Source organism: Micromonospora sp. NPDC003816 (assembly GCF_042874705.1).
GTDB lineage: Bacteria > Actinomycetota > Actinomycetes > Mycobacteriales > Micromonosporaceae > Micromonospora.
Genome location: NZ_JBIANP010000010.1, coordinates 111,924 through 166,112, shown reverse-complemented (window position 1 = coordinate 166,112; position 54,189 = coordinate 111,924). Strand labels below are relative to the sequence as shown.

The following is a 54,189-nucleotide window of genomic DNA, read 5'->3' as shown; positions in this document are numbered from 1 at the left end:
GGCCGGGGGGCTGGCGGGGCGCCCCGCCGCGGGCGGGGCCCCCCCCGGCGCACGGCGCCCCGCCCCCCCGCCGCCCCCCGGGCGGCGGGGGGCCCCGGGCCCCCGGGCCCCCCCCGTCGACCGGTCAGCGCGGCGGGTCCCGGGCGGCTAGAGTCCGACCTCGTGCATCCTCCCGAGGTGAGCGTCGCGAGCCCGGCGGACCGGACGCCGGTGGTCGACGCCCTGGTGGCCGCGTTCCGCACGGATCCCGTGGTGCGCTTCTTCTTCCCCGACGACGAGACCTACCCTCGGTCGGCCGCCGTCCTCTTCGGACACCTCTTCGACAAGCAGGTCGTCAAGGGCACCGTCTGGACGGTCGAGCAGGGTGCCGCGACCGCCATCTGGGAGCCGCCGGTGGCCGGCACGGCCGTCCTCGACGACGGCCGCCGCCCGGCCCTGCCCGACGACGTGCTGCGCCGGGTGCACGCCTACGACCAGGCGCTGCGTGCCGTCCTGCCCCACCATCCGCACTGGTACCTGGGCATCTTCGGCACCCACCCGGCCCATGCTGGCCGCCGGTTGGGGCGTGCCGCGATGAGTGCCGGGCTGCGGCGGGCCGCCGATGCGGGGCTCCCCGCCGTGCTGGAGACCGGCAACCCGGTCAACGTGGAGATCTACCGGCGTGCCGGCTGGGAGTTGGTCGACACGCTGACCGACCCGATCCCGGTCTGGGTGATGCGACGGTAACCCGGGCCCACCCGCTTCACCCGGGCCCACCCGCTTCACCCGGGCCCACCCGGGCCCTCAGCAGGCCCATGCTCCCGCCTCCATCGCAAGATCACGCTCGATCCGGGATCGAGTGGTCATCGTCGCGTTCGGATACCACTCGATCCGGGATCGAGCGTGATCTTCGGTAGGCGGGCGCTTCTCCGGCTGCCGGTGGGAGATCTGTGCCGGTGACCAGCTCGGTGTCATCCGAGCTGTCAGACCTTGGGTGGCGTTGTGTCGAAGGTGCTGCCTGGACGGTGATCGAAGTGCCGCCGTAAGCCCCTGCCGGACGAGTCGGATGGAGGGCGCTGTGCCGATTCATGTGACGGTAGCGTGCCTTCTCCACCCACTATCCGATATGGAGGACGGATTGGTTTCCAGACTGGTCCGGATGGCACTCGTCGTCACCTTGGCACTGGCCGGGGGTGCCGTGGCCGTGGTGTCACCCGCGCAGGCTGCCCCAACGAAGTTCAAGAACTGCACCGCCCTGAACAAGAAGTACCGGCATGGCGTCGGCAAGAAGGGCGCGCGGGACAAGGTTCGCGGCAGGACGAAGCCGGTCACGAACTTCAAGGTTTCGACGGCGATCTACAAGGCGAACACGAAACTCGACCGTGACAAGGACGGCGTCGCCTGCGAGAAGCGATAGCGCCAGGCCGCCGACCGGCACACTCCAGACTCACCACCGGTGATGCCGGTCTGCGACCTCGCCGATCATGGAGTTAGGGCCTTGACTTAAGCCGCTAATCGTGGCATTTCGCCTACCACAACTCCATGATCGGCGGGGACGGGCGGGGCCAGCGGGGACGGGCGGGGGCCGGCGGGGACGGGCGGGGCCAGCGGGGACGGGCGGGGGCCGGCGGGGACGGAGTCAGGCGTCGGGCGGTGCCGTCGTGGCGCGGTGGGCGGCGGCGAGGCGCTTCGGCGCGCGGGCGAACCACGCCTCCGTGATGATCTCGGTCAGTTCGGCCCCGTCGATCCGGTCCAGCCGCACCAGCACCGCCGGGTAGCCGTCGAGGTGCGGCGTCGTCAGGTAGACGGCCGGGTCGTCCGCGAGCAGTGCCTCCTTGACGCCGAGGTCGGCGACCCGGACGCCGAGGATCGGGCCGGTCGGCGCGGACGGTCCGAGCGCGTCGAGGTCGGCTCGGCGCAGCGGGCGCTCCCACACGAACGACTTGTCCCGTACGGTCCAGGCGGGCAGACCGTCGTAGGAGGGACGCTCACCGGTCTCCGGCAGGCTCAACGCGATCCGACGCACGTCATCCCAACTCGCCACCGCCCGACCATACGCCCCGGCCGGGATCGACGGTGGGCACGCGCCGGTCGCGCCCGGCGTGTCGGAGGCCATTGCCCGGGTTCTTCCCGGCAGCGACACACCGCGTTCGTCGGAAAGCGAACGGTGACCTTCGCCGTATCGTGCTCCTGCGTGGACGGTCATAATGGGCGGCATGGTTGCCTGGGAGTACGCCCTGCTGGTCCGCCGTTACCAGGGACAGGGCCGCAATTTCCATGTGTCGTTCGTCTGGTACGGCCCGGACGGATCGCGTAAGGACGTCACCGCGTACGGCGACACCGCCGTGGCGCACCTCAACCGGTACGGCCGGGAAGGCTGGGAACTGGTCACCGCCGCCGAGGACGTCAACAACGTCCAGGGCAGCACCGAGGTGCACCGATACCACCTCAAGCGTCCACTGAACTGAGCCCACTCCACCGTCGGTCGACCACCGCCCGGGAACGCGTTGACGGCGCGTCCCGGGCGTCGTCACGCTTGTCGACAGATGTCGATGCATGCGCGTCGGCCGGTCTGTTGCAGGGGGTAACCATGCGCAAACGCAGGATCCTGGCGCCGCTGGCGGCGCTCGCCACGGTGGGCGCGGCTCTGGTGGTCGGTGCGGCACCGGCTCAGGCTGATCCGCCCGGCGGCACGCTGCGCGGGGTGTACTACAGCTACGACTTCTGCCGCTCGTACGGCTTCACCGGCGCCGCCGAGGGACGATGGGACTGGTGGTACTGCGAGCAGAGCTACGCCCCGCAGAGCGCCCAGTGGTTCCTCTGGACGTTCGACTACTCCTGATCGTCCCGGTGCGCGTCGGGCCGGTGCACCGGCCCGACGCGCCTGCGTCGTCAGCCCAGGTCGACGTTCGGGTACAGCGGGAATCCGGCCAGCAACTCGCCGGCCTGCCGGCTGACCTTGTCCGCCAGCGCCGGGTCCAGCACGTACTTGGCCTTGGAGGCGGTGCCGTCCGGGTTCGCCCCGGCGCTGGTCTGGCTGAGCACCGTGTGGATCAGCTCGGCGGTGCCGTCCATCTCGGCCGTGCCCAGCCCGCGCGTGGTCAACGCGGGCGTGCCGATCCGGATGCCGGAGGTGTACCAGGCGCCGTTGGCGTCCTGCGGCACCGCGTTGCGGTTGGTCACGATGCCCGAGTCCAGCAGCGCCTGCTCGGCCTGCCGGCCGGTCAGCCCGTAGCCGGTGACGTCGATGAGCACCAGGTGGTTGTCGGTGCCGCCGGTGACCAGCGTGGCGCCCCGACGCAGCAGCCCGTCGGCCAGCGCCTGGGCGTTGTCGACGATCCGCTGGGCGTAGTCGGCGAAGTCGGGGCGGCGCGCCTCGGCCAGCGCGACCGCCTTGGCCGCCATCACGTGCGGCAGCGGCCCGCCGAGCACCATCGGGCAGCCCCGGTCCACCTGGTCGGCCAGCTCCGGGCCGCAGAGCACCATGCCGCCGCGCGGGCCGCGCAGTGACTTGTGCGTGGTGGTGGTGACGATGTGCGCGTGCGGCACCGGGTCGAAGTCGCCGGTGAAGACCTTGCCGGCGACCAGACCGGCGAAGTGGGCCATGTCCACCATGAAGGTGGCGCCGACCGAGTCGGCGATCTCCCGCATGATCCGGAAGTTCACCTTGCGCGGGTACGCCGAGTAGCCGGCGACCAGCACCAGCGGCCGGAACTCGCGGGCCGCCTCGGCGACCCGGTCGTAGTCGACCAGCCCGGTGGCCGGGTCGGTGCCGTAGCTGCGCTGGTCGAACATCTTGCCGGAGATGTTCGGCCGGAAGCCGTGGGTGAGGTGGCCGCCGGCGTCCAGCGACATGCCGAGCATCCGCTGGTCGCCCAGCTCCCGGCGGAGCGCGAACCAGTCCTGCTCGGTGAGGTCGTTGACGTGCCGGGCCTGCGCCCGCTTGAGCGCGGGGGACTCCACCCGGTCGGCCAGGATCGCCCAGAACGCCACCAGGTTGGCGTCGATGCCCGAGTGCGGCTGCACGTACGCGTGCGACGCGCCGAACAGCTCCCGGGCGTGCTCGGCGGCGAGCGCCTCGACCGTGTCGACGTTCTGGCAGCCGGCGTAGAACCGGCGCCCCACCGTGCCCTCGGCGTACTTGTCGCTGAACCAGTTGCCCATCGCCAGCAGGGTGGCCGGCGAGGCGTAGTTCTCGCTGGCGATCAGCTTGAGCGACTCGCGCTGGTCGACCAGTTCCGCCCCGATGGCGTCGGCCACCCGGGGCTCGACGGCGCGGATGACCTCCAGCGCGCTGCGGAAAGCGGCGGATTCGGCGTTCGGCGGCATGCGACCTCCTGGTGACGTGCGGAAGGCCCAGGCGCTCGGCGTGCGTCCTCATGACGGGGCCGCTTCCCGATGGTGCTCCATCTCGACGCGCCAGTCACGGCCCCCGCCGATCCTAGCGGGTGGGCTCTCCGGCCCCGCGCACACCGGGTCGGACCCGCCCCGACCGGCCCCGCGAGGTCGCCACCGCGCCGGCCGTACGCGTCGTACGCTCGGCAGATGGCGACCTCGGCCGAGGAGATCCAGGTGGGGCGGCGGACGGTGCGCGTCTCCAGCCCGGACAAGCCGTACTTCCCGGAGCGCGGGCTGACCAAGCTCGACGTGGTGCGCTACTTCCTTGCCGTCGGCGACGGCATCCTGCGCGCGCTCAAGGACCGGCCGACCATGCTCGAACGCTGGCCGCGCGGCGTGTTCGAGGGGGCGACGATCGCCACCCGGCAGGACAACCGGGGCGACGCCTTCTATCAGAAGCGCGTGCCGGCGGGCGCGCCCGACTGGGTGGGCACCGCCCACATCACGTTCCCCAGCGGGCGCAGCGCCGACGAGGTCGCGCCGGGGGAACTGGCGGTGGTGATCTGGGCGGTCAACCTGGGCACGCTGCGGTTCCACCCGTGGCCGGTGAACCGGGCCGACGTCGAGCGGCCGGACCAGCTCCGGATCGACCTGGACCCGCTGCCCGGGGTGGGGTTCGACCAGGTCGTCCCGGTGGCGCACGAGGTGCGTGGCTTCCTCGACGAGCTGGGCCTGGCCGGGTTTCCGAAGACCACCGGCGGGCGCGGCCTGCACGTGTACGTCCCGATCGAGCCCCGGTGGAGCTTCGGCGACTGCCGTCGGGCGGTGCTGGCGCTCGGCGGCGAGATGCGGCGGCGCCGGCCGGACCTGGTCACCACCACCTGGTGGCGTGACCAGCGGGACCGACCGGTCTTCGTCGACTACAACCAGATGGCCCGGGACCACACGATGACCTCGGCGTACTCGATCCGGCCGACGCCTGCGGCGCTGGTCTCCGCCCCGCTGGACTGGGCCGAGCTGGACGACGTACGGCCGGAGGACTTCGACGTGACCACCATGCCCGCCCGGTTCGCGGAGCGGGGCGACCCGCACGCCGGTCTGGACGGGCCACGGTTCTCGCTGGACCCGCTGCTGGAGCTGGCCGACCGGGAGGGGCTGGCCGCGCCGCCGGAACGCTGAGCGGCGGTCAGGCCCACGGGCTGCGGACGCCGTCGTACTCCTCGAAGACCAGCCAGCTCCGGGTGGACAGCACCCCGGAGATGCGCTGGACCCGGTCCAGCACCACGTCCCGCAGGGTGGCGTTGTCCGGTGCCCGGACCAGGGCGAGTACGTCGTGTTCGCCGCTGAGCAGCGCCACGTGCTCGACGTAGCGCACCCGGGCCAGCTCCGCCGACACCTCCCGCCAGGTGTTCTGCTGGATGGTCAGGGCGATGTACGCCGAGGTGCCCAACCCGGCCGGCTCCGGCGCGACCCGGGCGGCGAACCCGGTGACCACCCCGTCGCGCAGCAGTCGCTCCATGCGCGCGTACGCGTTGGTGCGGGACACGTGCACCCGCTCGGCGAGCGTCCGGACGGAGATCCGCCCGTCCCGGGTCAGTTCGTCCAGGATCCGTCGGTCCACCTCGTCCAACCCTGGTGCCGTTCGTCCCGTGCCACCCCGCAGGGGCACTGTGTCAGCGGTCTCCTGGCTCACCCGAGCCTCCCATCAGTGCCATACATCCCGCCTTCACCGGCCATCTTGAGTCAATCATCCGACCAAAGGAGCATAGGTCCACCACACGTCCAGGAGGTTCCGCCGTGACGACCACCCCTCAGGCGGCCCGCAGGGCAACCCCGCGGAAGCGCCGGTCGGCCACCCCGACCGCGCCCGACCCGGCCGCCGCCCTGCTTCCCCAGGCCGATCCGGTCCGGCTGCTCAATCCGGACGGCACCCTGCTGCCGTCCCGGGCCGACTATCCCGAGCCACCCGTGGCGACACTGCGCGAGATGTACCGCCGGATGGTCGTCGGCCGCCGGTTCGACGCGCAGGCCACCGCACTGACCAAGCAGGGCCGCCTCGCGGTCTACCCGTCCTCGCGAGGGCAGGAGGCGTGCCAGGTCGGCGGGGTCCTCGCGCTGCGCGAGGACGACTGGGTCTTCCCGACCTACCGCGAGTCGATGGCGCTGACCGCGCGGGGCATCGACCCGGTCGAGGTCCTCACCCTGCTGCGCGGCGACTGGCACTGCGGGTACGACCCGGCCGTGCGCCGCACCGCGCCGCAGTGCACCCCGCTCGCCACCCAGTGCGTGCACGCCGCCGGCCTGGCCTACGGCGAGACCTACCAGGGGCGGGACACGGTGGCACTGGTCTACGTCGGTGACGGCGCGACCAGCGAGGGCGACTTCCACGAGGGGGTCAACTTCGCCGCCGTGTTCAAGGCCCCGGTGGTCTACTTCGTGCAGAACAACCGGTACGCGATCAGCGTGCCGCTGTCCCGCCAGACCGCCGCCCCGTCACTGGCCTACAAGGGCGTCGGGTACGGCGTGCCGAGCGAGCAGGTCGACGGCAACGACCCGGTGGCCGTGCTCGCCGTGCTGGAGAAGGCGGTGGCGCACGCCCGCGCCGGCAAGGGGCCGTTCCTGGTCGAGGCGCACACCTACCGGATGGAGCCGCACACCAACGCCGACGACGCGACGCGCTACCGCGACGCCGACGAGGTGGAGGCGTGGCGGGACCGCGACCCGGTGGCCCGGCTGGAGGCGTACCTGCGCTCCCGTGAGGCCCTCGACGACGACGCCGTCGCCGCCGTCGCGCAGGAGGCCGAGGAGTACGCGGCGGGGCTGCGCGAGCGGATGAACGCCGAACCCACCGTCGACCCGCTCACCCTCTTCGACCACGTCTACGCGCAGCCCACCCCGCAGCTCGTCGAACAGCGCGACCAGGTCCGCGCCGAGCTCGCCGCGCAGGAGGAGGACGCCTGATGGCCACCATGACCATGGCGAAGGCGCTCAACGCGGCGCTCGCCGACGCGCTGCTGGAGGACGATCGGGTCGTCGTCTTCGGCGAGGACGTCGGGCAACTCGGTGGCGTCTTCCGGATCACCGACGGACTACAGGCCCGCTTCGGCGACAAGCGCTGCTTCGACACCCCGCTGGCCGAGGCCGGCATCGTCGGCTTCGCGGTCGGACTGGCGATGTCCGGGCTGCGTCCGGTGGTGGAGATGCAGTTCGACGCGTTCGCGTACCCGGCGTTCGAGCAGATCGCCTCGCACGTGGCGAAGCTGCGCAACCGCACCCGGGGCGCGCTGAGCGTGCCGATGGTGATCCGTGTGCCGTACGCGGGTGGCATCGGCGGCGTGGAGCACCACTGCGACTCGTCCGAGGCGTACTACGCGCACACCCCGGGCCTGAAGGTGGTCACCCCGGCGACCGTCGACGACGCGTACTCGCTGCTGCGGGAGGCGATCGACGACCCCGACCCGGTGGTGTTCATGGAGCCGAAGAAGCTCTACTTCACCAGCGCCGAGGCGGACCTGCCGACGCGGACCGCTCCGTTCGGCCGGGCGGTGGTCCGTCGGCCCGGCCGGGACGCCACCCTGGTCGCGTACGGGCCGGCGGTGCCGGTCGCGCTGGAGGCAGCCGAGGCCGCCCGCGAGGAGGGCTGGGACCTGGAGGTCGTCGACGTACGCACCATCGTGCCGTTCGACGACGCCACGATCGCCGACTCGGTCCGGCGTACCGGCCGCTGCGTGGTGGTGCAGGAGGCACAGGGTTTCGCCGGAGTCGGCGCGGAGATCGCCGCCCGGGTGCAGGAACGCTGCTTCCACGCGCTGCACGCGCCGGTGCTGCGGGTCTCCGGGCTGGACATCCCGTACCCGGCGCCGATGCTGGAGCACACCCACCTGCCCTCGGTCGACCGGGTGCTGGACGCGGTGGCCCGCCTCCAGTGGGACGACCAGCCGGACTCCCGCTGGCTCGCCGAGGTGCCGGCATGAGCGAGCGGAGCGAGCGAGTCATCGGGTGCGGTGCGGTGGAGTCTCATGGCGGCACGCAGCGGAGCGGAGTGCCGGCATGAGCGAGCAAGTCTTCTTCCTTCCTGACCTCGGTGAGGGGCTCGCCGAGGCGGAGATCGTGCAGTGGCGGGTCGCGGTGGGTGACGTGGTCACCGTGGACCAGAGCGTGGTCGAGGTGGAGACCGCCAAGGCGGTCGTGGACGTGCCCTGCCCGTACGCCGGCCGGGTGGTGGCCCTGCACGGCGCGGAGGGCGAGGTGCGTCCGGTCGGCCAGCCGTTGATCACGGTGGCCGCGCCGGTCACCGACGGTGCCGCCGGCGCGACCGAGCCCGCCGGGCACGCGGTCTACCGCGAGGAGGAGCGGGCCGGCTCGGGCAACGTGCTGATCGGGTACGGCACCGGGCACGGTGCCACCCGCCGCCGTCGGCGTCCCCGCCTCGCCCCGACCGCGCCGGTCACCGCCCCGAGCCTTGCTCCGGCCGCGCCGACCCCGTCGGCGGTCGGCGCGGATCCGTCCGCGACGCCGGCACTGGTCATCTCGCCGATCGTGCGGCGGCTGGCCCGTGCGCACGGCGTCGACCTGGCCACCCTGCGGGGCACCGGACCCGGCGGAGTGGTCCGCCGCGCCGACGTGGAGGCGGCGGCCGACGCGTACGCGACGGACCGTTCGGTCACGGGTACGCCCGCGCCGGGCCTTACGACGCGGGGCCTTCCGCCCGCGACCGGCCCCGCGACGCCGGACCTGCCGGCCGGGACCCCGGCGCATGTCGGACTCGCTCCGGCCGACCAACGGGACCAGGTGATCCCGTTGACCGGCATCCGCCGGGTGATCGCCGACAAGCTCTCCCGCAGCCGGCGGGAGATCCCGGAGGTGACCATCTGGGTCGACGTGGACGCCACCGGGCTGCTGGGTACCCGGGCCGCGATCAACGCCGCCCGACCGGACCAGCCGGTGAGCATCCTGGCGCTGCTGGCCCGGATCTGCCTGTCCGGGCTACGCCGGTACCCGCAGCTCAACGCCCGGGTGGACACCGAGGGGCAGCGGATCGTCCAGTCCGCCGCCGTGCATCTGGGCATCGCCGCCCAGACCGATCGTGGCCTGCTGGTGCCGGTGCTGCGCGACGCCGACCGGCTCACCACCGCCGAGCTGGCCGCCGAGCTGGCCGCGACCACCACCGCGGCGCGGGCGGGTGAGCTGCCACCGGCCCGGCTCACCGGGGGCACGTTCACGCTCAACAACTACGGGGTGTTCGGTGTCGACGGTTCCACCCCGATCATCAACCACCCGGAGGCGGCGCTGCTCGGAGTGGGCCGCATCGTGGACAAGCCCTGGGTGGTGGAGGGAGAGCTGGCGGTGCGCAAGGTGACGCAGCTCAGCCTCACCTTCGACCACCGGGTCTGCGACGGGGGAGTCGCCGGTGGCTTCCTGCGGCACGTCGCCGACTGCGTCGAGCAACCGGCCCTGCTGATCGCCGCCGTCTGAGCCCCGTCCGCCCCCGCCCCGCCCGGCCTGCGCCCCCGGCCCGCGCCGCCCGCCCCTCAGGCGTCGATCATGGAGTTGTGTACAGTGCATAACGGCATATAGAGGTCGAATATCCGGCCACAACTCCATGATCGGCGCGGACGGGAACCAGACGTCCATGATCGGCGTGGGCGTGGACAACTTCACCTCCTGCTGGCCGTAAGGTCGCCATGCGGTCGATGCCTGTCCTGTCCGACCGTCCAGGTGTCTCGCAGCTCGCAGCTCTCTGGCCGACCACCGACCACACGCACGAAGAGTCGCGCCCGAGCACGCGCGGCGCCCCCAAGGCCGCTTCCCAAGATCGCCCCTTTGATCAAGGAGTTTTGGTCTGGGTGGGCGGCGGATTCGGACCAAAACTCCTTGATCAACCATGTTCCGGCGTGGGCGTGGGCGTGGGCGTGGGCGTGGGCGTGGGTAGGTCGGGGCGGGGGCTCGGCGGCTGAAGGGACGCCGGGTCCACGGGTGGCCGTAGGCCCGAGACCGGGCGAAGCGTCGTGGACCGGCGGGTGCGCGGACAATGGACGCAGGTCGCCGACTAACGGTCGGGATATCACGGTCGGGCATTTCCCGGCCTGGTCCGGCGTAATAGCGCAAAAATGTCCACCCGGTATTGGCGCGCGGTTTCGCAGAATTGCTGAGTCGATGGTGGGTAGACGGCGAGAATGTGGCGGAGGGCGAGAAATAAACGGGGGGACGCATCATGAACCTGAGGGGGCGATTGGCGCTGTTGACGGTGGCCGTCGCAGCGGCGCCGCTGGCGCTGGGCGCGTGCACGGGTGATCGGAGGACCGCCGGACCCGGTGAGGGTCGGCAGGCGGCTCCGGAACTCGCCGTGACGCCCGCCGAGGGCGCGCGGGACGTGCCGATCAGCGGGGAGATCGGCACCGTGGTCAAGCACGGGCGGGTCACCGATGTGCGGATCACCGACGACAAGGGCGGAAAGGTCGAGGCCGAGCCGCGCGAGGACGGCACCGGGTGGGTGCCGGCCGAGGTGTTGCAGCCCAAGCGGACCTACACCGCCGAGGTCACGGTGACCGGCGAGAAGGGGCAGACGGTCACTCGGAAGACGACCTTCACGACGCAACCGAAATCGTCCAAACCGGCGATCACCAGTACGCTCTATTTCGCCGGTAATCGGACGTACGGCACGGCCATGCCGGTAACCGTCGCGTTCGACCCGCCCATTCCGAAAGAAGCCAGGGCGGATGTGCAACGTCGTTTGTTCGTGAAGACCGATCCGCCGCAGCCGGGCACCTGGTCCTGGGTGTCCGACGGTAGTCAGGTCTATTATCGGGCGCCCGATTTCTGGCGACCCGGCACGTCCATCAACGTTCGTGCCGCGCTGGAGGGTCTGCCGATCGGCAAGGAGAACGTCGGCGACGCCGACCGGCGGGCCACGTCGAAGATCGGCCGGCAGACGGCGTTGGAGATCGACAACGCGACCAAGCAGATGTCGGTGATCCGGGACGGGAAGCTGCTGCGCAAGCTCCCGGTCAGCCTCGGCAAGCCGAGCACCCCGACCTCCAGCGGCAAAATGGTGATCATGGAGAAGCACGACTTCACCACGTTCGACACCACGGGCTCGGCCGACCCGTACGTCGTCGACGTCGAGGACGCGCAGCGGCTGACCTGGGGCGGCGAGTTCATCCACGGTGCGCCCTGGTCGGAAGGGGATCAGGGGTACACCAACGTGTCGCACGGGTGCACCAACCTCTCCGCGGCCAACGCCGACTGGCTGATGGGCGTCACCCAGGTCGGTGACCTGGTCACCGTCAAGGGCACCGAGGTCGAACTCGGCGAGGGCAACGGCTGGACGGCGTGGAACGTCGACTGGGACCGGTTCGCCGAGGGCAGTGCGCTGCCCGTACCCGCCGGGCTGAAGCCGGCACCGACCGCGTCGGCGGACCCGGGCGCGGTGGCCGGCGGTGGCTCGCCGGAGCCGCAGCCCTCGGCGAGCGGCGGGTGACACACCGACGTCGGGCGCCGGGTCGTCACCGGCCCGGTGTTCCCGTCGTGGGCGGGCGGAGGGTGGTGCCCGGGATCGTCCCTAGGGTGGATGCACCGGGCCTGCGGGTCATGCCCTGGGCTTACCCGGAACCGCCTTTACGCAGGGTGTGAGTGTCGGTGGTGGGGGATAGGTTCTTCTCATGCCAGAGCGCGAGGAGCGGTTCCACGTGGAGACCACGGTCTTCGACGACGCGGTGTGCGTCCGCGTGGTCGGTGCCGTCGACATCGCCACCGTCGCGGCGTTCCGCGCGGCCCTCTGGGCTGCACCGGCCCGGCCGGAGCTGCGGGTGGATCTCTCCGAGGTGCGGGTGCTCTCCGCCGCCGGGGTGCGCACGCTGATCGCGGCCCGGCTCTGGGTGCGCGCCCAGGGCGGCCAACTGGTGCTGACGGACCCGCCGCCGGTGGTGGAGCGGGTGCTGCGTGCCACCGGCCTGCGCCGGGTCATCCCGGTCGTCGGTTCGTGCTCCGAGCGGGTGCTGGCCGGCGTGTGACGCCGCGACGGCGGGTTCGCCCGCCGGGGCGTGCGGTGGTCGGCGTCCGACGCCGACCGCGCGTCCGGCGCCGGGTACGGGGGCCGGCGCCGGACGCGGCGCTCAGCGGACGCCGAGCAGGTCGACCACGAAGACCAGGGTCTCGTTGGGCTTGATGACGCCACCGGCGCCCTGGCTGCCGTAGCCCAGGTGCGGCGGGATGGTCAGCTTGCGCCGCCCACCGACCCGCATCCCGACCACGCCCTGGTCCCAGCCGGCGATGACCCGGCCACCGCCGAGCGGGAACTCGAAGGCGTCCCCCCGGTTCCAGGAGGCGTCGAACTCGGCGCCGGTGGAGTGCGAGACCCCGACGTAGTGGACGCGGGCACGCTGGCCGGGCTGGGCCTCGGGGCCGTCGCCCACGGTGATGTCCTCGATCACGAGGTCGGCGGGCGGGGCACCCTCGATCGGACCGATCTCGGGCTTGCTCGCTGCCTGGTTCATGCGGATTCTCCTGTGACGTCGGTTCTGGTCAGCACAATCCTGCCGGATGCTACGCCAGCGGTGCCCGTCGCACGCGCCACGACGGCCCGGGAGCACCCGGGCCGTCGTGGCGGCGGGCGGCACCCGCAGGGGTGACGCCCGCCGTGTGGGGAGGGAGGTGACAGGTCAGCGGAGCCAGGCGAAGCGCTGGACGATCGGCAGCCGGGCCCAGGTGCGGCCGAGGCCCCAGGTGTCACCGGCGTTGGTCACCGCGAGCAGCGCCAGCACCCCGGCGTAGACCAGGTGGTCGTCCATGAAGGGGTTGTTCGCGGGCAGCAGGGCCGCAGTCCACATCATCACCAGTAGCAGGCCACCGGCGACGGCGGCGACGCGCACCCCGATGCCGAGGATCAGGGCGGTGCCGATCGCGGCCAGACCGATCATGAACAGCCAGTCGGCCCAGACCGCCCCGGCCATGCTCTGGTAGAAGCCCTCGAACGGACCGGTGACGCCGAAGCTGAGGAAGCCCTTGGTGGGGCTGCCGCCGTTGATCCAGGCGTTCTCGCCCTCGGTGGCGAACCCCAGGCCGAACAGCTTGTCCACGAACGCCCAGAGGAAGATCCAGCCGAGTGCCAGCCGCAGCCCGGCGAGCAGGTGGCGGGTGACCCGCCTCCGGTCGACCTGCTCCCGAACGGTCTCGGCGCCCGGGGTCCTGGCGGCGGTGTTCCGCTCGGTCATCGCGGTCATGATGTCCACGTCCCTTCTCTGCTTCGCACCGCTGTCCCGGTGACACCTCCATTGGACGCCGGTGGGACCGGGTGCGGTCAGGGCCGACCGGGCCCGGACCGGACGGGACCTTCGACCCCTTCCGGCCCGGGCCGTCGGACCGGGTCCGCCAGTTGAGCGGCCAGCACCGACGGGGCCTCGGCCAGCGACGGGCCGTACCAGGTCAGGTGCCGACCGGAGAGCAGAGCACACGGTACGTCCGGAAATGCCTCCGGCCCGTCGTCGGCGGTGAACCGGTACGGCTCGTCCGGCAGCACCACCAGGTCGGGTCCGGTGGCGCGCAGTTCGTCCAGGGACGGTCGCGGATACCGTTCCGGCTGTCCGGCGTAGAGGTTGGTCACGCCCAGCCGGCGGAGCACGTCACCGGCGAAGGTGTCGGCGCCGAGCACCACCCAGGGGCGCCGCCAGACCGGCACCACCGCACGGTGCCGCACCGACGGAGCCGGAAGGTCGGCCCAGGCCCGCCGCGCCGCCGTCAACCACTCGGGTTCCCCCGACGCGCCCAGGTCACGCAGCAGGTCGGCGAGCTCGGTCAGGGCGGCGTCCACGGTGCGTGGGTAGGTGACCCGGACCGGCACCCCGGCGGCGGACAGCGCCTCGGCGTCCTCGCGCCGGTTCTCCTCGACGTTGAGCAGCACCAGGTCCGGCCGCAACGCGCGCACCCGGTCCAGGTCGGGGTACTTGCTGCCGCCCACCCGGGGCACGTCCAGATCGGCCGGAGCGGTGCACCAGTCGGTGGCTCCGACCAGCAGACCCGGCAGGGTCACCGCCACCGCCTCGGTCAGCGAGGGCACCAGGGACACCACCCGCATCCGTCCACCTCCTCGGCTCGGGCGCGGTCGGTCACCGTCGTGGCGGTCATCGCGGGCCCACCGGGGGAGCCGCCCGGCATGATCGTCATCCTAGACTCGGTCGGTCGGCGGCAGGATTGGGTGGATACGACGATGACCGGTGGCGACGCGTGGCTGTCGACGGTTCCGGCCGGTGGGCGTACGCCTGTGCTGGCCCGCGCGGGACAACGGGTGCACGCCGCCCCGCGTCTGGGTGACGTGATCCGGCGCCGGCCGCCGGGACTCACCGGCAGCCAGTGGAACACCGCCGCGCGGGTGGTGCTCGACCACGTGGTCTGCGCGGACGACACCGGCCTGCCGCAGTTCGCCGTCGAGTTCCGGGAGCCCGCGCCGGACGCCGCCGCCCGGCGGGTGGACCGGATCGTCGAGGCGGTCACCGCCAGCGTCGGCCTGCCGCTGCTGCGGATCGGCTCGGTCACCCTGCGCGCCGCCGACCACGGTCCGGGCATCGTCGGCTACGTGATCGACGCCCGCCGGTACGCCGACGGCGCCGCCGGGTCGGACGTACCCGCCGTCGGGTTCCGCGACATCGTCGGCCGGCTGCCGGACGGGCGCACCGGCGCGGTCAACGACCTCGGCGCGCTCGCCCGGGCCGAGGCGGTCGAGGCGTACGTGTCGCGGCGACTGGCGGATCCGATCCTGCGCGGGTTGCACGTGCGCTGGGCCGACGGCCCGGTCGAGGGGTGGAGCTGGGTCGAGGTGCGGCCCGGCGCGTTCCTGGTGGAGCGAGTCATTCTGCGGACGCACCGATTCTCCTGTGGTGTCGATCCCGCACGACTGGCCGAGGATCTGTCCGCGCTCGCTGTCGGTGAGCGTCTGCGCACCCTGGAGAACGAAAGTCCCGCCGTGGTGGATCGCACCGATCTGCTCGACGACATCCGGCGACTCGGGCAGCGCCGCGACGAACTCGTGGACGGTTTCGCCTACGACCATCTGCACCAGGTCTGACCTGCCCAGGAGCCGTACGGCCCGGGTCGTCGAAAAAAAGTCCACCTTCTTTTGAACTCCCGCCACGGCGGGGCCGTACCTCACCGGGAATGGACAGGATCTCCCAACCCGCGCCGGGGGCGCGGGAGGCGGTGCGGAAAGGGCATCGTCGTCTGTCGACGTACCACCGGTGCGTTCGAACGGCCTCCGTCGAACGCGCCACCACGATTCCGTTCGGTCCGTCGAGTCACGCGTCAGGTACCGGATCGAGAAGGAGAGCAATTCGATGCGCAGGTCCACCCGGTCACGCAGACCCTCAGGTAACACGCGGACCAAACGACTTCTGGCCGTTGGTGCCACGCTCGCCGTCTTCGGTGGCGTCGTTGCCGTTACCCAGATCTCGTCGGCCGGTGACCGACGGCCGAACAAGCAGCAGACCCGCCCGATCTCGGCCGAGTGTGTGGAGCCCAGCCCGGGTGCGACCGCGCCGACCGCCCGTGGCGCCACCACCACCCGTACCTTCCAGAACGGCCGGTGGGTGACCAACCACTGGGGTGACGGGCAGCAGTCCGTGGAGGAGTGCCAGGAGACCCGCAGCGGCAACGGTGGCGCGACCCCCGCCGGTTCCTTCGCCGTGGCCTGTCCCGACGTGGTGAGCCGCCTGCCGCAGGTGCCCGACCGGGCCCGCGCCGAGGTGGACCGCAACCTGGCCCTGCTCCAGACCCAGATCACCGAGGCCGACCAGCGCCTGGCCGCCGAGGGCAACAAGGGCCAGGCGTTCATCCGCAACGCGATCCTCGACCCGCTGGCCAGCAAGCGGCGGGCCACGCTCGACCGGATCACCATCTCCATCGACCGCTTCGGCCCCCGGCCGCGTGGCCTCGCCGGTCTGGCCGCCTGCCAGGTGCAGCCGGTGAACAACAACAACGGTGGGAACAACGGCGGCAACAACCCCAACAACGGTGGGAACAACGGCGGGGGCAACAACAACGGCGGCAACAACGGCGGAGGCAACAACGGCCTCGACGTGCTGGCCAACAACTGCAACAACAGCCAGCTCCAGCCGCACGACGGCTTCCAGAACGGCAACCGCTGCATCAGCACCGCCTTCGGTGAGGTCGGCTCCGCCGCGAACAACCCGTCGCTGCTGATCACCGAGTTCCCGCAGCAGATCAACCGCAACGAGGGCTTCGCCCTGCGGGTCAGCACCCGCAACCTGGTCCGGGACCGCTTCCTCCCGGCCGGTCAGGGTGGCTACTACCTGGAGAGCTCGCTGCTCAACGGTGAGGGCCTGACCCGTGGCCACTTCCACACCGCCTGCCGGATGCTGAACAACACGAACGAGGCGCCGGCGGCGGATCCGGTACCGGCCTTCTTCGTGGCCACCGAGGACGGCGGCGGCGGTAGCCAGCCGGACAGCGTGGTCATCCAGATCCCGGGCCTGCCCGAGTCCGGTACCGCACAGTGCGCGGTCTGGGCCGGCGACGGCTCGCACCGTATCCCGATGTCGGAGCGGGCCAACCAGACCCCCGCCTTCGACGCGGTGCGGATCCAGGTCAACTGACCCGGAACAACACGCGGGCCGTCCGGAACCAGGTTCCGGACGGCCCGCGTCGTTGTGGGGCGACGCCGCTGTTCAGCGGTTCTTGTACGCCTCGACGACCTCGACCGGGATACGACCCCGCTCGGAAATCTTGTAGCCGTTGCCGACCGCCCATTCCCGGATCGCGCGGTTCTGCTCGCGGTTCATTCCGGGTGCCGCCGCGGTGACGCGACGCGGTCCGCGACCGGTGTCGGCGCTGCCGCGTCCGAGCCGTCGGCCCGCATTGATAAACGGATCCAGCGCCTTACGCAGGACTCCCGCGTTCTCGTCGGAGACGTCGATGGTGTAGCTCACGCCATCCAGGCTGAACTCGACCGTGCGATCGGCCTTTCCGCCGTCGAGGTCGTCAGTCAGCACCGTGATTACTTTTCTCGCCATCGTCGATTACTCCCTGTGTCTGGCGGGGTGTGGTCAAAGTTTGACTCATCGCCCCGCAATTGCGCAACAAAAGCCCCTGTCCGCCGCGTCTCGCGTTTTGCGCCGCGCGTAAATCCCGATTACCCGGTGTTCCCGTCGTCGGTACGGATGTGTCGGTGCCGCACCCGATCGCGGCCGGTTCGTGTGCTGGGTCACACCGTGGAACAACGCCGACCCGCGTCGACTTGAGTCAGACACGCTCAACTCAATGCGATAGCAGGTGTTCGATGGCAACTCTTCCGGTACTTCCACTGACCGACGCGGTACTGCTGCCCGGCATGGTCATCCCGGTGACCCTCGACCCGACCACCCAGGCCGCGGTCGACGCGGCCCGCGCCACCGGCGACCGCAGGCTGCTCGCCGTGCCCCGCCTCGACGGCGAGTACGGCTCCGTCGGCGCGATCGCCACCATCGAGAAGGTGGGTCGGCTGCCCAGCGGTGAGCCTGCCGCCGTCGTCCGCGGCCTCGCCCGCGCCCGCATCGGCTCCGGGGTGCCCGGACCCGGCGCGGCGCTCTGGGTCGAGGCGACCGAGATCGACGAACCCACCCCCGCCGGCAAGGCACGGGAACTGGCCCGCGAGTACCGCGCCCTGGTGACCTCCGTGCTCCAGCAGCGCGGCGCATGGCAGGTCATCGACGCGGTGGAGCGGATGACCGACCTCTCCGAACTGGCCGACTCGGCCGGCTACGCGCCCTGGCTCACCCTGGCGCAGAAGACCGAACTGCTCGCCGCGCCGGACGTCACCGCCCGGCTGGAACTGCTCGTCGGCTGGGTCAAGGAACACCTCGCCGAGCAGGAGGTCACCGAGCAGATCAACTCCGACGTCCGCGAGGGGCTGGAGAAGTCGCAGCGGGAGTTCCTGCTGCGCCAGCAGCTCGCCGCGATCCGCAAGGAACTCGGCGAGGACGCCCCGGACGGCTCCGCCGACTACCGGTCCCGTGTCGAGGCCGCCGACCTGCCCGAGAAGGTACGCGAGGCGGCACTGCGCGAGGTCGGCAAGCTGGAGCGGGCCAGTGACGCCTCCCCGGAGGCGGGCTGGATCCGTACCTGGCTCGACACGGTGCTGGAGATGCCGTGGAGCACGCGTACCGAGGACAACACCGACCTGGCCGCGGCGCGGGCCGTGCTCGACGCCGACCACGCCGGCCTGGCCGACGTCAAGGACCGCATCCTGGAGTACCTGGCGGTGCGCAACCGCCGGGCCGACCGCAACCTCGGTGTGGTCGGCGGGCGCGGCTCCGGCGCGGTGCTCGCCCTGACGGGCCCGCCCGGCGTCGGCAAGACCAGCCTCGGCGAGTCCGTCGCCCGGGCGCTCGGGCGCAGATTCGTCCGGGTCTCCCTCGGCGGCGTACGCGACGAGGCCGAGATCCGGGGCCACCGGCGCACCTACGTCGGCGCGCTGCCCGGCCGGATCGTGCGGGCCCTGCGCGAGGCCGGCTCGATGAACCCGGTGGTGCTGCTCGACGAGGTCGACAAACTCTCCGTCGGGTACGCCGGTGACCCGGCCGCCGCCCTGCTGGAGGTGCTCGACCCGGCCCAGAACCACACCTTCCGGGACCACTACCTGGAAGTCGACCTCGACCTGTCCGACGTGCTCTTCCTCGCCACGGCCAACGTGGTGGAGGCCATCCCCGGCCCGCTGCTGGACCGGATGGAACTGGTCACCCTGGACGGCTACACCGAGGACGAGAAGGTGGCCATCGCCCGGGACCATTTGCTGCCCCGGCAGCGGGAACGGGCCGGGCTGACCGCCGACGAGGTCGACCTCGACGCCCCGGCACTGGCCCGCATCGCGGGGGAGTACACCCGGGAGGCCGGCGTACGGCAACTGGAGCGGGCCCTGGCGAAGGTCATGCGGAAGGTCGCGGTGGCCCTCACCGACGAACCGACGCCGGTCCGCGTCGGCGCCGACGACCTGACCCGCTACCTCGGCCGGCCCAAGCACACGCCGGAGTCGGCGGAGCGGACGGCGGTGCCCGGCGTGGCCACCGGCCTGGCGGTCACCGGTGCCGGCGGCGACGTGCTGTTCATCGAGGCCACCAGCATGGAGGGTGAGCCGGGCCTGACCCTGACCGGCCAACTCGGCGACGTGATGAAGGAGTCGGCGCACATCGCCCTCTCCTACCTGCGCGCCAACGGCCGCCGGCTCGGCCTGGACCCGAACGCCCTCGCCGGACGGCGGATCCACCTGCACGTCCCGGCGGGTGCGGTGCCCAAGGACGGCCCCAGCGCCGGCATCACCATGGTCACCGCGCTGGCGTCGCTGGCCAGCGGCCGGCCGGTACGCCCCGAGTTCGGGATGACCGGCGAGGTGACACTCTCCGGCCGGGTGCTGCCCATCGGCGGGGTGAAGCAGAAGCTGCTGGCCGCGCACCGGGCCGGTCTGACCGAGGTGATCATTCCGGCCCGGAACGAGCCGGACCTCGACGACCTGCCCACCGAGGTCCGCGAGGCGCTGACCGTACACCCGCTCGCCGATGTCGCCGACGTGCTCGCCCTGGCGCTGCGCCCGGCCGAGATCGACCCGGCCTCGCTGGGCGGCCAGAGCCTCACCGCCGCCTGACGGATGCAAGGAAGGGCACCTTATTAACGCCTGAGGTAGAGCAGGGGTCCCCTGTTAACCCGAGGCACCATCGACTGGCGTCATCCCGTGCGGGGTGGCGCCAGTCGCTGCATGTCGGGGCATGCCGTGGTGAGAAGGGCTCCCTGCTATACCGCAGGCGTTAACAGGGGGCCCTTCCTTACACGTCAGCGGCTGTCGTCGCGGTCTCGGCGTACGGTGGCCTTACGGCCCTTGATGGTGCTGCCGCGCAGCCCGGCGATCACCTCGTCGGCCACCCCGTTGGGCACCTCGACAAGCGAGAACCGGTCGGCGATCTCGATCGAGCCGATGTCCCGACCACGGATGCCGGTCTCTCCGGTGATCGCGCCGACCAGGTCCTGCGGCCGGACTCCGGCGCGCCGGCCCAGCCCGATGAAGACCTGGGTGGTGCCGCCGGTGCGGGGCCGTGCCGGTCGGCGGTCGCCCCGGTTGTCCTGGCCGGGCCGGGCGTCCCGGGTGGGACGGACCGCCACCTGCGGGATCTCCTCCTCGGCCTCGTCGGAGCCGGGCAGCGTCGCCTCGTGGGACAGCTTCACCGCGGCGAGCGCCACCTCCATCAGGTCGAACTCGTCGCTGAGCGTCTCCACGATGACCCGGAACGGCTCCAGGTCGTCCTCCAGCAGGCTCTCCCGCAGCGCCGCCTGGGTCAGCTCCAGCCGGCGGGTACGCAGGTCGGCGACGGTCGGGATCTTGTCGATCGTGATCCGTTGGCCGGTGACCCGCTCGATGGTCTTGAGCATCCGGTGTTCCCGGGGCTCGGCCAGGGTGATCGCCACGCCCTCCCGGCCGGCGCGACCGACCCGGCCGATGCGGTGCACGTACGACTCGGGAGCCGACGGCACGTCGTAGTTGACCACGTGGCTGAGCTGTTCGACGTCGAGTCCCCGCGCGGCGACGTCGGTGGCGACCAGCAGGTCGGCGGTGCCGGAGCGCAGCCGACCCATCACCCGGTCCCGCTGCTCCTGGCTCATCCCGCCGTGCAGGGCCTCGGCCCGGTAGCCGCGTCCGTTCATCGTCTCGGTGAGCCGGTCGACCTCCTCCCGGCTGCGGCAGAAGACGATCGCCGCGGTGGGCGACTCGACGTCCAGCACCCGGCCCAGCGCCGCAGGCTTGTGCGCCCGCGCCACCAGGTACGCGCTCTGGCGTACCCGGGGTGCCGCGCCGGCCACCGGCTGCTCGCGGGCGATGAGGATGCGGACCGGGTCGGTGAGGTGCGCCTGGGCCATGCCCTCGATGCGCGACGGCATCGTCGCCGAGAAGAGGACCGTCTGGCGTTGCGCGGGCGCGTGCTCCAGGATCGCCTCGATGTCCTCGGCGAAGCCCATGTCCAGCATCTCGTCGGCCTCGTCGAGGACGACGGTGATCAGGTTGCCGAGCCGTAGCGTGCCCCGGGCGATGTGGTCCAGCGCCCGTCCGGGGGTGGCCACGACCACGTCCACGCCGAGGTCCAGCGCCCGCAGTTGGCGGCCGATCGGCTGCCCGCCGTAGATCGGCAGCACTCGGGCCCCGAGGTCCTTGCCGTACCGGTGGAACGCCTCGGACACCTGCACCGCGAGTTCCCGGGTGGGCACCAGCACCAACGCCAGGGGATCACCGCCGGGCCGGTCGTCCGGCATTCGTTGCAACAGTGGCAGCGCGAACGCGGCCGTCTTGCCCGTACCCGTGGCTGCCTGCCCGAGCAGGTCACGGCCGGTCAGCAGGGTGGGGATCGCCTCCCGCTGGATCGGCGTCGGCTCCTCGTAGCCGAGCGCGGCGAGCGCGGCGAGCAGTTCGGGTCGCAGGCCGAGATCGGTGAAGGCGGGCGGATCCATGGTCGCGTCGGGCGGTACGGGCGTGGAACTCATGGGTCAAGTTTTTCATCACGCCCTCCCGGCCGCTGCGGCGACCACCGGTAACACGCGGCCACGGCCCGCCGCCGGGTGGCGGCGGGCCGTGGCGCAGCCGGTCGGTCAGGTGGTGACCAGCGCCAGGATGATGGTGATCCCGAGGACAGCGTCGATCACGCCGCACCACTGGGCGTAGGCGCGGGGCACCACCTTGCCGGTGCGGTGATGGATCACGTCCCAGCCCGCGTGGGCCAACCATCCGAACGCCACCAGCCACTGTCCGGCCGGGCCACCCAGGAGAAGGGCGAGCAGGGCCAGGCCCGACCAGCCGGCCAGGCCGGCGAGCTGGAGGCGGAGGGCACCCGGTACGCCCCACTGCCGGCGCACGGTGCCGATGATCAGGTATCCGGCCGGCAGGACCAGCAGCGTGTACGCGGCCAGCGGTACGGGTGAGCTCCAGTTGTCGGCGGTCATCAGCAGCGCCAGCCCGGCCGGCCAGCGCTGCGCCACCGCCCGTGCCCACGGGTGTCGCGGCGCGGCGCGGTTCGGGTGGTGCACGGCGTACTCGGCCCGACGCCGCAGCACCGCCGCCACCATCGCCGGCACCATCAGCACGTGCGTGCCCATCATCAGGGCGTCGCCGTCGAGCAACCCGGCCCGGTACGGCACCAGCAGCACCAGCACGGGCACGTACATGGCCAGGACCATCTCGCCGACGGCCGGGCCGGAATGCCGCCGGTACCACATCCAGACCGCCATGCCGATGCTCATGTCGGTGGCCATCAGCAGCGACGCGACGCCGGGGGTGGCCGGAGCCAGCCCGAGCAGCCCGCCCAGGGTGGCGCGGGCGGCACCGAGCGCCAGCATGCCGGCCACCATGGCCAGCGCCATCTCCATCAGATGCCGGGCCAGCGGCGACAGGCGCGAGTGGCGAACCGGCGCGGCCGTCGGCCCGTGGATCGTCGGGGTGGACGGGGTCGGTCCGCCGGGTGCGGCGAGGGCGTCGGTCATGACGTCGATCGTCGTGGCGAACGACGTCGGCGACAATCCGCGTTCCGTCCCCGGTCGGCCGGGCACGATGCCCGGTCGGACCGGGCGGAACGGGGGCTCCGCCGGTGGGGTGGCGGGTTCTACCCTGACCGGCGTGGGGACGGACGGGACGGTGCCGGGCGGCGGGCGGACCCTACGCCGTGCCCGGACGGCGACGATGGTCTCCCTCGCCGCCGGCATGGCCGCCACCTTGTTCCTGCCGGCGGTCGGCCTCGCACGGGAGCCGGATCCGTGGCGGGTGGCCTCCGGCGTCCTCGCCATCGGCGCGCTCGCGCTGGTCCTGGCGGGCGCGGTGGGCGCGGCACTGACCACCGGGTGGTCCGCCGCGCGGCGCCGACGGCTGCGGATCGGGTACGCCGCCGTCGCGGTGCTCGGTGTGCCGCTGGCCGCACCGGTCGCCGTCGGCGACTGGCCCACCTGGGCCTGGCTCGGCGCGGCGACGGTCGGCGGGGTGCCGTTGCTGGCCCCGCTGCGGGCGACCCTTCCGGCCACCGTGGCGGCGATGGTGGTCGCCGGGGCGGTGGCGCAGGTGACCGGCGCGTCGATCGGGCCGGCGCTGCTGGTCGTCGGCACCGCCGGTCCCAGCGTCGCGGTGGTGAACGGCTTCCAGGTGTGGTTCTGGCGGCTGCTGGTGCAGGCGGAGCGGGGGCGGGCGGCCCAGGCCCGGCTGGCCGCCGCCCAGGAGCGGTTGCGTTTCGCGGCGGACGTGCACGACCTGCTCGGGCACCACCTGACCGTGATCACGCTGAAAGCCGAGCTGGCCGCCCGGCTGGCAGCCGCCGACCCGTCGCGGGCGGCCCGGGAGGCGGGCGAGGCGCAGCGGCTCGCGGCCACCGCGCTGACCGAACTACGCCGGACGGTGCACGGCTACCGCCGGGTCGACCTCGGCGAGCAGGTGACGGCGGTCGCGCAGGTGCTGCGCTCGTCCGGCGTACGGTGCACCGTCGTGCCGCCCGACGGTGAGCTGTCGCCGGAGACGGCCACCCAGCTCGCGGCGGTGCTCCGCGAGGCCGGCACCAACGTGCTGCGACACAGCCGGGCCGCCTGGTGCCGGATCGAGATCACCCAGCGGGAGGACGAGGTGCGGATGACCGTGACGAACGACGGGGCGACCGAGACGGGGACGGCGGACCGGCACAGTCACGGCCTGCGCGGACTGGCCGACCGGCTCGCCGCTGCCGGTGGACGGCTCCGCGTCGACCGGGCCGACGACGTGTTCACCGTCGAGGCGACCGTACCGGCCGTCGCATGATCCGGGTCCTGCTCGCCGACGACGAGGAACTGATCCGTGCCGCCCTGGCCGCCCTGCTGGAGCTGGAGGCGGACCTGACGGTCGTCGCGCAGGCGGCCGACGGGCCGGCGGCGGTCACCGCCGCCCTGGCCCACCGACCCGACGTGGCCGTGGTCGACCTGGCCATGCCCGGCCAGGACGGCTTCGCAGTCGCGGCCGAGCTGGCCCGGGTGCTGCCGGAGTGCGCGGTGGTCATCCTCACCGGGCAGGGACGCCCGCCACACCTGGCCCGCGCGCTTTCCGCGGGAGCGCGCGGCTTCCTGCCCAAGGGCGCGCCGGGCGGGGCCCTCGCCGACGTGATCCGCCGGTTGCACGCCGGTGGCCGGTACGTCGACCCGGCGCTGGCGGCCGACGCGCTGAGCATCCCGCCGTGCCCGCTGACCCCGCGCGAACTGGAGACGCTGCGGTTGGCCGAGGACGGATCATCGGTCGCGGCGATCGCCCGCCGCGCCCATCTCTCCAGCGGCACCGTCCGCAACTATCTCGCGCTCGCGGTGCAGAAGCTGGGTGTGGACAACCGGGCCGAGGCCGTTCGCGTCGCTCGTGATTGCGGTTGGTGGTGAGCGCCGTCACCGTCGACGAAATCCACACGTACTATGTGATCGCCGGCAACACACCGGTATTCGTACACAACTGCGGAACAGCGAGGGTTTCACCGGGATCCAGGCAAGGGGCACGCCTATCTTGAGGTGAATTTAGGTGGCGAAAACATCACAATGCACGCTGTGTCAATGGAGGCCCCGGATCCGTTTGGAGGTTCGTCGAACCTCAACACTCCACCGATTGGCGATGACCCGAGACCGAATTCATTCACTCGCGAGTTGGAACTCTCAAATCCGCAGAAAGCATTGAATTGATCGATGCGCAAGTGGACACGGCAGGTAACTGGCATCTCCGCGACTGCGACTCGTTGTCGATTGCTGCATCACTTATTGTGCCGACGTTCTTCGGGCGGGCGGCCGAACTGAATTCGAGTCAGGCAAGGCGGGGCCGATCTCCTAACGACAATGATACCGCCAGAGCTCTACCCGAGAAGGTGGCCATGGAGTCTCCCGGTCCATACGGTCTGTTCGTTGAGGTGCTGTTGCACCACGGTACGCGCGGCCGTCTTGCGGCAATGGTGGGCGAGATGATTGCGGTGCATGCAGAGGTAAATCATTTGCTTGGACGTGCAAAGGACGCGATCGGTCGATCTGATTGGGTTCGGTGCAGCGGTGACTATGCGCGCTCCTATGGGCTTTTCGAGTCCACGTGGAAACGTTACGCTGCGCTGGTCGAACGTGGGCTCGAAATTGATAGAACTGCAGGGCGTGAATTGGGTGAGGCGTTTGACAAAGCGCTAAACGGGGCAAGGGCTTCGTTGACTGCAATTCGAGAGCGAGCTTCGGAAATCGGAATCACTAGTTGGGAGTGATTTATGGACCCAGCTTTTAGCCTCGATTCCGGCTTGACTGGTCAGGTGTCGGAGTGAGTTCGATTTGTCGCAGCCGATGTGGCGGTTGCGGGGCTGGCCGCTGCGGTGGAGTTGCAGACGACGACGAGCCACCCCTTCCGGGGGAAGGCGACCGGCGCCTGGGGCAACGCCTCCGAGTTGACCGTCGGCCACGAATTCCGTACGGCCGACGGCAACAAGGTTGTTCTCACTGAGGTCGACAACCACGTTGGCGCCAAGGAGATGTGAGACTCTGCGGGCGCTGACAACCATACGTACCATGTTCTGGCTGGCGAGACTCCATTAATTGTAAACAATTGCGGCGGCCAACTCGCCGGATACCCTGAAGGTCGGTCGATGCGGAAAGGTTCCTGCTTCGAGGTTGGTGACGTCAGCCGGCCAGATTTCCCGGATCTCGATGAGCCGAACCAGCCGTGGAGAGATATGATCGGGCGCGGTGTTGATGCCGTCGAGGGAGAGTGCCGAGTTATTTGCTGAAATGTATCCAAAGGTTGGAGTCCCGCAGGTTGCGGATGTGGCCGTAGGTGGCGGCGTCAGTGGCGTTGGGGTCGTTCTGTATGCGTTCGGAATGGGAATTCAACGCGTCCTGCGTGATGGCTGTAAGGGGAAGCATCGTCAATGATACAGAATGATGGTCCTAGTACTCTCATGGCGCAGTTTCTGCTGGCTACGATTCTGGGAGATCGATCCTCGCAGGAACGACTGAAGGAAAAGCTCGCAACTGCACGCTGGGTAGACGCCTCGGGTGTAGTTGATGGTGCCCTCGCCGTCATCTTGGCGGATCGGTTTGGTGACTCTCCGCGCCTGTCTGAGATAAGAAAGTGTGCGCGCCGGATGGTGGGACGCTTCAGGGGTTCTCGTCTCGACGTCGACGAGGTGGAGTCGGTGATGCGCGATGCGCTGGGTGAGCACGTGTCAGTGGCCGGAATTCCTGGGTATAGGCATGAGGGGCTAAAGATGCTGCTCTTTGCTTCGATCGCAGCTGATCTCGAACTTTCTCCCGGAGAAGTGGGCGGCCTCTTGGTGCGGGCCGAGGCTTGGGCGGTTGGCCGCGGATTTCGACCGACACTAGCGGACACCCGGGACGTTGAATTGAGCTGATTATAGTCCTGTCGGCAGCCGTGTCGTTGGTTCTGGAGTCGGTGGTCGTAATTTCGGCGGGGCCGGCGGGTGTCGACGCGGCCGGGAGGGTTGGGGATTTCGTTCCGGCCAATACCGTTCTGTTGGACCACCCGAAGCGGTGTAGGTGGAGTGACCGAAGCGCGGGGCGACGACTTTCACCGCGCTAGGCGTGGGCGGGGTGCCGACGATCGGGGTGCGCGTTCTTCTCGACATCGCGGCTGTCAACCCCACGGGGATCACCTACCTGACGGTCTTTCCGAACGGTGCGACCCGGCCGATCGTGGCCTCGCTCACCGTGTCCAAGGATGAGGTGTTGACCAATTTCGGTACCCGTAGCGGCCTCGGCGCCACCACCGGCCCGATCGGTGCCAGCGGTGGTACCCGTACCGTCACCTTGACCGGTGGTGTCGTTCCCGCCGGAGCCTTGGCGCGATCATCGACGTGGTGGTGACGGCGCGACCACGGGGAGTTTCGTCACCATCGGCACCGGCGAGCCAGGTCAGCGCCGCGAACGCCCTGTACTGCCAGGTAGGTGCGACGTCGATGGGCTCACGCAGAGGCTGGCCGGGACCGTTGTCGCCGAGATGACCGTGCGTGAAGGTCTGTTCTGACCCCTTAGGGAGGAATACAGAAGGATTGTTCGGGGTCCTTCCGGTCTGCGTGGTTACGGTGCCGCAGAGGGTGACATACGCCGTGATGTCGCGACTGAGGGAGGCCCGGCCATGCGTGTGCCCAACCGTAGCCCCAGACGGCAGCAACCGCGTCCTCCTGTCCCGTACGCGGCACCGGCCGGGCGTCGTATGTCGGTGCGGGGGCTCGCGAACTCTTCCCCGGACGGGCCGGACCTGGACGCGTATCGGGAGGCCGTGGGGGAGCTGCTGGTCGAGGTGGGCGCGCTCGCGGCGGCGAGCAGCACGAAGGCCCGCCAGGTGCTGATCGACCAGCGGCTGCGGGAGCCGGCCATCGCCGCGGTGCTCGACGACACCCCGCAGGGGTTGATCGGCGCGCGGGAGACCCTGCTGCTGGAGATGGCCCGGTACCAGCCCAACGCGCGCAGCTCCGCCGGGGACCTGGCCGCGCTGGTCCGGATCTATCTGCTGTCGCGCATCGACGTGATGTGGTGGCGCGACGCGTCCACCTTCGTCACCGACGAGGAGGTGCACCACAGCACCCACCTGGTCGACCTGGAGTGGCTGCGCCGCCGGGGACTGCTGCGGTTCCGCTACACCGAACAGCCCCGCACGGTGCTCGGCCGGGGCGTGCGCGCGGTGCGGCGCCGGGTGCTGCCGGACGCCACTCCGCGTACCGCCGGATTGCTGTTCCGCCGGGCCCGGCGGGAGGTGGTCGCGCTCCTCAACGACATCGGCCGGGAGTTCACCGCGGCCACCACGGTCGGCACGCCGCCGCTCTGGGTGACCAGCCTGGTCCGCAGCGCCGAGCACCAGTACCGGCTGCGCCGTCTCGGGTACGCCGCGATGGTGCCGAGCGGGCACTGCCTGGGGTGGGCGGTGGACGTGGAGATGTCCTGGTACGAGCGCTTCGGGGCGCGGGACACGCTGGCCGGGATCCTGCTGGACCGGCAGCGTGCCGGCGAACTCAACGTGATCGACGAGGGGCAGGCCTGGCACATCTGCCTCGCGCCCTCGGCGACGCGGCGGCTGCGTCGCGCGTACGAGGCGGAGATGGGGATCTGACGATGTGCGGCATCGTGCTGAGCGTCGGTCCGGAGGCCGACCCGGCGATCTTCCGACGGATGCTCGCCACGCTGGCCCCGCGCGGCGAGGTCACCGAGACGCGGTACGAGAGCGGGCTGCTCGCCGGCACCCGGCGGCTGCGCGTGGTGGACCGGGACCGTGCGGTCCAGCCCTGGCTCTCCGCCGACGAGCGGTGGCTGCTCTGCTACAACGGCGAGGTCTTCAACCACCACGAGTTGCGCGCCGAACTGACCGCCCTCGGGCACCGGTTCACCAGCACCAGCGACACCGAGGTGGTGCTCGCCGCCTTCGAACGCTGGGGCGAGGAGATGGTGACCCGGCTGCGCGGCGAGTACGCCCTCGCCATCGCGGAACGGGCCACCGGCCGGGTGTACCTGGCGCGGGACCCGCTCGGTGTGAAACCGCTGTACTGGTCCCGCGCACCGGGGTGTCTGCACGTGGCCAGCGAGGTCAAGGCGCTGGTCCCGGCACGGGCGCCGGTGACCGAGGTGCCGCCGGGGCACCACGGCTGGGTCGGCGAGGACCACCGCGTCCACCTCCGCCCGTACGTGGACCTGCTCTCGCTCGGCGCGGACCGGCCGCCGGTGACGGACCCGGACGAGGCCGCCCTGCTCGTCCGGGACACCCTCACCGACAGCATCCGGGTACGCCTGGACACCGACCTCACGGTGGGCGTGGTGCTCTCCGGCGGGCTGGACAGCTCGCTGGCGCTGCTGCACACGGCACAGTCGCACCCGGACTGCGTCGCGGTCACCGTCGGCGCGCCGGGCAGCCCCGATCTGGCGTACGCCCGGCGGCTGGCCCGGGAGCTCGGCGTGCCGCACGAGGTGGTCGAGTTGCGTCCGCGCGACATCCGCCTCGCCGACGTCCGCGAGGCCATCCGCATCTCCGAGCTGACCGAGTACGGCGACATCATCAACGCGGTGGTCTCGGTGCCGATCTTCCGTCGGCTGCGCGAGTTGGGCGTGAAGGTGGTGCTCACCGGTGACGGCTCCGACGAACTGTTCGGCGGTTACCCGATGTACCACGAGGTCGGCCCGGCGGCGTCCCGCCGACTGTTCCTGCACAAGATCCGCAACCTGTGTCGTACCGAGTTGCAGCGGGTCGACCGGACCAGCATGGGCTTCGGCGTCGAGGCCCGGGTGCCCTTCCTGGACCTGGCCCTCGTCGAGCTGGCCATGCGGTTGCCGCTCGACCTCAAGATGCGCGACGGCCAGGAGAAGTGGATCGTCCGCCGGGCCTTCGCCGACCTGCTGCCGGACTACATCCGACGCCGCCCCAAGAACCCGATGTCGTACTCCTCGGGCCTGCACGAGCGGGCCCGGCTGTACAAGCCGCTCTTCGCCCGCCTGCACCGCTCCTTCGGCTACGACCTGCTGGAACCGGTCCGGCGCGACTTCGACAGCGTGCTGACGCGCTGCGGCAACGACCTGGACGCGGCGATGGCCGCAGGCCGGGCCCGACCGGACTACACCGTCCTGGAGCACGCCCGTGACCTGGTGGGCGCGGCCCGCTGGAACGCCGCCCCGATGGTGCGCCGCCTGGTCACCCCGCGACGCACCCGGGGCGACGGCGCACCCCTACCCGGCTGAGCCGTCTCGGGCGACGCCGGGCGCGGCCCGTGCCGGGTTCAGTCCTCGTCCTCGCCGGTGGCGGTGCGGATGCGGCTGACCAACTGCTCCAGCGCGGTCACCTCGGCGCGCAGCGCGATGCGTCCGGCTCGCGTCAGTCGTATCCAGGTGACCGGCCGTCGTCCCTCGTAGCCCTTGGTGGTCTGGAGCAACCCGGCCTGCTCCAGGATCCGCAGGTGGCGGTTCAGGTTGCCGTCGGTGAGACCGAGTTCGTCACGGAGGGTGGCGAATCGGCACTCGGCTGCTTCGCTGAGAACGGTGAGGATGCCCAGGCGCACTCGCTGGTGCACCACGTCGTCGAGGACCGTGGCCGGGTGCGGTGCCGGGTCGTTCGCCATCGGCAGCGGACGTTCAGTCACGTCCGGCGGACCTGGCCGCGACCAGGTTGACGATGGCGACGGCCAACAGGGGAAGGGCCATCAGGACAAGATAGTGCCCCGGCCGGAGCGACAACTGGCCGCCGAGTTCGCCGCCGCCGATGATCACGCTTGACCAGCCGGGAAGACGTCCGAGCGGATATGTGGCGCACAGCCAGACGGTGAGCAGCGTGATCCACGACCCGGCCGCGATCAGCGCGCGGCTGTGCTCGGCCCACCCCAGCACGACCACCGCCAGACCTGCCGGCAGCAATGGGGTCAGCAACCCGGCCCAGTGCAGGCCGGAGCGGCTCGTCAACCCATCGGACAATGCGCCGGTGGGTACCGCCGCCAGCACGGCGAACAGCACCAGTACGCCGAGGCCCGTGGCAGCGACCAGCGGCCACGCCACCCGCACGCCGTGGCGACGGGCTCGCCAGGCGTACCAGCCGGCGATGGCGGCGAACAGCAAGGGCGTGCCGACGAACCAGAAGACGTAGGAGGCCACCGCGCTGACCTGTTCGTCGGGCAACCCGGCCCAGAACGGGTGCTCCACCGAGATCGAGTTGGGCTGGGCCAGTGGTGACCGGTAGAGGGACATGCTGCTGAGCAGAAGGAGGGCGAAGCCGAGCGCGGGCAGCCAGACACCTCCGTGTGCGCGTCGACGTGTCCGTCGGCGGATCCGCTTCAGCCGGGTGAGCGTCTCTGCGGCCTCTTCGGCGGCACCTCGGGGCATGAGGCCCTCCTCACTCTGCTTCGCCAACAACTTTGCAATGCAAAGTCTATGGCGCGCTGATCATGCCGGGCAAGCCCTGATCGGCGTCCGTCGGTTGCTACCACCGTGAATCCCCGTCGGGCGGTCCGGCCCAAGCGGGGGCGCGGGCGGGTCAGGTGGTGAGCAGGAGGGCGCTGACGGCGGCGAGGGTGCCGAGGGTCGCGACGGCGGCGCTGGTGGCGAGGAAACGGGCCAGCGGCACGCGTACCCGGGCGGCCCGGCAGCGCTCCAGCCAGAGCAGGGTGGCCAGGGACGCCCACGGCAGCGCCAGCGGGCCGATGTTGGTGCCGATCAGCAGGGCCAGCAGGCGTTGCCGGTCACCGGCCGGCAGCACCGCCTCGCCGGCCAGGTAGGCGGGCAGGTTGTTGACGAGGTTGGACAGCAGCGCACCGGTGCCGCCCGCGCGCAGCAGTCCGGGCACGCCGCCCTCGTCACCGGCGAGCCGGGCGACGAGGTCGTTCAGGCCGAACGCGCCGATGGTCTGGATCACCAGGAACAGGCCGGTGACGAAGAGCAGCAGCCGCCAGGGCAGCAGGGCGGGGCGCAGCGTGCCGGGGGAGCGGAACGCGAAGACGAGCAGCAGCAGGCCGGCGGCGACCGCCGAGGCCAGGCCGACGGGGGCGCCGGCCACGATCGCGCCGACGAAGAGCAGGCAGGCGACGAGTGCGGTGCGGTAGAGCACCGGGTCGGTCGGCCGGTGCACCGACGGCGGCGCGAACCGGCCGTCGACGGGGCGGTCGCGCCGCCACCAGAAGTACCAGAGCAGGATCGTGGTGACCGCGAGCGCCGCCAGTTGGGGCAGCCACATGACGCTCGCGTACGCCAGCGGGTCGAGGCCGATCCGGTCGGCGGCCAGCAGGTTGGTCAGGTTGGAGACCGGCAGCAGGAGGCTGGCCGTGTTCGCCAGCCAGACCGTGGTGACCGCCAGCGGGGCCACCGCCGTGCGCAGGGTGACCGCCAGCGCGAGCATCACCGGCGTGAGCAGCACCGCCGTGGTGTCCAGGTTGAGCACGACGGTGGTGAGCGCGGCGAAGCCGACGCAGAGCGCGAAGAGGACCGGCCAGCGACCCCGGGCGGCGACTGCCAGCCGGGTGGCGAGGACGTCGAAGACACCGGCGGCGGCGGTCAGTTCGGCGAGGACCACCACGGTGCCGAGGAAGACCAGCAGCGGCAGGACCCGGGTGAGGGTGTCGGCGGCGTCGGCGCGGGGCAGCAGGCCCGTCGCCACGCACACCGCACCCAGGACGGCCAGCCCGACCGCGATCACGTCCAGCGGGTGCGGCCGGCGTCGACCGGGTGCGGCCGGAACGGCGTCTGGGGAGGTCACGGCGCATCTTCGCACGGCCGGGCGGCCTGATCCGCTCGGGTGCCGGGCGAGGTGACGACCGGTACCGCCGGGGGGATGCCGGTCAGCCGGCGGGCGGGTACGGGTCGTCCTGGTAGGTGTACTCGGTCTCGATCTGGCCGTCCGCGGTGTGCACCACGAGCTGGCTCGGTTCGTTGCCGTGCGCCACCTTCCGCCCCGCGTCGACCGCGTCCTGCTTCGTGTCGTACGTGCCGACGACGGTCCCGCCCTGCTCGACCTTCCAGCCGTCGCCGTCCGGCACCACGTGGTACTCGTTTCGCGCCATTGCCGCGCCTCTTTTCCTGCGTGACGGAATGTGCCGGACGAGGTACCCGGGACCGGCGGGGCAAAACACGACGTGGCGTACACGTGATGCGGGCCCGGTCCCCCGGAGAGGGGGACCGGGCCCGCAGGCGCGGGTGGTGCTACCAGCTCAGGTAGCTGGGCTGGGTCTGGACGTTGAACTCGCGGTAGTGGACCAGCTTGGCCGACCACGTCCGCCAGTCGTCGAGTTCGAGCACGTCCAGCCCCTTCTGGATGTCCGAGGAGTAGATGTGCCCGTTGTAGTAGTAGGCCGACCAGGAGCCGCCGACGACGAGCTGGGTGTCCGAGAGCGGGCCCCGCTCCCAGAAGCCGATCTCCTTGGGCTTGCGGGAGTCGGTGAAGTCCCACACCGAGATGCCGCCCTGATACCACGCCTGGACCATGATGTCCTTGCCGAGCACCGGGATCAGCGAGCCGTTGTGCGCCACGCAGTTCTCGGTGTCGCCGTTGGTGCGCGGGATCTTGTAGTAGCTGCGGAACTCCAGTTTGCGGTTGTCGCCCCGGCCGGTGAGGTCGTAGATCGCGTTGGCGCCCCGGTTCGGGCCGATCTCCTCGTTGCAGGTGGCCCCGCCACCGCCGCCGAGCTCGTCGGTGAAGACGACCTTCGTGCCGCGGTTGTTGAAGGTGGCCGAGTGCCAGAACGCGAAGTTGACGGTGTCGCGCACGGTGTGCAGCACGCGCGGCGCCTCCCGCTTGCTGATGTCCAGCAGCACCCCGTCACCCATGCACGCCCCGGCGGCGAGGTCCTTCTCCGGGTAGGCGGTGATGTCGTGGCAGCCGGTGGTCGCCGACCCGCCCGTCCGCCCCTCGTAGCCGCCGTCCGGGAAGAGGTTCGGCGTGGCGACCACGGCCGCGTCGGTCGGCTTCTTCAGCGGGACCTTGACGATGCTGATCGAGTCGTGGGGAGGCTGGCAGTCGGGGAAGGTGGCCTGCGGGCTGTACGAGGAGACGTACAGGTAGACCGACTTCTTGTCCTTCGCCGGCACCAGCGTGTGGGTGTGCGAGCCGCAGGCGGTCTCGACGGCCTTGAGGTAGCGCGGCTTCTTCTTGTCCTTGACGTCGAAGATCTTGATGCCCTCCCACGACTCCTTGATCGTGGCGGGCTGGGAGACGCTGCTGCACGAGTCGTCGCTGCGGGACGAGTCGGTCGACAGGAAGAGCAGGTCACCGTAGATGGAGATGTCGTTCTGTGCGCCCGGGCAGAGCACCTGCGACACGAGCTTCGGCTTGCTCGGCTTCGCGACGTCGTAGATGACGAAGCCGTCGTAGTTGCCGACGAAGGCGTACTTGCCCTGGAAGGCGATGTCGGTGCCGAGCGCCGACGTGGTGTCGAACGGGGCCTGCTTGGGCAGGTTGGCGATCTGCGTGAGGTTGGGGCTGTGGGAGATCTCGTCGACACCGAGTGGTGCCTCGACGGCGGCGGACTCGGTGGCCGTCCGCGTGACCGTCTGCGCGTTGCCGGGTGAGGCGACGGCGATGCTGGCGAGGAGGAGCCCGGTGGCGGCCACGCTGACGACGCGTAGCTGCCGCCCCCGCGGCGGGGTCGATCCGACCATCGGCGATGCCCTTCGAGAGGCGAGTGGCGATGGGCCGTACCATAACTCCGCGACGACACTCATCGATGTGACCTGGCTCACATCAAGTGAATATCGTAAATGGATACGATCGCTGCGACCTCGACCCTGAGGGGGTGTCGCATGACCGCCCGACGTGGACGCCTGCTGGCTGTCGTCACATCGGTCGTGGTGGCGCTGGCGGTGTCGGCCTTCGCGTTGCGCGACGGCGACCGGCCCGTGCCCCCCGCGCCGGCACCGGCCGCCGCCACCGCCGATCCGTCGCCCCCGGTCGATCCGCCGCCGGCGGATCCCGACGCGCCGCTGGTGATCGTGCCCGGCCGTCCCGGCGAACCGGCCGTCGAACGCCCCGGCGCCGAGGTGCGCGACGACTCGCCGCCGCGGTTCAACACTCTCGACGCCTGGTTCGCGCGGATGATGATCCCGCACCACGAGCAGGCGCTGGAGATGGCGGCGCTCGCTCCGGACCGGGCCGCCGACCCCCGGGTACGCGCCCTGGCCGACCGGATCCGGGCCGGCCAGCGACCGGAGATCGGCGTGCTGCGGGCCTGGCTCGCCGAGCGCCACCTCTCCGGCGAGGTGTCCGGGCACGACCACGCCACGATGAAGGGCATGCAGTCGCCCGAGGCGATGGGTCGGCTCGCCGCCGCCCGGGGCGTCGACTTCGACCGCCTCTTCCTGCGGATGATGACCGAACACCACGAGGGTGCCGTGGTGATGGCGACCGACCTGCTCAAGGTCGGCCTCGACCAACGGATGTCGGAGTTCGCCACCTCGGTCGCCACCGAGCAGGGCGTGGAGATCGTCCGGATGCGCGACCTCGCTCCCTGACCGACCGCCGGGCCCGGAGGCACCCGTACGCTGGGTGACGATGAGAGCGACGGTCCTCGGCCGCCCGCTGCGCGGGGTCGCCTTCGACGTGGCGGTCTCCGGTGCCGTGGCGCTGCTCGCGTTGGCGTCCACCGCCGGTAGCGACGCCGGTTGGCCCGGCACCATGCTCGGGCTGGGCATGGCGGTGGCGCTGCTGTGGCGGCGGGTGCGACCGGTCGGCGTCACGGTGGTCGTGGCGGTGCTGGCGTACGTCCAGGTCGCCCTCGACTGGGCGCCCCTGCCGTACGACGTGGCGGTGCTGATCGCCCTCTACAGCCTGGTCAAGTACGCCGACCGGCTGCGCGACGGCGTGCTGGCCGGGGTCGTCGCCGCAGTCGGGGTGGTGTTCGCCGCGGCGCGGACGCCGTCCCAGGTCGCCTGGGTGTTCACCGCCGTCTTCTACGGTCTGGTCGTCGGCGCGGTCTGGCTGGCCGCGCTGAACGTGCGGACCCGCCGGTTGTACGTGCTCAGCCTGGAGGAACGGGCAGCCACCCTGGAACGGGAGCGCGAGGCGCAGTCGCGGGCGGCGGTGGCCGAGGAACGCACCCGGATCGCGCGTGAACTGCACGACGTGGTGGCGCACGGCATGGCGGTCATGATCGTGCAGGCGGACGGCGCCCGGTACGTCATCGAGAAGGACCCGCAGGCGGCCCGGGAGGCGGTCCGGATCGTCGCGGACACCGGCCGACAGGCGTTGGCCGACATGCGGCGGCTGGTGGATGTCCTGCGGGAACCGAGCCGACCGGACCCGGCGACCGGACCCGAACCGGCACCGGGATCATCGGCCGGACCCGACGCGGCACCGGACCCGTCGGCCGGGCCCGACCGGGTGCCGGAGCCCGCCGAGCCGACCCACCGGCGTCCCTCCGTCGCCGAACTGCCCGCCCTGCTGGAGCGGTTCCGCGCCGCCGGACTCCAGGTGCGCCACACCGTCACCGGCGACTCCGCGCCACTGCCGCCGGCTCTGGACCTGACCGTCTACCGGCTGGTGCAGGAGGCGTTGACCAACACGCTCAAGCACGCCGGGGTCGGCGCCACCGCCGAGGTCAGCCTGGCGCACCGCGCCGACGCCGTCGTGCTCGAGGTCCTCGACGACGGACGGGGCCGCGTCCCGGCCACCCCCGCGCCGCCCGGCGGTCACGGACTCGTCGGCATGCGCGAGCGGGTCTCGGTGTACGACGGCAGCCTCACCGCCGGCCCCCGCCCGACCGGGGGATGGCTGCTGCGGGCGCGGCTGCCGTTACCCTCGTCCTCCGGGACGGAGGTGGTCACGGCATGACGGTCCGGGTGGTGATCGTGGACGACCAGGCCCTGGTCCGGGCCGGTTTCCGGATGGTGCTCGACTCGCAGCCCGACCTGGAGGTGGTCGGTGAGGCGATCGACGGTGCCGACGCCCTGCGGCTGCTCGCCCGCGTCGAGGCCGACGTGGTGGTGATGGACGTCCGGATGCCCACCATGGACGGGGTGGAGGCCACCCGACGGCTCTGCGCCGACCAGCCCTCCGGTGGTCCCCGGGTGCTGGTGCTGACCACGTTCGACACCGAGGCCGACGCCTTCGCCGCGTTGCGGGCGGGTGCCAGCGGATTCCTGCTCAAGAACGTGCCGCCCGAGGAGTTGCTCGCCGCGATCCGGGTGGTCGCCCAGGGCGACTCGGTGGTGGCCCCGTCGATCACCCGACGTCTGCTCGACCGGTTCGCCGGACAACTCGGCGCCGGCCCCAGCGAGGACCCCCGGCTGGCCCGGCTCACCGAGCGGGAACGGGAGATCCTGCTGCTGGTCGCGGAGGGCCTGGCCAACGCCGAGATCGCCACCCGGGTGCACGTCGCCGAGGCGACCGTGAAGACCCACGTCGGGCGGATCCTGGCCAAGCTCGACGTGCGCGACCGGGTACAGGCCGTGGTGGTGGCGTACGAGAGTGGGCTGGTCACCCCGGGCGCGGAGAACCGGCGTACGACCTGAGGCGTACGGGTCCGCCCGGTCCGGGACGACCTGCGGCGTACCGAGGTCGAGCGCACGGGTTGATCTCGACCGGGCGGTGGACTTCCTAGCGTCGGAGGAGTCCTGGTCCGTCCTCCGCACGGGGAGTCGTACGTGTCCCTCGCCCCACCCGTCCACGCCGTCGCCGGTGTCGCCGTCACCGCCCGTGGCCTGTCCAAGCGGTACGGCACCGGTCCGGCCGCCGTCGACGCGCTCGACCGGGTCGACCTCGACGTCGCCGCCGGCCGGTTCACCGCCATCATGGGACCCTCCGGTTCCGGCAAGTCGACGCTTCTGCACTGCCTGGCCGGTCTGGACCGGCCCACCGCGGGCACGGTGCACGTCGGTGACGCCGAACTGGGCGGCCTGGACGACCGGCGGCTCACCCTGCTGCGCCGGGACCGGGTCGGCTTCGTGTTCCAGAAGTTCAACCTGCTGCCCTCGCTCAGCGCGGCGGAGAACATCACGCTGCCGCTGGACATCGCCGGTCGTCGGGCCGACCCGGCCTGGCTGCGTCAGGTGGTCGCCGCCGTCGGGCTGACCGACCGGGTCCGGCACCGCCCGGCCGAACTCTCCGGCGGCCAGCAGCAGCGCGTCGCGGTAGCCCGGGCACTGATCACCAAACCCTGGGTGATCTTCGCCGACGAACCGACCGGCAACCTGGACTCCCGGGCCGGGGCCGAGGTGCTGCGGCTGCTGCGGGAAGCGGTCGACAGCCTCGGCCAGACGGTGGTGATGGTGACCCACGACCCGGTGGCCGCCGGGTACGCCGACCGGGTGGTGTTCCTCGCCGACGGGCGTCCGGTCCGGGAGTTGACCGAGCCCACCGCCGAGCTGGTCCTCGACGTGCTCGCCCACCTGGACCCGTCCGCCGCCGCGTCGACGCGGGGGCGGTGACCATGCTGCGGCTGACATGGCGTTCGCTGCGTGCCGAGGCGGCCCGGATGGTGATGTCCACCCTCGCCGTGGTGCTCGGCGTGGCCTTCATCGCCGGCACGCTGATCTTCGTCGACGGGATGCGGGCCGGCGCGTACGACCGGGCCGGCACCTTCGACCGGCACACCGACGCCGGGATCTACGCCGACCGGGAGCCGATCGACCCGGCGCTGGTCGACCGGGTCCGCGCGGTCGACGGGGTCCGCGCCGCCGAGGGCGAACTGACCGACACCGCCGGAGTGGTCGGCGCGGACGGGCGACCGGTGCTCGGCTTCGGTGTCCTCGCCGCCGTGCCGACCGATCCGGCGCTCCACTCCTACGACGTGGTGACCGGACGACTGCCCGCCCGTGCCGGCGAGGTGGTGCTCGACCGGCGGACCGTCGACGACCAGTCGTTCCGCCTCGGCGGCACGGTACGCGTCGGCGGTGCCGCCGGGGCGGCCCAGCCGTACACCCTGGTCGGTGTGGTCGACGTGGCCGACACCCCGCGCGACATCGGCGGGCCGTTCGTCGGGATGGTCGGTGCCGACGCGCTCGCCGTGACCGGCCTGTCCGGGTACGGACGGATCATGGTCGCGGCCGAGCCCGGGATCACCGGGACCGAGCTGGCCGCCCGGCTCGCCGACGTCGCCGGGGCGGGCACCACCGTGCGGACCCGCGCGGAGATCCTGGAGGCCGCCGTCGCCGACGCGGTCCGCGACGTGGACCAGTTCCACCTGGTGCTGCTCACCTTCGCCGGGGTGGCGGTGATGGTCGCGGCCTTCGTCATCGCCAACACCTTCACCATCGTGCTGGCCCAGCGCACCCGTCGGACCGCGCTGCTGCGCCTGGTCGGGGCCACCCGGGGACAGGTGTTCCGGGCCGCCGTGCTGGAGTCGGCGGTGGTGGGCCTGGCCGCCTCGGCGCTCGGCGTACTGGCCGGGGCCGGACTCGCCGCCGCGCTGACCGCCCTGGTGTCACGGCTGGACATGCCGCTGAGCGGTGAGCTGACCGTCACCGCCGGCACCGTGCTGGGCAGCCTGGTCGTCGGCACCGCCCTCACCGTCGCCGCCGCGTGCGTACCGGCCTGGCAGGGCACCCGGGTCGCGCCGGTGACCGCCCTCACCGACGCCGCCGTGCAGGTCACCCGCCCCGCCGGCCGATTCCGGCTGGCCGGCGGCGCGGTGGTCCTCGCCGCCGGGGTCGCCGCGCTGGCCGGCGCGGCCTCCGCCGGGCAGATCATGCTCGTCGCCCTGGGCGGGGTGCTGAGCTTCCTCGGCATCGTGCTCTTCGGTCCGGTGCTGGTGCCGGCGCTGGTCCGCCTCTTCGGGGCACCGGTCCGGCGGATCCTCGGCGTCACCGGCACGCTCGCCGTGGCCAACGCGGTGCGTAACCCCCGGCGGGTGGCCGCGACCGCCACCGCGCTGGTGATCGGCATCGGTCTGGTCTCCTCGTTCCTGGTCGGCGCGCAGAGCACCAAGGTGGCCATCGAACGCACCGTCGACGCCGAGGTGGGGGTGGACTTCCTGGTCACCGGCATCGGCGTGGACCTGCCCGTCGGGCTGACCGGTGCGCTGGCCGCCCGGCCCGAGCTGGGCGTGGTGCACGAGGCACGGACCCGCAGCGTCGACGACGTCGAGTACCGCACGGTCCATCCGGCGCTGGTCGCCGACCGGATCGCGCCGGTGACCACCGGGCAGCTCGACCGGCTCGGACCCGGGCGGGTCCTGGTGGACCGCGAGCTGGCCCAGCGACGCGGCTGGTCGGCGGGGGACCGGATCACCCTGCGGTCGCAGCCGTTCGAGGTGGCGGCGGTGGTCGACGGGCTCGCCTCCGGCGGCACCGGGTCGGCGGTGCCGCCCGGGCACGCGGTGGGCCTGGTCGACGTCGACCACGCCCGGCTCTTCCCCGACGAGCGCGGCGTCCAGACCGAGATCGACCCGGCTCCGGGCGTGCCGGTGGAGGTGGCGCGTGCCGCCATCGAGGAGGTACTCGTCGACTACCCGACGGTCAACCTGCTGGACCAGGCGGCGTACAAGCGGATGCTCACCTCCACGGTGGACATGCTGCTCGCGTTCGTGGTCGCGTTGCTCGGGCTGGCCGTGGTGATCGCCCTGGTCGGGGTGGCCAACACGCTCAGCCTGTCGGTGGTGGAACGGACCCGGGAGAACGCGGTGCTGCGTGCCGTCGGGCTGACCGGCGGCCGGATGCGCGCCATGCTGGCCGTCGAGGCGGTCCTCACCGCGCTGGTCGGTGCCGTGCTCGGCGTCGCGCTCGGCACCGGCGTCACCGCCGGGGCGATGGCGTTGCTGGCCCGGCTTGCCGGGGAGTTCACCCTGGTCGTGCCCTGGGCCCGGCTCGCCGGGGTATTCGCCGTCGCGATTCTGGCCGCGCTGCTGGCATCGGTGCTGCCGGCACGGCGCGCACTGTCCCGGCCGGTCGTCGAGGCGCTCGCCGACCGCTGATCGTGGCAGCGTGGCTGCTCGACACGCCGACGCGGGAACAGCTACACCGCCACGATGATGTCCGGCGGGAGGTCAGAGGCGTTCGACGGTGGGGCCGGTGCAGCGGTCGCGGGTGTCGAAGACGTATCGGGACTCCCGGGCCACCAGGTCGTAGTCGAACGCGTCGTGGTCGGTCACCACCACCACGCCGTCGGCCTCGCGCAGCTCGCGTTCGGTCAGGTCCACGATCAGCACCCCGTCCGGCAGGTGGTGCGCCTCGGCGTACGGCTCCACCGCGCGGACCTCGGCACCGAGGTCCCGCAGCCGCCGGGCCACGTCCACCGCCGGGGAGTCGCGCATGTCGCCGGTGTTGCGCTTGTACGCCAGCCCGAGCAGCAGCAACCGCGCGCCGCTGACCGCGCGGCCGGAGCGGTTCAGCCCGGCCATCACCCGCTGTGCCACGTGCTCGGGCATCTCGTGGTTGATGTCGTTGGCCAGCTCGATGAACCGGAACTGCCGGCCCAGGCGTCGCTTGACCTGCCAGGACAGGTAGCACGGGTCGATCGGCAGGCAGTGCCCGCCGACGCCGGGGCCGGGCCGGAACGGCATGAAGCCGAACGGCTTGGTCTCGGCCGCGTCGATGGCCTGCCAGACGTCGATGTCGAGCTGGTGCGACAGCATCGTCAGCTCGTTGACCAGGGCGATGTTGACCTGGCGGAAGGTGTTCTCGATCAGCTTCGTCAACTCGGCCACCCGGGTCGAGTCGACCGGGACCGTACGCTCCACCAGCCGCCGGTAGAACTCGTCCACCCGGGCCAGGGAGACCTCGTCGACTCCGGAGACCACCTTCGGGGTGTTCTCCAGCCGCCAGCTCGGGTTGCCCGGGTCGATCCGCTCCGGGCTGTACCCGAGGTGGTAGTCGCCGGGGCTGCGCAGACCGCTGGCCGACTCCAGGAGCGGACGCAGCAGCTCCTCGGTGGTGCCCGGGTAGGTGGTGGATTCGAGGATCACCGTGCAGCCGGGCCGCAGGTACGGTGCGATGCCGCTGCCGGCCTGCTCCACGTAGCTCAGGTCCGGCGTGCCGTCCCGCAGGGGGGTGGGCACCGTGATGACGCAGATGTCGAAGTCGCGCGCGTCGGCGTACTCGCTGCTGGGCCGGTACCGGCCGGTGGACAGGGCCCGGCCGAGCCGGTCGGCGGGGATGTCCGCCACGAACGACTCACCCGAGGCGAGCCGCTTGACCCGGTCGGTGTCGACGTCGAGGCCGACCACGTCCAGGCCGGCTTCGACGGCGCGCATGGCCAGCGGCAGACCGACGTAACCCTGCCCGATGACGACCAACTTCTCCTGGCTCACCCGAGCTCCTGACCGGTAGAAAATACCTGCTGGTCAGGAGCTTAGAGCGGAGTGTGACCCCGTACGTCCGTTTCGGTGATATAGGGGCGGGTGGGACTCAGCTCGCCTCGCCGTTGTCCGGCGGGTCGACCGGCGGCGGGGCCGTGGTGGTGGTCGGCGTGGTGCCGGGCGTCTGCGACGGCGTGGAGCTGGGCGTGGTCGGCTCGGGGCTGGTCGCGCTGGGCGTCGGCGACGCGGACCCGCTCGGCTCGCTCGGCGTCGGGCTGCTCGGCTGCGCCGACGGCGACCCGGTCGGGCTGCCCGTGGAGCCGGCCGGACGCAGCGGCGGCACCCGGGAGGGGCTGCTCTCCTCGGTGCTCGCCGACGTCTCGGCGGGCCCGGTGGCGTCGGGGCTCGGCGAACTGGTCGGCAGCTTCACCGCCGGGGTGTTGGCATCGCTGGTCGCGCCGAGCGCGGCACCGAGGGCCACGAAGCCGACCAGTACGGCGGTGAGCGCGCCGACGAGCGCGCCGCGCCGCCGCCGAGCGGGCGGGGCGACCCCGCCCGCCGGGACGTCCGTGCGGGTGTCCGGGCCGGCCTCGCGTACCGCTCCGGCGACAGGGACCATCGCGGTCGGCAGCGACCCGTCGGAGACCGCGGCCCGCGCCGCCTCGGCCATCGTCGCGCCGCTGCTGAACCGGTCGGCCGGATCCTTGGCGAGCGCGCGGGCGACCAGCACCCGGACCGCCTCCGGGATGTCGGGCGGCAGGTCCGGCGGCGGGTCGTCGAGGTGCCGGACGGCGACCTGGAGCGGGTTGTCCCCGGTGAAGGGCGGGCTGCCGGTCAGGCAGCAGAAGGCGACGGCACCGAGCGCGTACAGGTCGGTCGCGCCGGAGACCGGGCGCCCGGCGGCCTGTTCGGGCGCCATGTAGAGCGCGGTGCCGGGCACCGCGTTGGTGCTGGTGATGCTCGTCACGTTGGCGGACCGGGCCACCCCGAAGTCGACCAGGACGACCGTGCCGTCCTCCTGCACCAGCAGGTTGCTCGGCTTCACGTCGCGGTGCACGATGCCGCCGAGGTGCGCGGCGTGCAGCGCCTGTGCCGCCTGCGCCACCACCGACATCGCCAGCCCCACGTCCAGGCGACCCTCGGCCTCGATCCGCTTGGACAGTGGCTGGCCGGTGACGTACTCCATGACCAGGTAGTCGGCCCGGCCGCCGTCGGGCAGGTCGTCCTCGCCGCAGTCGTAGACCTGGACGATGCCCGGGTGGCGCAGCGCCGCCATGATCCGGGCCTCGGCGCGGAAGCGGGCGATGAAGTCGGGGTCGGAGACCAGCGAGGGCAGCAGCACCTTCACCGCGACCTGCCGGCCGAGGATCAGGTCGGACGCGCGCCAGACGTCACCCATGCCGCCGGTGGCGACACGTTCGTCCAGGCGGTACCGACCGCTGAGTACGACCTCCGAAGACAACACGGCACCACCGTACCCACAAGGGGGCCGAAGGGCGCGCCGGCATGGCGACGCATCTTACCGTCGACCGTGCCCGACACGGGGCGTGTCGTGAGGTGGCGTGTACTGTGAGTCACGACACGAGGGTGGCCCACGGACCGTTCGAGGTCAGACGGCCGGGCCTGTCGGAGGTAGCGTCGGCGGACCGTGGTTCGTTACGGCGAAACACCGTGCGACCCGGTGGAGAATTGTCACTGTGCCCGCCGGCCTCCGGCAGCTTGTCCGACCTCGGCGGACGCTCTAACGTCAGGCCGATCCGGCGGGCTCGCGAACGTGCCGCCGGTGGTTGTGGATCGCGACGCTGTCGGGAAAAATCCGCTTCCGGGCCACGGCGGTCCGTCAGCAAAGAGGTCACGGGGGCGGGGTGCGGGAAGAGGTCCGGGTCGTGGACCTGGCCGGCACCGGATTGCCCGCCGGACCCACGCCCCCCGAGAGAACCGGTGGACGGAAGCGGCAGGGCCATGACCGGTGAACTGAGCCAGGCGGTCGAGGCGGCCAAGAACGGGGACGAGGACGGCTTCCGCTTCCTCTATCGCAGCCTCCAGCCGGGGCTGTTGCGGTACCTGACCGCGTTGGTCGGCGCGGACGCCGAGGACGTGGCCTCGGAGACGTGGTTGCAGGTCGCCCGCGACCTGCCCAATTTCACTGGTGGAGAGTTCCGTGCCTGGGTCGTCACCATCGCCCGCAACCGGGCCATGGACCACCTGCGGCGGCAGCGCCGTCGCCCGGCACTCCCGGTGCCGGTGCAGGAACTCAGCGAACTGGCCGGCGACGCCGACACCGCCGAACGCGCCGGGGAGACCATCGGCACGGAGGCCGCCCTCGCCATGATCGCCAGCCTGCCACCCCGTGAGGCCGAGGCGGTCCTGTTGCGCGCGGTCGTGGGACTCGACGCCGCGACCGCCGGACGGGTGCTCGGCCGCCGCGCCGGAGCGGTCCGGACCGCCGCGCACCGGGGGCTGCGCCGGCTGGCGCTGATGCTGGACCGGCAGGCCGCGCAGGGCGGCGTCCCGCGTCCGCGCACCGGTCCCGCACAGACGCCGCACGCCGAGCCGGTGGACGGCTGACATGCGGGCACACTGGATGAGGTGGCGTCGGTCGGGCACGACCGTCTCCCGGGCCGCGTACGACCGGCTGCTCGACGCCACCGCCACCCCGTCGGCACCCGGGTCGGACGCCCCGCTCGCCGGGCTGTTGCGGGCCGCCGCCGCCCCGCCGCGTGACGACGAACTCGCCGGGGAACAGGCCGCTCTCGCCGCGTTCCGCGCGGCCCGGCAGGGGGAGGCACCGGCCGCCTCGCCGTCGGTCGGGCCGCGTCGCCGCCGCCTCACCGTCGGTGCGCTGGCCTGGATCGCCGGTGTCGCGGCCACCGCCACCGCCGGGGCCGCCCTCGCCGCGGTCAACCTCGACCGTCCGTCGCCGCCACCGGTGCCGCCGGCCACCTCCGCCCCCGTCGAGACCTCCGCGCCCACCAGCCCGACCCCGTCCGAGAGTCGGCCGCCCACCACCGCCGACCCGACCGGGAGCACGTCCCCCACCGCGTCGCCCTCGCCGACCGCGTCGCCGACCGGCTCGCCGAGCCCGTCGGAGACGGGCACACCGCAGGCGTCGGCGTACGTCGGGCCGGTGGACTCCGGCAACGCCGGCCATTGCCGGTCGTACCTGTCGAAGTCCGAGCGGCAGCGGGAGAAGGCGATGGAGAGTCCCGGCTTCGCCGACCTGCGGGACGCGGCCGGTGGTGCCGACAACGTCGCGGCCTACTGCCGGGCTCTGCTGGCCGAGGTCGACCCGGACTGGCTGGCCAAGCACGGTGCCGACCCGGACGACACGTCCGCCACCGGCTAGCGGCTGCGGGACCCGTGGCACGGGTCGGCCGCCGGCCCACCGATTGCGACGGGAACGTGAATTCGGTTCGACGGAACCGTCGACATCGTGAAAGTGTCACCGCGACGCGTTACGGTGACGCTTGCCGAGCCGGTATCGGACAAGGGAGCCATCGCGTGGTTACCTCACCGGAAATCGATCACATACCCGTGCTGCGGGACCGCGCCGCAGCCGCCCGACATCTTGCCCGGATCTGCTTCAAGACCGGCCCACCGACCTACACCGGTGTCGAGCTCGAATGGACGGTCCACGAGGCCGTCGACCCCACGCGTCCCGTCGACGCCGCCCGGCTGAGAGCGGCACTGGGGCCCTACAGCCCCACCACACTTGATCGGACCAGCCCCGCCCGCCGACTGCTGCGGGGCGGCACGGTGACCGTCGAGCCCGGCGGGCAGGTGGAGATCTCCACCCCGCCGCAAGCCTCCGTCGCCGCGCTGATCGACGCCACCCAGTCCGACATCGACCAGGTCACCCGTCTGCTCGACGCCGCCGGCCTGCGCCTCGGACGCGCCGGCATCGACGCGTACCGGCACCCGCAGCCGGTGATCGACACACCCCGCTACCGGGCCATGCGCCGGGTCTTCGACCGGCACGGCCCGGACGGCCGGACGATGATGTACAGCACCGCCGGCCTCCAGGTCTGCCTCGACGCGGGTCGGCCCGAGCAGGTCGCCGCCCGGTGGGCGCTGGCGCACGCGGCCGGGCCACCGCTGCTGGCCGCCTTCGCCACCGCCGACCGGCACGCCGGCCGGAACACCGGGTGGGCGTCGGCCCGGATGGGCGCCTGGGCGCGGATCGACCCGGCCCGCACCGCGCCGGTCTGGACACCCGAGGTGGCCGGTGTCGACCCGGTCGCCGCCTGGACCCGGTACGCACTGGCCGCTCCGCTGCTCTGCGTACGGGACGACAGCGGCGACTGGACCCCGCCGCCGGACGTGACGTTCACCGACTGGATCGACGGTGCGTTACCCCGCCCGCCGACCGTCGACGACCTGGAATACCACGTCAGCACGCTGTTCCCGCCGGTGCGGCCCCGTGGCTACCTGGAACTGCGCTACTTCGACACCCAACCCGGGCGCGAGTGGACGCTGCCGCCGGCGGTGCTCGCCGCCCTGCTCGGCACCACCGACACCACCGAGTCCGCGCTGGCACTGGCCGCCCCGGTGGCCGACCGCTGGCTCGTCGCGGCCCGGCACGGCCTGCACGACCCGTGCCTGGCCACCGTCGCCGTGGGCCTGCTCGACCTGGCCCTGACGGCGTTGCCCCGGCTCGACCTGCCGGCGGCGCTGCACGACGAGATCGACCAGGGAGTACGACGACGGCGTGACGCCGCCCAGAGGAGGCAGCGATGACCGACACCACCACCGGCCTCGGCGCGGAGGACCTGCGCGCCCGGATCGCCTCGGAGCTGGACCGCACCCGGGCCCGCACCGTCGGGCTGACCGAGGCGGTCGACGACGGCGACCTGGCCCGCCAGCACTCGCCACTGATGTCCCCGCTGGTCTGGGACTTCGCCCACATCGGCAACCAGGAGGAACTCTGGCTGGTCCGGGACGTCGGCGGACGCGAACCGGTCCGGTGCGACATCGACGAGCTCTACGACGCCTTCAAGCAGCCGCGCAAGGACCGGCCGTCGCTGCCGTTGCTGCCGCCGACCGAGGCGCGGGCGTACGTGTCGACGGTCCGCGACAAGGTGTACGACCTGCTCGACAGCGTCTCCTTCGAGGATCGCCGACTGGTCACCGACGGTTTCGCGTTCGGGATGATCGTGCAGCACGAGCAGCAGCACGACGAGACGATGCTCGCCACCCACCAACTGCGCTCCGGCCCCGCGGTGCTGCACGCGCCGCCGCCGCCCGAGCCGACCGCCCGGGTGGCCGGCGAGGTGCTGGTGCCGGCCGGCCCGTTCACCATGGGCACCGACACGGACCCGTGGGCGCTGGACAACGAACGCCCGGCCCACCGGGTCGAGCTGCCCGCGTACGTGATCGACGCCGCCCCGGTGACCAACGGGGCGTACCGGGAGTTCATCGCCGACGGCGGGTACGACGACCCGCGGTGGTGGAGCGCGGCGGGCTGGCGGCACCGGCAGGAGGCCGGCCTGGGCGCGCCGATGCACTGGCGGCGCGACGGCGACGGCTGGGCCTACCAGCGGTTCGGCCGGTGGGACCGGGTCCGCGACGACGAACCGGTGGTGCACGTCTGTTTCCACGAGGCACACGCGTACGCCACCTGGGCCGGCAAGCGGCTGCCCACCGAGGCGGAGTGGGAGAAGGCGGCCCGCTGGGACCCGTCCACCGGCCGGTCCCGCCGTTACCCGTGGGGCGACGGCGACCCCACCTCGGTGCACGCCAACCTGGGTCAGCGGCACCTGTGGCCGGCGCCGGTCGGCGCGTACCCGGCCGGGGCGTCGCCGCTCGGCGTGCACCAGCTCGTGGGCGACGTGTGGGAGTGGGTGTCGACGCCGCTGCGGGGCTATCCCGGCTTCGCCGCCTTCCCCTACCGGGAGTACTCCGAGGTCTTCTTCGGCGACGACTACCGGGTGCTGCGCGGCGGGTCGTTCGGCACCGACCGGGCGGCCTGCCGGGGCACCTTCCGCAACTGGGACTACCCGATCCGCCGGCAGATCTTCAGCGGTTTCCGCTGTGCCCGCGACGCCCGGCCCGAGGAGGCCGACCGGTGACGGTCGTGTCCGGGGCGGCCTGATGTGCCGCCACCTGGCCTACCTCGGGCCGCCACGGACGCTGCGCGAGTTGCTGTTCGACCCGCCGCACGCGCTGGTCCGCCAGTCCTGGGCGCCCCGCGACATGCGGGGCGGCGGGACGATCAACGCGGACGGGTTCGGGGTCGGCTGGTACCCGTCGACCGGCGGTGACCCGGTGCGGTACCGGCGGGCGCAGCCGATCTGGAGCGACCCGACCATCGCCGACCTGGCGGCGGTCACCTCGTCCGGTGCGGTGCTGGCCGCGGTCCGTTCGGCCACGGTCGGCATGGCGGTGGTGGACGCCGCCGCCGCGCCCTTCGCCGAGGGCCGGTGGCTGTTCAGCCACAACGGCGTGGTGCGCGGTTGGCCGGACGCGGTGGTGCCGCTGGCCACCGCCCTGCCCGTACGCGACCTGCTCACGCTGGACGCCGCCACCGACTCGGCGCTGCTGTGGGCGCTGGTCCGGCACCGGCTGCGCGCCGGCCTGCCGCCCGGGCAGGCGGTCGCCGAGACGGTCACCTCGGTCGCCGCAGCGGCCCCGGGGTCGCGGCTCAACCTGCTGCTCACCGACGGCGCGACGGTGGTCGCCAGCGTGGCCGGGCACGCCCTGTCCGTCCGCACCACGCCGGACTCCGTGCTGCTGGCCTCGGAACCGCACGACGACGACCCGGCCTGGCGGGAGCTGCCGGACGGTCACCTCGTCACCGCCACCGCCACCGGGATGCACCTGCGCCCGCTGCCCCGGCCCGACCACCATCGACCGCCCGACGGAAGGCAAGACGGATGAGCACCGAGCCATTGGAGATCCACCTCGACGACCGGGACATCGGCCGCAGCCTCCGGCACGACGTCCGGGTCGGGCTGACCGCCGACCCGAAGTGGCTCCCGCCGAAGTGGTTCTACGACGCGCGGGGCAGCGAACTCTTCGAGGAAATCACCCGGTTGCCCGAGTACTACCCGACCCGGGCCGAACGCGCGGTGCTGGCCGCCCACGCGACCGAGATCGCGGAGCTGACCGGCGCGAAGACGCTCATCGAGCTCGGCTCCGGTTCGTCGGAGAAGACCCGGCTGCTGCTGGACGCCTTCACCCGGCGGCGCGGGCTGGGCACGTTCGTACCCCTGGACGTGTCGGCCAGCGCGCTCGCCGCGTCCACCGCCGCGCTCGCCGCCGACTACCCGGGGCTGCGGGTCCGCGGCATCGTCGGTGACTTCACCCGGCACCTGGACCGGCTGCCCGCCGGTGGGCGGCGGCTGGTGATCTTCCTCGGCGGCACCGTCGGCAACCTGCTGCCGGCCGAGCGGGCCGACTTCCTCGCCCGGATGCGGGCCGCGTTGGAGGTGGGGGACTGGCTGCTGGTCGGTACCGACCTGGTGAAGGACCCGGCGGTGATCGTGCCCGCGTACGACGACGCGGCGGGGGTGACCGCGGAGTTCAACCGCAACGTGCTGCGGGTGCTCAACCGCGAACTGGACGCCGACTTCGACCCGGCCGCCTTCGCCCACGTCGCGCTCTGGGACCCGGAGCAGGAGTGGATCGAGATGCGGCTGCGGGCGCAGCGGCCGGTCCGGGTACGCGTGCTCGACCTGGACGTCGCCTTCGCCGAGGGGGAGGAACTGCGGACCGAGGTGTCGGCGAAGTTCCGCCCGGAGGGGATCGCGGCGGAGCTTGCCTCGGCAGGGTTCCAGGCCGAGCGCTTCTGGACCGACCCCGACGACCTGTTCGGCGTGACCCTGGCCCGCGCGGACTGAACCGGCGGACGCACGACTCCGGAGGTGTGTCGGGTCACCCGGCGGCCCGACCGGTCGGCGATCGGCTAGGCTGTGCGGCAGCGAAGGGGAGTAGCCCGCAACGCCGTGGTCGACATACTGGTGCGTTCCGCATCCGGCCACGCGGCCTCGTTCATCACGGGGCGGGCGAGACCTTCGACCCAGGCTCAACAGCCGGGTCGAGGGCGCCCCAGATCCTCCTCCCGGCCTGATCCGGAAGGACGTCATGGAGGGGTTCCTCGTCGCGCTGGCAGTCAGCTTCGGCGTGATCTTCGTTGCCGAGCTGGGAGACAAGTCCCAGCTCATGGCTCTGGCATTCGCCACCAGATACCGCACCGTGCCGATCCTGATCGGCATCACCGTCGCCACCGCCGTGGTGCACCTGGCCTCGGTGGCGATCGGTGTCGGGCTGGGTGCCGCGCTGCCCACCGGCTGGATCTCGCTCCTGGCGGGTCTGGCCTTCATCGGCTTCGGCCTCTGGACACTGCGCGGGGACACGCTCACCGAGGAGGAGAAGCGCAAGGCGGCCAAGGGCGGCAAGTCGGCGATCTTCGCCGTCGGTGTCGCGTTCTTCCTCGCCGAACTGGGTGACAAGACCATGCTCGCCACGATCACCCTGGCCACCCAGTACGGCTGGTTCGGCACCTGGGTCGGCTCGACCATCGGCATGGTGGCCGCCGACGCGCTCGCCATCGTCGTCGGCCGGCTGCTCGGTCGCCGGCTGCCGGAGCGGACCATCAAGTACGGTGCCGCCGCGCTGTTCGCGATCAGCGGCATCTGGCTGATCGTGGAGGCGGTCGCGGAACTGACCTGACCCGGCGGGAGCCGACTACCCGGGGCCCCGCCGGGTAGTCGCCCGCGTGAACGTCGACGTACTCCTGGAACGGGGTCACCACTGGCTGGTGATCGCGGTGGAACTGGTCGGCGCGGCGGTGATCGTCGTCGGGGCGGCCTGGGCCGCGCTGCGGTTCGTGGTGGACGGGGTCCGCTACCGCGACGCGACCGTGTTCACCCGGATCCGGTTGACGCTCGGCCGCTTCCTGGTGCTCGGACTGGAGTTCCAGTTGGCGGCGGACATCCTGCGGACCGCGCTGTCGCCGACCTTCACCCAGATCGGTCAGCTCGCCGCGATCGCCGCCATCCGGACCGTGCTGAACCACGTCCTGGGCCGGGAGATCGAGCACGAGCAGGAGCAGGTCGGTCGGCCGGGGCGGGCGTCGTGATCCAGGCGCTGGCCACGGTCGTCGCGGCGCTCGGCGTACTCGGCGCCGGGGTCGCGCTGGTCACCACCGGATCCCGGTCGACGGCGCTGCGGATCCTGCTGGACATGCTCGTCGCCGCCGGTCTGCTGCGGCTGACCGGGGAGCAGACCTGGCGGGAACTGGCCGCCACCGTCGTGATCGTGCTGCTGCGGCGGATGCTCAGCAGCGCGTTGACGGAGAACTTCCGCTGGTCCGCCGGACCGGGAGGCCCGGCCGGTCGGATCGGCCGGGCCTCCGGCCGCTGATTCGGCCGAGTGCCCCGAGGGCTGAGCACGGCCCGGCGGGGAAATCGCATTTTTCCCGGTGGCGAGGCGATTCCGACGGACGGTCGGTCCGGTTGGGCATTGCGGGCGCGGTCCTCTGCCGAGGAAAACCCCTAACTCCGGACATAACGCTTATGAGCGGCTTTAATGGTTCACGAGATTTAAGTAGACCTTGGGGGTTTTCGTGAGTTTCTTTGGCGTTACCGGCCCGGTACGGAGGCGCGCCTGATGGACCTGTACCGCCAACTGCGTCTCGTGCGCCAGCGCTGGTGGATCGTCCTGGTCACCCTCGTGGTGGCCCTCGGGCTGACCGCCCTGGTCACCGTTCGGGCGCAGCCTCGCTACGTCGCCTCGGTCACCTTCTTCGTCACCACCCCGAGCCAGGGCGTCACCGACGCCTACCAGGGTGGTCTCTTCCTGCAACAGCGCGTCAAGTCCTACGCCGAACTGCTCACCAGCGACCGGCTGGCGCAGGCCGCCGTCGCGGACAACCAACTCGGGCTCACCGCCGAGGAGGTCCAGCAGCGGGTCAGCACCTCGACCGAGACCGGCACCGTGTTGCTGCGGGCGTCGGTGACCGACACCGACCAGACCCGCGCGCTGCGGGTGACCGAGGCGCTCTCGGCGAAGTTCGTCGAACTCGTGCAGAAGGTCGAGGCCCGGCCGGACGGCACCGCCGGACCCATCAAGATCGAGGTGGTCAGCGGCCCCCGGGTCACCCCCACCCCGGTCTCGCCGCAGCCGTTGCGCAACACCGCGATCGGCACCCTGATCGGCCTGCTCGCCGGCGTGGCCCTGGCGATCCTGCGCGGCATGGCCGACGTCCGCCTGCGCGACGCCGCCGGTCTGCAACGGGTGACCGGCAGCCCGCTGCTCGGCGAGATCCCGATCGACCCCAGCGCCCGCACCGCCCCGCTGATCGTCGGCGACGCCGCCACCTCGGCGCGCGCCGAGGCGGTCCGCAAGCTCCGCACCAACCTGCGCTTCGTCGACGTGCACGAACCCGCCCGGGTCATCGCCGTCACCAGCGCGTTGCAGGGCGAGGGCAAGACCACCATGTCGTGCAACCTGGCCATCGCGCTGGCCGAGGCGGGCTGGCGGGTCCTGCTGGTCGACGCCGACCTGCGCCGGCCGAAGGTCGGCGACTACCTGGGCATCGACTCCGGCGTCGGGCTGACCGACGTGCTCGTCGGTGACGTGCAGGTCGGCGACGTGGTCCAGCGCTGGGGCGACAAGTCGCTGTTGGTGCTGCCGAGCGGCTCGGCCCCGCCGAACCCGAGCGAACTGCTCGGCTCCAAGGCCATGTCCGACCTGCTGACCGCCCTGCGCGAGTCCGCCGACATCGTCATCATCGACACCGCGCCGCTGCTCGCGGTCACCGACGGTGTGGTGGTCGCGGTGCAGGCCGACGGCGCGTTGCTGGTCACCCAGCAGGGGCGTACCTCACGGGCGCAGGTGGCCGCGGCGGCCCGCGCGCTGCACTCGGTCTCGGTGCGGCTGCTCGGCTGCGTGCTGAACATGGCCCGGGTGCCCAAGGCGGAGGCCTACCAGTACGAGGCGTACCGGGTGGTCGCCGAGACACCGGCGCCGACGACGGCGACGGGCGAACGGGCCGGAGCCGGTCGGCACGCCGAACGCAAGCCGGTGGCCGACCTGCCCGATCACACCCAGGAACTCACCCGGCTGCCCCGATGAGCGCCGCCAGCGGGCGCAGCGACCGCTCGATCTCCTCCGCGCAGGCGCGAAAGTCGGCGGGCGTACCGGCGACTGGGTCGCGCAGGTCGTCGGCGTCCGCCGGGGCGGGTTGCAGCCGTCCCCGGGCCAGGGCGGCGGCGGCCACCGCGGCCGCGAGCGAGTCGTCCGGCTCGTCCGTGGCGGGTTCCGCCGCTGCGGCGAGCCGGCCGAACTGGCGCACCGTGAACGTCCGGTGCAGCGCCGCCGGCGCCAGCGAGGTGCAGAGCGACCGTTGGCGCCGGGTGGCGGTCAGCACCAGCACCGCCTCGGTGAGGTGGGCGGGGACCAGCCGTCGACTCCGGAACTCCGTCGGTTCCGCACCGGTCTCGGCGGCGATCTCGGCAGCGTACGGGTGCATCTCCAGGCCCTCGACGGCGTCGGTGCCGGCGCTCGCGACGGTCAGCGGACGCCCGGCGAGCAGGCGACGTGCGGTGTACTCGGCCATCGGCGACCGGCACAGGTTGGCGTGGCAGACGAACAGCACCCCGGTGAGCATGGGTGACCCCTTCGACGACGTGGCCGCCGGCGGCAGCGCCGCGACGGGGGACGACCGCCGGTGGCGGGCGCCCGGTGAGGGGTTGCCGCGATGGTACGCAGCCGGGCCGCCGCTGTCCCCGGCCGCCGCGCCGGACCGGCACCCGGCAGGGGAGGTGGCGGGATGCGGATCGGCCTGCTGACGTACCACTTCCCGCCGGAACCGGCCTTCATCCCCGGCAGCCTCGCCGAGGAGTTGACCGCCCGGGGCCACGAGGTGCGGGTGCTGACCGGCTTCCCGGACTACCCGGGCGGGCACGTGTACCCGGGGTGGCGCCAGCGCTGGCGGCACGAGACGCGCAGTCGGGGACTGACCGTGCGGCGGGTGCCCCGGTACAGCACCGGCGACCTCACGCCGCGCGGCCGGATGGCCTCCTGGCTCTCCTTCGCCGGTAGCGCGGCGCTGGTCGGCCGCCGGTTCCTCGCCGGCGTCGACGTGCTCTACGTGCACCAGCCGCCGGCCACCGCGTTCGCCACGGCGGCCCTGCTGCGCCTGCTCGGCCCGGTGCCGCTGGTGCTGCACGTGCCGGACGTGTGGGCCGAGGACCTG

The 54,189-nt window shown here is 72.1% G+C and carries 54 protein-coding genes, 1 pseudogene and 1 riboswitch (1 of these 56 cut by a window edge); of the genes and pseudogenes, 38 read left to right on the top strand and 17 right to left on the bottom strand.

The genetic code is table 11. The features are described from left to right. Positions 1-177: 177 nt before the first annotated feature. Positions 178-726: a GNAT family N-acetyltransferase gene (locus ACFYTT_RS25810; protein WP_387262926.1), complete on the top strand. Its 549-nt coding sequence runs from the start codon at positions 178-180 to the stop codon at positions 724-726. 412 nt (positions 727-1,138) lie between these two features. Further along, positions 1,139-1,396: an excalibur calcium-binding domain-containing protein gene (locus ACFYTT_RS25805; RefSeq protein WP_176094404.1), complete on the top strand. Its 258-nt coding sequence runs from the start codon at positions 1,139-1,141 to the stop codon at positions 1,394-1,396. Between the two features lie 222 nt (positions 1,397-1,618). On the opposite strand, the gene ACFYTT_RS25800 is transcribed toward ACFYTT_RS25805, so the two are convergent. Further along, positions 1,619-2,023, bottom strand: coding sequence for an MmcQ/YjbR family DNA-binding protein (locus ACFYTT_RS25800; RefSeq protein ID WP_131054140.1), 405 nt, complete (start codon positions 2,021-2,023; stop codon positions 1,619-1,621). Between the two features lie 163 nt (positions 2,024-2,186). Between ACFYTT_RS25800 and ACFYTT_RS25795 the strand changes: the two genes are divergently transcribed. Together ACFYTT_RS25795 and ACFYTT_RS25790 are read left to right on the top strand one after the other, a co-directional pair. After that, complete coding sequence (locus ACFYTT_RS25795) at positions 2,187-2,447, top strand: hypothetical protein (RefSeq protein ID WP_131054141.1); 261 nt, start codon at positions 2,187-2,189, stop codon at positions 2,445-2,447. Positions 2,448-2,569: 122 nt separating this feature from the next. Next, positions 2,570-2,821 carry a hypothetical protein gene (locus tag ACFYTT_RS25790; RefSeq protein ID WP_131054142.1) on the top strand — a complete coding sequence of 84 codons (252 nt, stop codon included), beginning with the start codon at positions 2,570-2,572 and terminating at the stop codon, positions 2,819-2,821. Between the two features lie 50 nt (positions 2,822-2,871). Here the strand turns inward: ACFYTT_RS25790 and ACFYTT_RS25785 are convergent, their stop codons facing one another. Next, positions 2,872-4,308: a glycine hydroxymethyltransferase gene (locus ACFYTT_RS25785; RefSeq protein WP_176094403.1), complete on the bottom strand. Its 1,437-nt coding sequence runs from the start codon at positions 4,306-4,308 to the stop codon at positions 2,872-2,874. An 18-nt stretch (positions 4,309-4,326) separates the two neighbouring features. Continuing rightward, positions 4,327-4,416, bottom strand: a riboswitch (ZMP/ZTP riboswitch). A gap of 108 nt (positions 4,417-4,524) precedes the next feature. Here ACFYTT_RS25785 and ACFYTT_RS25780 point away from each other — a divergent pair. After that, complete coding sequence (locus ACFYTT_RS25780) at positions 4,525-5,496, top strand: DNA primase small subunit domain-containing protein (RefSeq protein WP_357217023.1); 972 nt, start codon at positions 4,525-4,527, stop codon at positions 5,494-5,496. A 7-nt stretch (positions 5,497-5,503) separates the two neighbouring features. On the opposite strand, the gene ACFYTT_RS25775 is transcribed toward ACFYTT_RS25780, so the two are convergent. Further along, positions 5,504-5,986: an Lrp/AsnC family transcriptional regulator gene (locus ACFYTT_RS25775; protein WP_176095884.1), complete on the bottom strand. Its 483-nt coding sequence runs from the start codon at positions 5,984-5,986 to the stop codon at positions 5,504-5,506. 128 nt (positions 5,987-6,114) lie between these two features. On the opposite strand from ACFYTT_RS25775, the gene pdhA reads away from it, so the two are divergent. From pdhA to ACFYTT_RS25750, 5 genes are all read left to right on the top strand, one after another. Next, positions 6,115-7,278: a pyruvate dehydrogenase (acetyl-transferring) E1 component subunit alpha gene (pdhA, locus tag ACFYTT_RS25770; protein ID WP_176094401.1), complete on the top strand. Its 1,164-nt coding sequence runs from the start codon at positions 6,115-6,117 to the stop codon at positions 7,276-7,278. Next, positions 7,278-8,291, top strand: coding sequence for an alpha-ketoacid dehydrogenase subunit beta (locus tag ACFYTT_RS25765; RefSeq protein WP_176094400.1), 1,014 nt, complete (start codon positions 7,278-7,280; stop codon positions 8,289-8,291). The genes pdhA and ACFYTT_RS25765 overlap by 1 nt, the downstream gene beginning before the upstream one ends. A gap of 76 nt (positions 8,292-8,367) precedes the next feature. Next, positions 8,368-9,792 carry a dihydrolipoamide acetyltransferase family protein gene (locus ACFYTT_RS25760; protein ID WP_387262919.1) on the top strand — a complete coding sequence of 475 codons (1,425 nt, stop codon included), beginning with the start codon at positions 8,368-8,370 and terminating at the stop codon, positions 9,790-9,792. A gap of 739 nt (positions 9,793-10,531) precedes the next feature. Further along, positions 10,532-11,797, top strand: coding sequence for an Ig-like domain-containing protein (locus ACFYTT_RS25755; RefSeq protein WP_131057442.1), 1,266 nt, complete (start codon positions 10,532-10,534; stop codon positions 11,795-11,797). 181 nt (positions 11,798-11,978) lie between these two features. Then, positions 11,979-12,329: an STAS domain-containing protein gene (locus ACFYTT_RS25750; RefSeq protein WP_131057440.1), complete on the top strand. Its 351-nt coding sequence runs from the start codon at positions 11,979-11,981 to the stop codon at positions 12,327-12,329. A gap of 102 nt (positions 12,330-12,431) precedes the next feature. Here the strand turns inward: ACFYTT_RS25750 and ACFYTT_RS25745 are convergent, their stop codons facing one another. The 3 genes from ACFYTT_RS25745 to ACFYTT_RS25735 form a co-directional block, all read right to left on the bottom strand. Then, entirely contained in the window at positions 12,432-12,812 is a 381-nt protein-coding gene (locus ACFYTT_RS25745; protein ID WP_176094397.1) for an FKBP-type peptidyl-prolyl cis-trans isomerase, read from the bottom strand. A 165-nt stretch (positions 12,813-12,977) separates the two neighbouring features. Continuing rightward, a complete protein-coding gene (locus ACFYTT_RS25740; RefSeq protein WP_131056362.1) occupies positions 12,978-13,538 on the bottom strand; it encodes a DoxX family membrane protein in 561 nt (186 codons plus the stop codon). 77 nt (positions 13,539-13,615) lie between these two features. Next, a complete protein-coding gene (locus tag ACFYTT_RS25735; RefSeq protein WP_387262914.1) occupies positions 13,616-14,389 on the bottom strand; it encodes a helical backbone metal receptor in 774 nt (257 codons plus the stop codon). Between the two features lie 78 nt (positions 14,390-14,467). On the opposite strand from ACFYTT_RS25735, the gene ACFYTT_RS25730 reads away from it, so the two are divergent. Together ACFYTT_RS25730 and ACFYTT_RS25725 are read left to right on the top strand one after the other, a co-directional pair. Next, positions 14,468-15,376: a hypothetical protein gene (locus ACFYTT_RS25730; protein ID WP_387262912.1), complete on the top strand. Its 909-nt coding sequence runs from the start codon at positions 14,468-14,470 to the stop codon at positions 15,374-15,376. Between the two features lie 265 nt (positions 15,377-15,641). Further along, the gene (locus tag ACFYTT_RS25725) at positions 15,642-16,919 is read left to right on the top strand and encodes a hypothetical protein (RefSeq protein WP_176094395.1); all 1,278 of its coding nucleotides are present in this window, start codon (positions 15,642-15,644) and stop codon (positions 16,917-16,919) included. Positions 16,920-16,991: 72 nt separating this feature from the next. Here ACFYTT_RS25725 and ACFYTT_RS25720 read toward each other — a convergent pair whose 3' ends face one another. Continuing rightward, the gene (locus ACFYTT_RS25720; RefSeq protein ID WP_131056354.1) at positions 16,992-17,336 is read right to left on the bottom strand and encodes an Lsr2 family protein; all 345 of its coding nucleotides are present in this window, start codon (positions 17,334-17,336) and stop codon (positions 16,992-16,994) included. 266 nt (positions 17,337-17,602) lie between these two features. Between ACFYTT_RS25720 and lon the strand changes: the two genes are divergently transcribed. Beyond that, complete coding sequence (lon, locus tag ACFYTT_RS25715; RefSeq protein WP_387262909.1) at positions 17,603-19,939, top strand: endopeptidase La; 2,337 nt, start codon at positions 17,603-17,605, stop codon at positions 19,937-19,939. Positions 19,940-20,124: 185 nt separating this feature from the next. On the opposite strand, the gene ACFYTT_RS25710 is transcribed toward lon, so the two are convergent. After that, complete coding sequence (locus ACFYTT_RS25710) at positions 20,125-21,822, bottom strand: DEAD/DEAH box helicase (RefSeq protein WP_131055802.1); 1,698 nt, start codon at positions 21,820-21,822, stop codon at positions 20,125-20,127. A gap of 105 nt (positions 21,823-21,927) precedes the next feature. Continuing rightward, positions 21,928-22,815, bottom strand: a complete 888-nt coding sequence (locus ACFYTT_RS25705) for a hypothetical protein (protein WP_387262906.1) — start codon at positions 22,813-22,815, stop codon at positions 21,928-21,930. 133 nt (positions 22,816-22,948) lie between these two features. Between ACFYTT_RS25705 and ACFYTT_RS25700 the strand changes: the two genes are divergently transcribed. The 8 genes and pseudogenes from ACFYTT_RS25700 (at position 22,949) to ACFYTT_RS25665 (ending at position 30,027) form a co-directional block, all read left to right on the top strand. Next, entirely contained in the window at positions 22,949-24,106 is a 1,158-nt protein-coding gene (locus ACFYTT_RS25700; protein WP_387262903.1) for a sensor histidine kinase, read from the top strand. After that, positions 24,103-24,708, top strand: coding sequence for a response regulator (locus tag ACFYTT_RS25695; protein WP_387262900.1), 606 nt, complete (start codon positions 24,103-24,105; stop codon positions 24,706-24,708). The genes ACFYTT_RS25700 and ACFYTT_RS25695 overlap by 4 nt, the downstream gene beginning before the upstream one ends. Before the next feature lie 8 nt (positions 24,709-24,716). After that, positions 24,717-24,791: pseudogene (locus ACFYTT_RS25690) on the top strand (hypothetical protein); the annotation flags it as partial. 873 nt (positions 24,792-25,664) lie between these two features. After that, the gene (locus ACFYTT_RS25685) at positions 25,665-25,826 is read left to right on the top strand and encodes a hypothetical protein (protein WP_176094392.1); all 162 of its coding nucleotides are present in this window, start codon (positions 25,665-25,667) and stop codon (positions 25,824-25,826) included. Between the two features lie 420 nt (positions 25,827-26,246). Continuing rightward, a complete protein-coding gene (locus tag ACFYTT_RS25680) occupies positions 26,247-26,699 on the top strand; it encodes a hypothetical protein (protein ID WP_176094391.1) in 453 nt (150 codons plus the stop codon). A 190-nt stretch (positions 26,700-26,889) separates the two neighbouring features. Further along, a complete protein-coding gene (locus ACFYTT_RS25675; protein ID WP_176094390.1) occupies positions 26,890-27,171 on the top strand; it encodes a hypothetical protein in 282 nt (93 codons plus the stop codon). 271 nt (positions 27,172-27,442) lie between these two features. After that, positions 27,443-28,414: a DUF5715 family protein gene (locus tag ACFYTT_RS25670; RefSeq protein ID WP_176094389.1), complete on the top strand. Its 972-nt coding sequence runs from the start codon at positions 27,443-27,445 to the stop codon at positions 28,412-28,414. A 2-nt stretch (positions 28,415-28,416) separates the two neighbouring features. Then, positions 28,417-30,027 (top strand): asparagine synthetase B family protein, encoded by a 1,611-nt coding sequence (locus tag ACFYTT_RS25665; protein ID WP_387262897.1) that lies wholly within the window; start codon positions 28,417-28,419, stop codon positions 30,025-30,027. Positions 30,028-30,065: 38 nt separating this feature from the next. Here ACFYTT_RS25665 and ACFYTT_RS25660 read toward each other — a convergent pair whose 3' ends face one another. The 5 genes from ACFYTT_RS25660 to ACFYTT_RS25640 all read right to left on the bottom strand — a co-directional run bounded on the left by ACFYTT_RS25660 (position 30,066) and on the right by ACFYTT_RS25640 (position 34,422). Further along, entirely contained in the window at positions 30,066-30,404 is a 339-nt protein-coding gene (locus tag ACFYTT_RS25660) for a transcriptional regulator (RefSeq protein WP_387262957.1), read from the bottom strand. Positions 30,405-30,417: 13 nt separating this feature from the next. Then, positions 30,418-31,158: a hypothetical protein gene (locus ACFYTT_RS25655; protein ID WP_387262894.1), complete on the bottom strand. Its 741-nt coding sequence runs from the start codon at positions 31,156-31,158 to the stop codon at positions 30,418-30,420. A gap of 151 nt (positions 31,159-31,309) precedes the next feature. Further along, a complete protein-coding gene (locus ACFYTT_RS25650; protein WP_357217060.1) occupies positions 31,310-32,524 on the bottom strand; it encodes an SLC13 family permease in 1,215 nt (404 codons plus the stop codon). A gap of 82 nt (positions 32,525-32,606) precedes the next feature. Then, the gene (locus ACFYTT_RS25645; RefSeq protein ID WP_131054149.1) at positions 32,607-32,828 is read right to left on the bottom strand and encodes a DUF2188 domain-containing protein; all 222 of its coding nucleotides are present in this window, start codon (positions 32,826-32,828) and stop codon (positions 32,607-32,609) included. 139 nt (positions 32,829-32,967) lie between these two features. Then, the gene (locus ACFYTT_RS25640) at positions 32,968-34,422 is read right to left on the bottom strand and encodes an LVIVD repeat-containing protein (RefSeq protein WP_131054148.1); all 1,455 of its coding nucleotides are present in this window, start codon (positions 34,420-34,422) and stop codon (positions 32,968-32,970) included. 141 nt (positions 34,423-34,563) lie between these two features. Here ACFYTT_RS25640 and ACFYTT_RS25635 point away from each other — a divergent pair, with 141 nt between their 5' ends. From ACFYTT_RS25635 to ACFYTT_RS25615, 5 genes are all read left to right on the top strand, one after another. After that, a complete protein-coding gene (locus ACFYTT_RS25635; RefSeq protein WP_387262890.1) occupies positions 34,564-35,271 on the top strand; it encodes a DUF305 domain-containing protein in 708 nt (235 codons plus the stop codon). Positions 35,272-35,311: 40 nt separating this feature from the next. Continuing rightward, positions 35,312-36,589 carry a sensor histidine kinase gene (locus ACFYTT_RS25630; RefSeq protein WP_387262888.1) on the top strand — a complete coding sequence of 426 codons (1,278 nt, stop codon included), beginning with the start codon at positions 35,312-35,314 and terminating at the stop codon, positions 36,587-36,589. Further along, positions 36,586-37,269 carry a response regulator transcription factor gene (locus tag ACFYTT_RS25625; protein WP_131056517.1) on the top strand — a complete coding sequence of 228 codons (684 nt, stop codon included), beginning with the start codon at positions 36,586-36,588 and terminating at the stop codon, positions 37,267-37,269. The genes ACFYTT_RS25630 and ACFYTT_RS25625 overlap by 4 nt, the downstream gene beginning before the upstream one ends. Before the next feature lie 132 nt (positions 37,270-37,401). Further along, positions 37,402-38,184, top strand: coding sequence for an ABC transporter ATP-binding protein (locus ACFYTT_RS25620; protein WP_387262885.1), 783 nt, complete (start codon positions 37,402-37,404; stop codon positions 38,182-38,184). Positions 38,185-38,186: 2 nt separating this feature from the next. Continuing rightward, on the top strand, positions 38,187-40,667 hold the full coding sequence (locus ACFYTT_RS25615; RefSeq protein ID WP_387262883.1) for an ABC transporter permease: 2,481 nt from the start codon (positions 38,187-38,189) through the stop codon (positions 40,665-40,667). Positions 40,668-40,739: 72 nt separating this feature from the next. Here ACFYTT_RS25615 and ACFYTT_RS25610 read toward each other — a convergent pair whose 3' ends face one another. Together ACFYTT_RS25610 and ACFYTT_RS25605 are read right to left on the bottom strand one after the other, a co-directional pair. After that, positions 40,740-42,002 (bottom strand): nucleotide sugar dehydrogenase, encoded by a 1,263-nt coding sequence (locus ACFYTT_RS25610; protein ID WP_131056793.1) that lies wholly within the window; start codon positions 42,000-42,002, stop codon positions 40,740-40,742. A 97-nt stretch (positions 42,003-42,099) separates the two neighbouring features. Then, the gene (locus tag ACFYTT_RS25605) at positions 42,100-43,455 is read right to left on the bottom strand and encodes a serine/threonine-protein kinase (protein ID WP_176094380.1); all 1,356 of its coding nucleotides are present in this window, start codon (positions 43,453-43,455) and stop codon (positions 42,100-42,102) included. A 497-nt stretch (positions 43,456-43,952) separates the two neighbouring features. On the opposite strand from ACFYTT_RS25605, the gene ACFYTT_RS25600 reads away from it, so the two are divergent. From ACFYTT_RS25600 to ACFYTT_RS25555, 10 genes are all read left to right on the top strand, one after another. Continuing rightward, positions 43,953-44,558, top strand: coding sequence for an RNA polymerase sigma factor (locus ACFYTT_RS25600; RefSeq protein ID WP_131054188.1), 606 nt, complete (start codon positions 43,953-43,955; stop codon positions 44,556-44,558). Positions 44,559-44,574: 16 nt separating this feature from the next. Next, complete coding sequence (locus ACFYTT_RS25595; RefSeq protein WP_387262879.1) at positions 44,575-45,336, top strand: hypothetical protein; 762 nt, start codon at positions 44,575-44,577, stop codon at positions 45,334-45,336. Positions 45,337-45,491: 155 nt separating this feature from the next. Then, positions 45,492-46,727, top strand: coding sequence for a glutamate-cysteine ligase family protein (locus ACFYTT_RS25590; protein ID WP_387262876.1), 1,236 nt, complete (start codon positions 45,492-45,494; stop codon positions 46,725-46,727). Beyond that, entirely contained in the window at positions 46,724-48,058 is a 1,335-nt protein-coding gene (gene egtB, locus ACFYTT_RS25585) for an ergothioneine biosynthesis protein EgtB (protein ID WP_176094377.1), read from the top strand. The genes ACFYTT_RS25590 and egtB overlap by 4 nt, the downstream gene beginning before the upstream one ends. A gap of 22 nt (positions 48,059-48,080) precedes the next feature. Next, complete coding sequence (egtC, locus tag ACFYTT_RS25580) at positions 48,081-48,866, top strand: ergothioneine biosynthesis protein EgtC (protein WP_387262874.1); 786 nt, start codon at positions 48,081-48,083, stop codon at positions 48,864-48,866. Further along, positions 48,863-49,828 carry an L-histidine N(alpha)-methyltransferase gene (gene egtD / locus ACFYTT_RS25575; protein WP_176094375.1) on the top strand — a complete coding sequence of 322 codons (966 nt, stop codon included), beginning with the start codon at positions 48,863-48,865 and terminating at the stop codon, positions 49,826-49,828. The genes egtC and egtD overlap by 4 nt, the downstream gene beginning before the upstream one ends. 244 nt (positions 49,829-50,072) lie before the next feature. Continuing rightward, positions 50,073-50,660 (top strand): TMEM165/GDT1 family protein, encoded by a 588-nt coding sequence (locus tag ACFYTT_RS25570; RefSeq protein WP_131054194.1) that lies wholly within the window; start codon positions 50,073-50,075, stop codon positions 50,658-50,660. 46 nt (positions 50,661-50,706) lie between these two features. Next, positions 50,707-51,069 carry a DUF1622 domain-containing protein gene (locus ACFYTT_RS25565; protein ID WP_131054195.1) on the top strand — a complete coding sequence of 121 codons (363 nt, stop codon included), beginning with the start codon at positions 50,707-50,709 and terminating at the stop codon, positions 51,067-51,069. Further along, positions 51,066-51,353, top strand: coding sequence for a DUF1622 domain-containing protein (locus ACFYTT_RS25560; protein ID WP_131054196.1), 288 nt, complete (start codon positions 51,066-51,068; stop codon positions 51,351-51,353). The genes ACFYTT_RS25565 and ACFYTT_RS25560 overlap by 4 nt, the downstream gene beginning before the upstream one ends. Positions 51,354-51,599: 246 nt before the next feature. Continuing rightward, positions 51,600-53,066, top strand: coding sequence for a polysaccharide biosynthesis tyrosine autokinase (locus ACFYTT_RS25555; protein WP_131054197.1), 1,467 nt, complete (start codon positions 51,600-51,602; stop codon positions 53,064-53,066). Here the strand turns inward: ACFYTT_RS25555 and ACFYTT_RS25550 are convergent. Then, positions 53,047-53,601 (bottom strand): low molecular weight phosphatase family protein, encoded by a 555-nt coding sequence (locus tag ACFYTT_RS25550; protein WP_176094373.1) that lies wholly within the window; start codon positions 53,599-53,601, stop codon positions 53,047-53,049. The two genes, ACFYTT_RS25555 and ACFYTT_RS25550, sit on opposite strands and share 20 nt — an antisense overlap. Here ACFYTT_RS25550 and ACFYTT_RS25545 point away from each other — a divergent pair. Then, positions 53,600-53,782, top strand: a complete 183-nt coding sequence (locus ACFYTT_RS25545) for a hypothetical protein (RefSeq protein ID WP_131055240.1) — start codon at positions 53,600-53,602, stop codon at positions 53,780-53,782. The two genes, ACFYTT_RS25550 and ACFYTT_RS25545, sit on opposite strands and share 2 nt — an antisense overlap. Next, on the top strand, positions 53,764-54,189 hold the 5' portion of the coding sequence (locus ACFYTT_RS25540; protein ID WP_387262868.1) for a glycosyltransferase family 4 protein. 834 nt of this gene lie beyond the right edge of the window; only the first 426 of its 1,260 coding nucleotides appear in the window; its start codon is at positions 53,764-53,766; the stop codon falls past the right edge of the window. Before ACFYTT_RS25545 ends, ACFYTT_RS25540 begins: the two co-directional genes overlap by 19 nt.

What these genes read in the sequence shown, in the direction of transcription:
- ACFYTT_RS25755 (WP_131057442.1), top strand. Translation starts at nt 10,532, where the DNA reads ATGAACCTGAGGGGGCGATTGGCGCTGTTGACGGTGGCCGTCGCAGCG.
- ACFYTT_RS25595 (WP_387262879.1), top strand. Translation starts at nt 44,575, where the DNA reads ATGAGGTGGCGTCGGTCGGGCACGACCGTCTCCCGGGCCGCGTACGAC.
- ACFYTT_RS25710 (WP_131055802.1), bottom strand. Translation starts at nt 21,822, where the DNA reads ATGAGTTCCACGCCCGTACCGCCCGACGCGACCATGGATCCGCCCGCC.
- ACFYTT_RS25780 (WP_357217023.1), top strand. Translation starts at nt 4,525, where the DNA reads ATGGCGACCTCGGCCGAGGAGATCCAGGTGGGGCGGCGGACGGTGCGC.
- ACFYTT_RS25670 (WP_176094389.1), top strand. Translation starts at nt 27,443, where the DNA reads ATGCGTGTGCCCAACCGTAGCCCCAGACGGCAGCAACCGCGTCCTCCT.
- ACFYTT_RS25760 (WP_387262919.1), top strand. Translation starts at nt 8,368, where the DNA reads ATGAGCGAGCAAGTCTTCTTCCTTCCTGACCTCGGTGAGGGGCTCGCC.
- egtB (WP_176094377.1), top strand. Translation starts at nt 46,724, where the DNA reads ATGACCGACACCACCACCGGCCTCGGCGCGGAGGACCTGCGCGCCCGG.
- ACFYTT_RS25660 (WP_387262957.1), bottom strand. Translation starts at nt 30,404, where the DNA reads ATGGCGAACGACCCGGCACCGCACCCGGCCACGGTCCTCGACGACGTG.
- ACFYTT_RS25705 (WP_387262906.1), bottom strand. Translation starts at nt 22,815, where the DNA reads ATGACCGACGCCCTCGCCGCACCCGGCGGACCGACCCCGTCCACCCCG.
- ACFYTT_RS25625 (WP_131056517.1), top strand. Translation starts at nt 36,586, where the DNA reads ATGACGGTCCGGGTGGTGATCGTGGACGACCAGGCCCTGGTCCGGGCC.
- ACFYTT_RS25730 (WP_387262912.1), top strand. Translation starts at nt 14,468, where the DNA reads ATGATCGTCATCCTAGACTCGGTCGGTCGGCGGCAGGATTGGGTGGAT.
- ACFYTT_RS25725 (WP_176094395.1), top strand. Translation starts at nt 15,642, where the DNA reads ATGCGCAGGTCCACCCGGTCACGCAGACCCTCAGGTAACACGCGGACC.
- egtC (WP_387262874.1), top strand. Translation starts at nt 48,081, where the DNA reads ATGTGCCGCCACCTGGCCTACCTCGGGCCGCCACGGACGCTGCGCGAG.
- ACFYTT_RS25655 (WP_387262894.1), bottom strand. Translation starts at nt 31,158, where the DNA reads ATGCCCCGAGGTGCCGCCGAAGAGGCCGCAGAGACGCTCACCCGGCTG.
- ACFYTT_RS25750 (WP_131057440.1), top strand. Translation starts at nt 11,979, where the DNA reads ATGCCAGAGCGCGAGGAGCGGTTCCACGTGGAGACCACGGTCTTCGAC.
- ACFYTT_RS25555 (WP_131054197.1), top strand. Translation starts at nt 51,600, where the DNA reads ATGGACCTGTACCGCCAACTGCGTCTCGTGCGCCAGCGCTGGTGGATC.
- ACFYTT_RS25785 (WP_176094403.1), bottom strand. Translation starts at nt 4,308, where the DNA reads ATGCCGCCGAACGCCGAATCCGCCGCTTTCCGCAGCGCGCTGGAGGTC.
- ACFYTT_RS25640 (WP_131054148.1), bottom strand. Translation starts at nt 34,422, where the DNA reads ATGGTCGGATCGACCCCGCCGCGGGGGCGGCAGCTACGCGTCGTCAGC.
- ACFYTT_RS25795 (WP_131054141.1), top strand. Translation starts at nt 2,187, where the DNA reads ATGGGCGGCATGGTTGCCTGGGAGTACGCCCTGCTGGTCCGCCGTTAC.
- ACFYTT_RS25570 (WP_131054194.1), top strand. Translation starts at nt 50,073, where the DNA reads ATGGAGGGGTTCCTCGTCGCGCTGGCAGTCAGCTTCGGCGTGATCTTC.
- egtD (WP_176094375.1), top strand. Translation starts at nt 48,863, where the DNA reads ATGAGCACCGAGCCATTGGAGATCCACCTCGACGACCGGGACATCGGC.
- ACFYTT_RS25740 (WP_131056362.1), bottom strand. Translation starts at nt 13,538, where the DNA reads ATGACCGCGATGACCGAGCGGAACACCGCCGCCAGGACCCCGGGCGCC.
- ACFYTT_RS25680 (WP_176094391.1), top strand. Translation starts at nt 26,247, where the DNA reads ATGGCGCAGTTTCTGCTGGCTACGATTCTGGGAGATCGATCCTCGCAG.
- ACFYTT_RS25720 (WP_131056354.1), bottom strand. Translation starts at nt 17,336, where the DNA reads ATGGCGAGAAAAGTAATCACGGTGCTGACTGACGACCTCGACGGCGGA.
- ACFYTT_RS25615 (WP_387262883.1), top strand. Translation starts at nt 38,187, where the DNA reads ATGCTGCGGCTGACATGGCGTTCGCTGCGTGCCGAGGCGGCCCGGATG.
- lon (WP_387262909.1), top strand. Translation starts at nt 17,603, where the DNA reads ATGGCAACTCTTCCGGTACTTCCACTGACCGACGCGGTACTGCTGCCC.
- ACFYTT_RS25635 (WP_387262890.1), top strand. Translation starts at nt 34,564, where the DNA reads ATGACCGCCCGACGTGGACGCCTGCTGGCTGTCGTCACATCGGTCGTG.
- ACFYTT_RS25735 (WP_387262914.1), bottom strand. Translation starts at nt 14,389, where the DNA reads ATGCGGGTGGTGTCCCTGGTGCCCTCGCTGACCGAGGCGGTGGCGGTG.
- ACFYTT_RS25805 (WP_176094404.1), top strand. Translation starts at nt 1,139, where the DNA reads ATGGCACTCGTCGTCACCTTGGCACTGGCCGGGGGTGCCGTGGCCGTG.
- ACFYTT_RS25790 (WP_131054142.1), top strand. Translation starts at nt 2,570, where the DNA reads ATGCGCAAACGCAGGATCCTGGCGCCGCTGGCGGCGCTCGCCACGGTG.
- ACFYTT_RS25665 (WP_387262897.1), top strand. Translation starts at nt 28,417, where the DNA reads ATGTGCGGCATCGTGCTGAGCGTCGGTCCGGAGGCCGACCCGGCGATC.
- ACFYTT_RS25765 (WP_176094400.1), top strand. Translation starts at nt 7,278, where the DNA reads ATGGCCACCATGACCATGGCGAAGGCGCTCAACGCGGCGCTCGCCGAC.
- ACFYTT_RS25550 (WP_176094373.1), bottom strand. Translation starts at nt 53,601, where the DNA reads ATGCTCACCGGGGTGCTGTTCGTCTGCCACGCCAACCTGTGCCGGTCG.
- ACFYTT_RS25645 (WP_131054149.1), bottom strand. Translation starts at nt 32,828, where the DNA reads ATGGCGCGAAACGAGTACCACGTGGTGCCGGACGGCGACGGCTGGAAG.
- ACFYTT_RS25745 (WP_176094397.1), bottom strand. Translation starts at nt 12,812, where the DNA reads ATGAACCAGGCAGCGAGCAAGCCCGAGATCGGTCCGATCGAGGGTGCC.
- ACFYTT_RS25695 (WP_387262900.1), top strand. Translation starts at nt 24,103, where the DNA reads ATGATCCGGGTCCTGCTCGCCGACGACGAGGAACTGATCCGTGCCGCC.
- ACFYTT_RS25630 (WP_387262888.1), top strand. Translation starts at nt 35,312, where the DNA reads ATGAGAGCGACGGTCCTCGGCCGCCCGCTGCGCGGGGTCGCCTTCGAC.
- ACFYTT_RS25600 (WP_131054188.1), top strand. Translation starts at nt 43,953, where the DNA reads ATGACCGGTGAACTGAGCCAGGCGGTCGAGGCGGCCAAGAACGGGGAC.
- ACFYTT_RS25545 (WP_131055240.1), top strand. Translation starts at nt 53,600, where the DNA reads ATGGGTGACCCCTTCGACGACGTGGCCGCCGGCGGCAGCGCCGCGACG.